This is a genomic window from Pseudoclavibacter terrae (assembly GCF_008831075.1).
In the GTDB taxonomy this organism is placed as follows: Bacteria; Actinomycetota; Actinomycetes; order Actinomycetales; family Microbacteriaceae; genus Pseudoclavibacter; species Pseudoclavibacter terrae.
The window spans coordinates 1-57,335 of the sequence record NZ_WBJX01000005.1 but is presented as its reverse complement, the minus strand read 5'-3'; the positions used below and the strand labels follow the sequence as shown (position 1 = coordinate 57,335).

Sequence of the window (57,335 nt, the reverse complement as noted above, 5' to 3'; positions counted from 1 at the left end):
CAGTGCCACGACCGCGAGGAGGAACACCGCGTAGGCGCTCCCAGGGTCGAGCGCTGCCGCCGGGTTCGCTGCGGTCACGGCGGCAGCATCGAACAGCTGCGCGCCGGCGATCGTGGGCAGGAACTTCGCCCACGGCGTCAGGAAGACCAGGACAAGCGAGATCTGCGAGACCGCGATGAGCACGAGCAACGGCACCAGGGCCTGGCGGACCAGGACCGCGAAGCTGAACCCGATCAGCGCGATACCGGTCCAGTAGACGACTCCGCCCAGCCAGCGCACCAGGAGCGAGACGGGCACGCCGTCGCTGAGCACACTGAGCGATCCGAGACCGAGCTGACTGCAGATGCTGAGCAGCGGGATCGTCACCGCTCCGAGCAACGTCACGGTGACGGCGAGGACCGAGATCTTCGCGAGGACGAGCCTGAGCCGGTTCGGCACCGCGACGAGCGAGGTCTGGATCTGTCCGCCGGAGAACTCACCGCTTCCCGCAAGCACCCCCACGATGATGACGCCGATCTGCCCGAGCGCGATCCATTCGAGGCCGACGACCTCCGGCGTCGTCCCCGCGGCGAGCATCGGGTCGTCGACGCGCAGCCCCTCGCCAACCGAGGGGGCGGTGACTGCGGCCATCAGGACCGGCACGACGAAGCTCACGGCCAGCGTGACGAGGACCGCTCTGAGAGTGAAGAGCTTCCAGGACTCCGACGCCAGCGCCATCTTCACGCGGCACCACCCGCAGCATGCTCGGCGCGACCCTGCGTCCAGGCGAAGTACGCGTGCTCGAGGCTGTCGTACTCCGCGACGAGGCTCGGCGCCGCTCCCGCCCTGATGACCGTTCCGCGCGCCATCACGACGAGGTCGTCAGCCATGGACTGCATCTCCCCCATGAGGTGTGACGAGATGAGCACCGTGCGTCCGGAACCCGCCAGCGAGCGCGCAAGATCACGTATCCAGCGAATGCCCTCCGGGTCGAGCCCGTTCATCGGCTCGTCAAGGATCACGACCTCCGGGTCCCCGAGGAGCGCGGCCGCGATGCCCAGACGCTGCCCCATGCCCAGAGAGAAGGTCCCGACGCGGCGGTCAGCGACGTCCGACAGCCCGACGAGCTGCAGCGTCTCCGGGATGCGCGCGGGTGAGATCCCGTTGCTCGCCGCCATCCAACGGAGGTGCGCTCTCGCCGTGCGTCCGCGATGGGCACCCGACCCGTCGAACTGCGCGCCGACGCGGGTCAGGGGACGCCGCAGGCTTCGGTACTCGGAGCCGAGCACCGACGCGCGCCCGGACGTCGCTCGGTCGAGGCCGAGCAGGATGCGCATCGTCGTCGACTTCCCAGCTCCGTTCGGCCCGAGCAGCCCCGTCACCCTGCCTGCTCTGGCTTCGAAGGTCACGGACTCGATGGCAGTCCGCTTCCCGTAGATCTTCGTCAGGTTCTCGACTTCGATCATGAACCCACCCCCTTTTCTGCGTGGTTGACGGCCCAGGAGCGGACCGAGAGAAATCCAGCGACGGCGAAGACGCCGATCCAGCTCAGCAGCACGAGAAGCCCGAGCTTCGGACCCAGGTCCCCGGCAAGCGGAGCGTCCTGGAGCAGCAGTTGAGCGCCCGCCTGGCCGGGCAGGAACCTGGCGGCCGAGGTGAACTCGAGCAGATACGGCGAGATGGCGAGCGTGAGCGCCAGCATGGCGCAGAGCCCGACGATGCCGCTGCGGAACGCCGACGAGATCAGGAACGAGAGCAGGCTGATGAGCGACCAGTAGACGATGTACCCCGTGAGCAGGCGGAGGTCGCCACCGGGAAGGCTCGTCAGACTGCCGACCGTGCGACCGTCGAGGACAGCGCAGCGGGCGGCATAGCTTCCCAGGACGGCGGGAAGGGCGACCACGAAACCGAACGCGAGCGCGGAGAGCGCTTTCGCGAGGAAGAAGCTGCGCCGGTCGGGGACGGCGAGCAGCGAGGAGGCGACGACACCGTTGTCGCGCTCCTGCGCGAAGACACTCGCCCCCAGGAAGACCGACCCGATCTGTCCGTAGTGCAACACCATGAGAAAGGCCGACTGAGGTTCGAGCCCGCCAGCAGCACTGACATCCCCCGAGAGCATCGCCTGGTGCGTCAGCGCGGTGACGCCGTACGCGGCACCGATCACGACCGCGACGGTTGCGAGACTCGCGATCCGCGACGAACGCAGTGAGATGAACTTGATGGCTTCCGCGCGGAGCGCTCGGAGGAACGCGGTCATGACCTGCTGCCCTCGGTCGAGTTGAGGCTCCGGATTGGGCGCCGTGCTGTCCGGTTCATGTGGCCAGCGTGGCACTCGGGGAGTCCGTGGACCATCATTCGAAAGTTCGAGCCTCGGACGCCAGCCTGATCCCACAGGACAATACGTGTTTAGCCCCGAAGAAGGGACGACGGGCACCCCCATCCCCGGGCCCAAAGAACAACGCCGCCCGCGTTCCCAACCGCGGCGATCTCTCGCGGGGTTGGAAACGCAGACGGCGTTTGCGTGGGTGACGCGGGGCGTCTAGCTCTCGACGATGTCGATCTCGTGCAGCTCGGAGGCGCCGATCGCGTCGCGGAGGCGCGCGAGCAGCTCGTCGCTCGCTGGCTCGTCGATCGTGAGCACGGAGAGGGCCTGGCCGCCCTCTTCGTCGCGGGCGATCTGCATGCCGGCGATGTTGACGCCTGCCTCGCCGAGCGCCGCTCCGTAGAGGGCGACGACACCGGGGCGGTCGCTGTAGACCATGACGAGGTGGTGCGCGGCGAGCGGCACCTCGATGCTGTAGCCGTTGATGCCGACGAGCTTCTCGATCTGCTTCACGCCCGTGAGCGTGCCGGAGACGGAGACCGTCTTGCCGTCGCTGAGCGTGGCGCGCAGCGTGAGCACGTTGCGGTACTCGTCGCTGTCCTCGTCGACGTTCATGCGCACGTCGAGGCCGCGTTCCTCCGCGAGGAGCGGCGCGTTCACGTAGGAGACCTGCTCGGTGACGATGTTCGTGAAGAAGCCCTTGAGCGCGGCGAGGCGCAGCGCCTTCACCTCGTAGCGGGCGAGCTCGCCGTGCACCTCGATGTCGAGGGCGACGGGAGAGGCGCCGATGAGGCCCTGCAGGAACTGGCCGAGCTTCTCCATGAGCGGGATGCCGGGGCGCACGTACTCGTCGATGATGCCGCCGGCGACGTTGACCGCGTCCGGCACGAGCTCGCCGGCGAGGGCGAGGCGCACGGAGCGGGCGACGGAGACGCCGGCCTTCTCCTGCGCCTCGTCGGTGGATGCGCCGAGGTGCGGCGTGAGCTGAAGGTTGGGCTGGTCGAGGAGGTCGCGGTTCGATGGCGGCTCGGTGACGAACACGTCGAGGGCCGCGCCGGCGATCTTGCCGGACTCGAGGGCGTCGCGGAGCGCGTTCTCGTCGATGATGCCGCCGCGCGAGCAGTTGACGATGCGCAGCTCGGGCTTGGCGAGCGCGAACTCGGCTTCGCCGATGAGACCGGTGGTCTCGGGCGTGCGCGGGATGTGGATGGTGATGAAGTCGGACTGCGCCATGAGCTCTTCGAGGCTGAGGAGCTGCACGCCCAGCTGCGAGGCGCGGGCGGGCGTCACGTAGGGGTCGTAGGCGACGAGGTTCACGCCGAAGCCCTTGAGGCGGTCGACGACGAGCGTGCCGATGCGGCCGAGGCCGACGATGCCGATGGTCTTCTCGAACAGCTCGACGCCCGTGTACTTCGAGCGCTTCCAGTCACCGGCCTTCATCGACGCGTTGGCGTTCGGGATGTGGCGGGCGAGCGAGATGATGTGGCCGACGGCGAGCTCGGCTGCCGAGGTGATGTTCGAGGTGGGCGCGTTGACGACCATGACGCCGGCCTTCGTGGCGGCGGGCGTGTCGACGTTGTCGAGGCCGACGCCGGCGCGGGCGATGATCTTCAGGTTGGGGGCCGCGGCGATCGCTTCGGCGTCCACCTGGGTCGCGCTGCGCACGAGGATCGCGTTGGCCTCGGCGAGGGCTTCGAGGAGCGCGGGACGATCGGTGCCGTCGACCTGGCGGACTTCGAAGTCGGGACCGAGCGCATCCACGGTTGCGGGGGAAAGCTGCTCGGCAAGCAGAACGACGGGCTTTGACACGTGAAGAATCCTCCAGTGGAGACAGGGAGTCTGCGGGCGCAGGCCGAGGCGATCCTATCGCGAGGCGCGCTTTCGGCCCCGCGCCGTCGTAACACTGGCCACTCAGGCACGAAGAAGGGCCGGCCACGAGCGGATGCTCGGGCCGGCCCAACGCAGTTCAGGACTGCAGGCGGGAGTGGCGCTTAGCGCGCGACCTGTCCGTCGACGTAGTCGCTGTCGGTCTGCTTCCAGGCGAAGAGCTTGCGCAGCTCCTGGCCGGTCTTCTCGATGGGGTGCGACTCGCCCTTCTTGCGGAACTCGGCGAACTCGACGCCGCCGTTGTCCTGGTCGTCGATGAAGCGCTTCGCGAACGCGCCGGACTGGATGTCGGCGAGCACGGCCTGCATGTTGGCCTTGACGCTCGGGTCGATGACGCGGGGGCCGGAGACGTAGTCGCCGAACTCGGCCGTGTCGGAGACCGACCAGCGCTGCTTGGCGATGCCGCCCTCCCAGATGAGGTCGACGATGAGCTTGAGCTCGTGGAGCACCTCGAAGTAGGCGATCTCGGGCTGGTAGCCAGCCTCGGTGAGCGTCTCGAAGCCGTACTGGATGAGCTGCGACGTGCCACCGCAGAGCACAGCCTGCTCGCCGAAGAGGTCGGTCTCGGTCTCTTCCGTGAAGGTCGTCTTGATGACGCCGGCACGCGTGCCGCCGATGGCGGCAGCGTAGGAGAGGGCGGTGGCCCAGGCGGTGCCTGATGCGTCGTTCTCGACGGCGATGATGTCCGGGATGCCGCGGCCTGCGACGAACTCGCGGCGCACCGTGTGGCCGGGGGCCTTCGGGGCGACGAGGATGACGTCGACGCCTTCGGGAGCGTCGATGTAGCCGAAGCGGATGTTGAAGCCGTGCGCGAAGGCGAGGGTCTTGCCTGCGGTGAGCTTGTCCTTGACGCTGTCCGTGTAGATCGAGCGCTGGTGCTGGTCCGGCGCGAGGATCATGATGACGTCGGCCCACTCGGCCGCGTCGGCGACGTTCAGGACCTCGAAGCCGTCTTCCTGCGCCTTGGGTGCGGACTTCGAGCCGTCCTTGAGGCCGATCTTGACCTCGACACCGGAGTCGCGGAGGTTCTGCGCGTGGGCGTGGCCCTGCGAGCCGTAGCCGACGATGGCTACCTTCTTGCCCTGGATGATGCTCAGGTCGGCGTCGGTGTCGTAGAGGATTTCAGCCACGTGTGTGCTCCTTGATTGTTGGCGTTTGGCTTGTGGGTTCTTCAGTGCCGGTCGGCACAGGTCGGGTGCGCGCTGGCCGGTGGCTCAGCGCGAGACCCGCTCGGTCATGGACTTGGATCCGCGCCCCACGGCGACGAGGCCGGACTGGACGATCTCGCGGATCCCGTACGGCTCGAGGACGCGCAGGAAGGCCTGCACCTTCCCGGTGTCGCCCGTGGTCTCGATGACCAGTGCGTCCGTTGCCACGTCGACGACGCGGGCCCGGAAGAGGTTGACGGCTTCGATGACCTGCGAGCGGGTCGCGGAGTCGACCTTGACCTTGACGAGCAGGTGCTCGCGCTGGACGGACGCGTCGTATTCGAGCTCGACGATCTTGATGACGTTGATGAGCTTGTTGAGCTGCTTCGTCACCTGCTCGAGCGGGAACTCCTCGACATCGACGACGACCGTGATGCGGGAGAGCCCGTCGACCTCGCTCGCGCCGACGGCAAGCGATTCGATGTTGAAGCCTCGGCGGGCGAACAGCCCGGCGACGCGTGTCAGCAGGCCTGGCTTGTCCTCCACGAGGAGGGAAAGGACGTGCTTCGACATGGTCTACTCCCCCTCGAAGGTCGGGCTGTGTTCTTTGGCGTACTGGACGAAGCTGTTCGAGACGCCCTGCGGCACCATCGGCCACACCATGGCGTCCGCGCTCACGACGAAGTCGATGACGACGCTGCGGTCGTTGGTCTCGAGTGCGAGCTTGATGGCGGCGTCGATCTCCTCTTCCTTCGTGACGCGGATGCCGAGCGCCCCGTAGGCGTCGGCGAGCTTCACGAAGTCGGGGATGCGGACCGTCTCGTGCCCCGTGTTCAGGTCGGTGTTCGAGTGGCGGCCGTCGTAGAAGAGGGTCTGCCACTGCCGCACCATGCCGAGCGACGAGTTGTTGATGATGGCGACCTTGATGGGGATGTCGTTGATGGCGCAGGTCGCGAGTTCCTGGTTCGTCATCTGGAAGCATCCGTCGCCGTCGATGGCCCACACCGTGCGGTGCGGCTCGGCGACCTTGGCACCCATCGCTGCCGGGATGGCGTACCCCATGGTGCCGGCGCCGCCGGAGTTGAGCCACGCGTTGGGGCGTTCGTACTTGACGAACTGCGCTGCCCACATCTGGTGCTGCCCGACGCCTGCCGCGTAGATGGCTTCCGGCCCCGTGAGCTCGCTGATGCGCTGGATGATGCGCTGCGGCGAGAGGAGTCCGTCGCTCGGGTCGGTGTACCCGAGCGGGAACTCGGCCTTGAGGCCGTCGAGGTAGGTCCACCATTCGGCCAGGCGTTCCGTGTCGGCGGGCGCGTGGTCGGTGACGGCGGCGAGGAGGTCGATGGCGACCTCGCGGGCGTCGCCGACGATCGGCACGTCTGCGGTGCGGATCTTGGAGATCTCGGCGGGGTCGATGTCGACGTGGATGACCTTCGCGTTCGGCGCGAAGAGCGCCGCCTTGCCGGTCACGCGGTCGTCGAAGCGGGCGCCGATGGTGATGAGCAGGTCGGCTTCCTGCAGCGAGAGCACTGCGGGCACCGTGCCATGCATGCCGGGCATGCCGAGCATCTGCGGGTGCGAGTCGGGGAACGCGCCGCGGGCCATGAGGGTCGTGACGGCGGGCGCCCCGGTCTTCTCGACGAGTCGCTGCACCTCCGCGGACGCGCCGGAGCGGACGATGCCTCCACCCAGGTAGAAGACGGGCTTCTTGGCCTGCGCGATGAGCTGCGCCGCGGCGAGGATCTGCTTGCCGTGGGCCTTGAGCACCGGGCGGTAGCCGGGCAGGTCGAGCTTCACGGGCCAGACGTACGGCGCCTTCTTCTGCTGCGCGTCCTTCGTGATATCGACGAGCACGGGCCCCGGACGACCGGTCGAGGCGATGTGGTAAGCGGCGGCGATGGCCGCCGGGATCTCCTCCGGCGTGCGCACGAGGATGCTGTGCTTCGTCACCGGCATGGTGATGCCGATGATGTCGGCCTCCTGGAAGGCGTCCGTGCCCATGAGGTGCGAGAACACCTGGCCGGTGATGGCGAGCAGCGGCACCGAGTCCATGTAGGCGTCGGCGATGGCGGTCACGAGGTTCGTGGCGCCGGGCCCGCTCGTCGCGATGCACACGCCGGTCTTGCCGCTCGCCGAGGCGTAGCCCTCGGCGGCGTGGCCCGCGCCCTGCTCGTGGCGGACGAGGATGTGGCGCAGCTTCGTGCTGTCGAGCAGCGGGTCGTACACCTCGATGATGGCGCCACCCGGCAGTCCGAAGACGTCCGTGACCCCGAGGTTCTCGAGCGTGCGGACGACAGCCTGGGCTCCGGTCAGCATCTCGGGCTCGTGCCCAGCGGAGGGTGATGACGCCGCGGCGATGCGGGCGGCAGTTTCCTGCGTCATGAGATCCGTTCTTCTTCGTGCTCGATGACTCGAGCGCAGTCGATGAGGCGCAGCCCTGGATCAGAGTCGAGACTCTGGGGGCTAGCCCGTGGTCGCGCCCTCGGACGCGCTGCGGACGAGCTTCGAGTATTTCGCAAGCACGCCGCGCGTGAACTTCGGAGGGAGCGGTTCCCAGCCTTCTCGGCGGGAGGCGAGCTCAGCGTCGTCGACGAGTAGGTCGATCGAGCGAGCCGCGATGTCGACCCGAATCAGATCTCCACTGCGGACGAAAGCGATAGGACCTTGGTCGACCGCTTCCGGTGCAATGTGGCCGATGCACAGGCCGGTTGTGCCGCCTGAGAATCGTCCGTCCGTCAAGAGTAGTACATCCTTGCCGAGCCCCGCGCCCTTGATGGCCGCCGTGATGGCGAGCATCTCGCGCATGCCGGGTCCGCCCTTGGGGCCTTCGTAGCGGATGACGATGACGTCGCCCGCTTCGATCTCCCCGTTGGTGAGGGCATCCATCGCGCCACGCTCGCGCTCGAACACGCGGGCCGGCCCCTCGAAGACGTCGGCGTCGAAGCCGGCCGTCTTCACGACGGCACCCTCGGGTGCCAGCGAGCCGTGCAGGACCGTGATGCCGCCCGTCGCGTGGATGGGGTTGTCGATCGTGTGCACGACGTCGCCGTCGACCGGTTCCGGGTTGAGGTCGCGGAGGTTCTCGGCGAGCGTCTTGCCCGTGACGGTGAGCGCGTCGCCGTGCATGAGGCCCTCGTCGAGGAGCGCCTTCATGACGACGGGGATGCCGCCGTGGCGGTCGACGTCGTTCATGACGTACTTGCCGAACGGCTTCATGTCGGCGATGTGCGGAACCTTGTCGCCGATGCGGTTGAAGTCGTGCAGGGTGACGTCGACCTGCGCCTCGCGGGCGATCGCGAGGAGGTGGAGCACGACGTTGGTCGAGCCGCCAAGCGCCATCGCGAGCGCGATCGCGTTCTCGAAGGCCTCCTTCGTGAGGATGTCGCCAGTCGTGATGCCCTGGCGCAGCAGGTTGACGACGGCCTCGCCCGAGCGGTGCGCGAACGCGTCGCGGCGCCGGTCTGCCGCAGCCGGAGCGGCCGACCCAGGCAGGCTGAGGCCAAGCGCCTCGGCGACGGACGCCATCGTGTTCGCCGTGTACATGCCACCGCAGGCACCCTCGCCCGGGGCGAACGCGCACTCGATGCGCTTCAGGTCGGCCTCGGACATCTTGCCGGCCTTGCACGCGCCGACTGCCTCGAAGGAGTCGATGATCGTGATGTCCTTCTCGGTGCCGTCCGAGAGCTTGACCCAACCGGGTGCGATGGACCCCGCGTAGAGGAAGACGCTCGAAAGGTTCAGACGGGCGGAGGCCATGAGCATGCCAGGAATCGACTTGTCGCATCCCGCGAGCAGCACGGTGCCGTCGAGGCGCTCCGCCATGACCACCGTCTCGACGGAGTCGGCGATGACCTCACGCGAGACGAGGGAGAAGTGCATGCCCTCGTGGCCCATGGAGATGCCGTCGGAGACCGAGACGGTGCCGAACTGCAGCGGGTAGCCGCCACCCGAGTGGACGCCTTCCTTGGCGCCCTGGGCGAGACGGTCCAGGGAGAGGTTGCACGGCGTGATCTCGTTCCACGAGGACGCGATGCCGATCTGCGGCTTGTCCCAGTCTTCGTCGCCCATGCCGACCGCGCGGAGCATGCCCCGCGAGGTGGTGGCTTCGATGCCGTCGGTGACGACCCGACTGCGTGGCTTGATGTCGACTTCTGGCTCAGGCATGCCCGCCATTCTACGCCGCAGAGAAGGTCGCCCCGCGCCGAGGGGAGCGCCTACTTCTCGCCGTGCCCGAGACCCTCGTGCTCGGGCGCCGGTTCCTTCTCCGGTTCCCCGGTCCGCACGGCCTGCGCGCGCGTCAGCTCGTCGTCGGTTCGGCGCTGGGCGCGCTCGACTGCCGCTGAGAGCTCGTCGACATACAGCGACACGTTGTCGAACTGCCGACTGCGGTAGCCGGCTCGAGCGAGCATCGTCGCGCCGGCCGGGGTCGTGAGCATCTGGAAGAACATGATCGGGATGAGGAACAGGATCGTGGGCAGGTGCGTCTGCTGCACGGCCAGGCCGATGAGCAGGAACATGAGGCCCGCGATCTGCGGCTTCGTCTGCGCGTGCATCCGCATGAGCACGTCGGAGAAGCGCATGAGGCCGACGCCGGCGGCGAGGGACAGGATGGCTCCCAGCCCGAGGCACACGAGGGAGACGACGTCGAGCGCATCCAGCGGGCCGTTCTCCACGAGGAGGCCGCCGGACGCGAACAGCAGGTCAGAAGCGCTCACTGGCGTTCGCCTCCTGTCGGGTGACGTGCCTGGCCACGGCGACCGAGGCGATGAACGCCGTCATCGCGAGCGCCAGCACGAGCGGGATCGTGTCGGTGTGTCCGCGGATGATCATGTCGGCCACGAGCACGCAGATGAGGATCGTGAGGAGCGCATCGGACGCGACCATGCGGTCGACGATGGACGGACCGCGGATGATGCGGATCACCGCGAGGAGCGCCGCGACCGCGAACATCGTCCCGAAGATCCAGACGAGGACGTCGATGACCATCACGCGCGGCCCTCCTTCGCTGTTGATGCGCCCGCGGATGAGCCCTTGACGACGACGGGCGTGTCATGCGCGAACTGCTTGTCGCGGATCGCCTCGTGCTTCTTCTGCGCCGGCGACTGGCCGATGGAACCGAGCCCACGACGCACGCGGTCGCGGTTGACCCGCCAGAGGTCGTCGCGGGTTCCGAGCGCGAGCGCGAGCCCCTCCTCCACGTCGAGCGCCAGAGCCTTGACCGATTCGACGGACTCGTCGGTCGAGGCGTCCAGCACGTGCAGGTAGAGCACGGAGTGCATCCGGTCGACTTCGACGACCATGGAGCCTGGGATGAGCATGTTGACCTCGGCCGTCAGCGTGAGGATGAAGTCGCTGCGCGTGCGCAGCTGCACCGAGACGACGGAGCCGAGCGGCGGCTTCGCTGGCCGGAACGCCAGCCACGCGACGATGAACGACGCGCTGACGAGGCGGTACATGAACTTCACGAAGAAGACGAGCGTCCACCACAGGTTGATGCGCCCGGAGAGGTCGACGGCGGGCAGGTAGAAGACCTCGACGATGATGACCGAGAAGATGATCCCGGTGACGACGCTGATGACGTCGACGTGGCCCCACAGCACGAGCCAGAACGCGACGAGCGCGAGCAGCAGCGGCAGCTGGACGAGGATGGCGTGGCGCCTGGGCTTGCGGGCGCTGCGGTCGTTCACCTTCATGGCTTGAGCACCTCCCCGTTGGAGACCGAGCTGATGTACTCGGCCGGGAACAGATCGAACGCGGCCGTCTCGGACCACTCGTAGATGGGCCCTGCGAAGATCGTGATGGCGACGCTCACGGCGACCATGGTGGTCGTCGCGATGGTCATGAGCCGCGACGACGACTTCGTCTCGGTGACGACCGCCGACTCGGGAGTGTCGGAGATGCGCTCCGTCATCGGCGAGGAGAAGTCGACGACCTGCTCCTGCGTGCGCCAGAAGCCGAGGTTCCAGACGCGGATCAGCGCGTACAGGGTGAGGAGGCTCGTTACGGCGCCGGCGCCGATGAGGACGTAGCTGAGCACGCTGCCCTGGGCGGCGCCCGCCGTGAAGAGGCCGAGCTTCCCGATGAAGCCCGAGAACGGCGGGATGCCGCCGAGGTTGAGCATCGGGATGAAGAACAGCACGGCCACGAACGGCGCGCGCTTGAGCATCCCGCCCAGGTGGGTCAGCGACGAGGAGCCCGCGATGCGCTCGATGAGCCCCGTCACGAGGAACAGGGCGGTCTGCACGATGATGTGGTGGACGATGTAGAACACCGTTGCGGCGTACCCGAGCTCGGTGCCGAGAGCGACGCCGAAGATCATGTAGCCGATGTGGCTGACGAGGGTGAACGACAGCATTCGTCGGATGCCGGCCTGGGCCACCGCGCCGAGGATGCCGACGATCATCGTGAGCAGGGCGATGACCATGAGCAGCACGGAGATGTCGTTGTCCCAGAACAGCAGCGTCTCCGTCCGCAGGATCGCGTACACGCCGACCTTCGTCAGCAGGCCCGCGAACACCGCCGTGACCGGCGCTGGTGCTGACGGGTACGAGTCCGGCAGCCAGAAGGACAAGGGGAACAGCGCGGCCTTGATCGCGAAGGCGATGAGGAGCGGCATGTGCAGCATGAGCTGCACATCCTGCGGAAGCTCGGCCATCCGAACCGCGATCTCCGCGAAGTTCACCGTGCCGACCGCACCGTAGATGAGCGCGATCGACCCGAGGAAGATGAAGGAGGAGACCAGGCTCACGACGATGTACGTGACACCGGCCTTGATCCGCTCCGTGGTCCCGCCGAGCGTGATGAGCACGAAGCTCGACACGAGCAGGATCTCGAAGCCCACGTACATGTTGAAGAGGTCACCGGCGATGAAGGCGTTGTAGACGCCCGCGGAGAGCACGAGGTAGGTCGGGTAGAAGATCGAGACCGGCGTCTCGTCGTCGCCATCCGCCGCGCCCTGGCCGATCGAGAAGGCCATCACCGCGAGCAGCACGATGCTCGTGACGACGACCAGCATCGCCGACAGCTGGTCGACGACGAGCGAGATGCCGAACGGCGCGAGCCAGCCGCCACCTTGGACGACCAGCGCCTCGCCCGACGTGGTGACCGCGACGAGCAATCCGATGCTGACGCCGAGCGCCAGCACGAGCGTCGCCTGGGCGATGAAGATCTGGAGGCGCGCCGCTCGGGCGGCGGTCAGCGCCAGGGCCGCGCCGATGAGGGGCACGAGCACGATGAGGGGAACGAGCCAGGTCATGAGCGTTCCCCCTCTCCTGCGGTGTCGTCGTTGCGGTCTTCGTGGTCGTCGGCCCCGGAGTCGAGCCCGACTTCGGCGGGCCGCGCGTCCAGCTCGCCGTCCGAGTCCTGCTCCCCTGCCCGGAACTCCTCGAGCTCCTCGTGCCGGTTCATGGGCTCCGTCGCCTTTCGCGAGACCTCCGCGAACGACTCCTTGCCCGGGTCCGCGGTCGCCCCTTCGGCCATGGCGATGCGCGCCGTCGAGACGGCGGTCTCCGCGTACTGGCCGAACTCGGTGTCGCCCGACTCGTCCTCGTCGAACTCCTCGTCGTCCTGCGAGAGGTCGGCGGTGCGCATCGCGATGTCTTCTTCGTCGTCGCTCACGGTGTCCGCCTGCGCGAGTCGCCAGGAGCGGTAGATGAGGGCGAGCATGAACGCGGTCACGCCGAAGGTGATGACGATGGCGGTGAGGATGAACGCCTGCGGGAGCGGGTCGGAGTAGTCCTCCGGCGCGATGTCTGCGTCGTAGATGGGGGCGAACCCGAAGCTGCCCGACATGAAGAAGATGAGGATGTTCGTGGCGTTGCCGACGAGCAGGATGCCGAGGAGCATGCGCGTGAGGCTGCGCTCGAGGAGCAGGTAGACGCCGCACGCGTAGAGCACGGCCATGCCGACGAGCAGCACGAGGGACAGAGTCACGCGCGGGTCACCTCCTCGGATTCGACGGGTTCGATGTCGGTCTGATCTGCTTCGACCTCTTCGTTGACTCGGGCGAGCGCCCCGGTGTTGTATCCCGTCTCGCCGCCGGCCGAAGCCGCATCCTGCAGGCCGTCGTGCTCGGCTGCCGAGTCGGAGTCGGGGGACGCGTCCTGTTCGATCTGCAGGTCGATCTCCGAACCGAGTGAGCGCAGGATGTCGATGACCAGCGCGATGACGATGAGGTACACGCCGATGTCGAACACGGTGGAGGTCACGAAGACGAACTGGCCGACGCCAGGGATCTCCTGATCGATCCAGGAGGAGGTGAACGGCGCCTGGCCGAAGAAGATCGGCACGAGCGCCGTGAGCGTCGCGAGCAGGAAGCCGATGCCGAGCAGTCGACCCGCATCCACCTTCACCGCCTCGTCGAGCTCGGCCCTGCCGCCGGCCAGGTAGCGCGCGACGAGCGCGAGGCTCGCGACGGCACCGCCGGCGAACCCACCGCCGGGGGTGTTGTGGCCGGTGAAGAGCAGGAACAGCGACGCGATGAGCAGCGCGTGGAACACGAGCCGGACGACGACCTCGAGGATGATCGAGCGGTTGCTCGGGGCGAGCGACTTGCCTGCGATCAGCCAGACCTTGCGGCGCTCCCCCTGCAGCTTGTCGGCCCGGCCGAGCTTCTGCCCGGCCGCGCTCACGGCGGCGAGGTCGATGGGTTCGGTGACGGGTCGGGATGCGCGCAGGAAGCGGGGGCCTCTGGCCGCGTCGACTCGGGAGCGTCCGCGGTTGTTGAGGTAGACGAGGCTCGCGACGCCGGTCGCGGCTGCGATCAGCACGGAGAGCTCGCCCATGGTGTCCCAGCCGCGGATGTCGACGAGCGTGACGTTCACGATATTGGAGCCGTGCCCGCCCTTGAACGCGAACTCGGGGAACTGCAGGGAGTCCGTCGGAGCCTGGCGCGACGCGAGCGAGATCCACGCGACGACGGCCATGACGATGCCGACGGCACCGCCGATGAGCCAGCGCAGCCACGACGCAGGGTTCTTGAGGGCCTTGCCGTGGCGGGCGGGAAGCCTGCGCAGCACGAGCACGAACACGACGAGCGTGATGGTCTCGATGAGCGCCTGCGTCATGGCGAGGTCGGGAGCCCCGGAGAGCGCGAAGAGGGCGGCCATGCCGTAGCCCGTGACGCCGACGAGGATCACGCCCTGGAAGCGCTTCTCCGAGGTGGTCACGAAGAAGGCCGCGAGGATCATGATCAGGATGATCGCGATCTCCTGCCAGCGGATCTCGGTCTCGAAGGCCGGGACGGGGGTGTCCATGGTCACGAGCGTGAAGACGGACGCCACGACGAACATGATGAAGATCGATGCGAGGTAGAAGGGCAGGGAGCCGCGCTGGGTCGTCGCCGTCGTGCGCGCCGCGATGACGTCCACGACTCGCATCGTGGTCCAGTAGCCGCGGGACGACTCGATGAGCGGAGGCACCTTCGCCTGTGCGCGGGCCACCCCGGCGCGCCAGACGAACAGCAGGCCACCGACGATGAACGTGCCGATCGTGATGAAGAGCGCCGGCTCGAATCCGTGCCAGAGCGCCAGGTGGTACGGCTTGACGCCGGGAAGCTCTGGCAGGGTGTCCGCGTACATCGCGAGCACCGGGTCGACGAGACCGGACGCGAAGCCCAGGCCGAGCGAGGCGGCGACGAGGATGAGCGGGGAGAACATGAAGTCGAGGTGCTCGGGTACGTAGCGCACTCGCTCGACGTCCGGCTTCGACGCGAAGGCCCCGTGGAGGAACCGGGCCGAGTAGGCGACCGTGAACACGGTGCCGATGATGACGCCGATGAGCGCGATCCACCCCCACACGCTCCCGGCTTCGCCCGCTTCGAGGAGCGCCGTGAGGATCGCCTCCTTGGCGACGAACGTGAACATCGGGGGCACGCCGGCCATGGCCGCGATCGCCAGCGCCGTCATCCAGAACAGGACGGGCGCCGCCTTCGCGAGCCCGGACAGCTTGCGGATGTCTCGGGTTCCCGTGCGGTGGTCGATCATGCCGACGATGAGGAAGAGCGCGGCCTTGAAGCAGGCGTGCGCGATGACCATGGCCAGGCCCGCGAGCGCCGCATCCCGCGTGCCGAAGGCGACGACGATCGTCATGAAGCCGAGCTGGCTGACGGTGCCGTAGGCGAGGATCAGCTTCAGGTCGTGCTGGCGCAGCGAGCGCCACCCGCCGATGAGCATCGTCGCGATGCCGATCGTGACGAGCACCTCTCGCCACCCTGGCATCTCGGCGAAGCCGGGCGCGAGGCGGGCGATGAGGTAGATGCCGGCCTTCACCATGGCCGCGGCGTGCAGGTACGCGCTCACCGGTGTGGGAGCGGCCATCGCCGCGGGCAGCCAGAAGTGGAACGGGGCGAGTGCCGACTTCGTGACGGCGCCCGAGAGCACGAGCATCACGGCGGTGATCGTGAACCCGTCGAACTCGGGCGGGTTGGCGATGATCTCGGAGAGCAGCGTCGTGCCGGTCGAGGCGTGCAGCATGACGAGGCCGACGAGCATGGCCAGGCCGCCGAGCGTCGTGACGAGCAGCGCCTGCATGGCGGCACCGCGGCTCGCGCGCTTCGACGAGTAGTGGCCGATGAGGAGGAACGAGAGCACGCTCGTCGCCTCCCAGAAGATGAAGAGGAGGTAGATGTCGTCGGCGAGGACCAGGCCGAACATGACGCCCGCGAACGCCAGCAGCACCGCGGCGAAGCGCCCGAGGTCGGGCTCGTCTGGCTTGAAGTAGCGGCCGCAGTAGACGAGCACGAGCGCGCCGATGCCGGTGACGATGAGCGTCATGATCCACGCCAGCACGTCCATGCGCATGGCGATGGCGACGTCGATCTGCGGGATCCAGGGGACGCTCTCGACGAGCACCTCGCCGCTCAGGATGCGCGGGCCGAGCAGCGCAGTCCAGACGAAGGCGGCGGCGGGGATGGCGGCGGCGGCGAGGAACGTCACGTTCCGTAGCCACCTGTGGAGCACTGGGATGAGGATGCTCGCGCCGAGGAAGATAGCCAGGAACGCGATCATTCGGCCTCCTGGAGCTCATGCAGCGGTGTGGACAAGTAGATTTTACCTGGCAGTTGTCTGCGTGTGTGCCGAATGCCCCGCTCGATAGCGTGAGTGCATGCATGATTCTCCTCGTGGACCCCGGCCGACGGCGACGGGAGCGCGTGCGCTGGCACCCGATGCGGCCCGCGGGTTCGCTCTGCTGTTCATCGCGATCGCGAACCTCACCGTGTACCTGTACGGCCGGGAGCAGGGCATCCTGTTCCGTCCGGTGGACGCTGGACTCGGCGACCGGGTCGCGGATGTCCTCGGCGCGCTGTTCATCGACAACCGGAGTTTCCCGCTGTTCTCGCTGCTGTTCGCCTACGGCTTGCACCAGCTCGTGACGCGCGAGGAGGCGCTCGGCACGGCATGGCCGGTCGTCAGGCGGCTGCTCGTGCGACGCAACCTGTGGCTCTTCGTCTTCGGGGCGCTGCACGGGCTGCTCCTCTTCATGGGCGACATCATGCACACCTACGCGCTCGCCGGATTCGTGCTCATCCTCATGATGCGATCGCCGAACTGGGTTCTCTGGCTGGTCTTCGGCATCACGGCACCGCTCGCCGTGGCCTTCGGGAGCGGGGACGGCGCGGCGGCGTCCGGGCTCGCCGCGGTGGGTGGCTCGGCCGACCCGATGATGCCCTCCGCCGTGAGCGCGACCCTGCTCGACGCTCAGCTCGCGCGAGCCGGCGAGTTCCTCCCGATCCTGGCGTTCGCACCGTTCAGCGTCCTCGGCGTCCTTCCGCCCATGATGCTCGGCCTGCTCATGGCCCGCAGCCAGCTGCTCGAGCGCCCGTGGCAGCACGCTCGCGCGGTCCGCAGCATCGCGATCGGCGGCGTCGCGGCCGCCATCCTCGGGGGCCTCCCGTTCGCCCTCGGCCTGGCGCTCGGGTTCGAGCCGGGCCCCGTCTGGTTCCTCGCAGGCTCGCTGCACGCAGCCACCGGCATCCTGGCCGGCGCCGGCTACGCCGCGCTCTTCGCACTCATCGTCGCCGGCACGCAGCGCTCAGGGGCCCGTCCTGGCCCGGTGCTCGGAGCCCTCACCGCCCTCGGACGGCGCTCCATGTCCGGGTACCTCGCACAGTCCGTCATCTTCCTCGCGATCATGCCGGCCTGGTCGATCGGGCTCGGCGCCACCGTTGGCACCGGCGGCGCGTTCCTCATCGGCACCGGCACCTGGCTCGCCACGCTCCTCGGCGCCGTCCTCCTGGAGCGGATGGGCAAGCCGGGTCCCGCTGAGTGGGCGATCCGGAGACTCAGCTACGGGCGACCGACCGCCAGAGCGGTCGTACGATAAGCCGCATGCAGACCACGAGGCTCTACCGCGACGGACACCGGGTCGGCGGCGAGCACTCGCTGACGAACCTCGTCGAGCACCGCGCATCCGAGGACTGCACGGTCTGGGTCGACCTCACGCTCGACGAAGAAGACGCCCTGGACGAGCTGGCCTCGCTCCTCGAGCTGCACCAGCTCGCCGTCGAAGACGCGAGATCCCACCTCGAGCGGCCCCGTCTCGCGCGTTTCGACTCCCACCTGCTGCTCACGCTGTCGAGCTCCCACTGCGACGAGCAGGGCGACGTCACGATCTCGCGGCTGACCGCCTTCATCCTGCCGGGCATCCTCATCACGGTGCACGAGGCCGGCTTCCCCATCGAATCCGTCGCGAAGCGCCTCGACGAGAACGAGGAGCTCTCCGCGTACCGGGTCCCGTGGCTCGTCTGGGCGCTCCTCGACGTCGTCGTCGACAGCCACACCGACTCCGTCGAGCGGCTCGACGAGGTCATCGAGGCCCTCAGCGACGGGCTCTTCAGCGAGCGGCCGGACACCAGCGAGGTGCAGCGACGCGCGTTCACCCTGCGGCGGAGCGTCTCGAAGCTCCGCCACGCGACGCTCCCGCTCAAAGAGGTGATCACGCTCCTCATCCACCAGGGAGAGGAGAAGGTGGCGCCAGAGCTGCACCCGTACTTCGCCGATGTCGGCGACCACGCGGCGCTCGCCGCGGACTGGTCCGAGACGCTCGCGGAGCACATCTCCACGGCCATCGAGACGAGCATCGCCCTGCAGGGCAACAAGATGAACGAGATCATGAAGAAGGTCACGGGCTGGGCCGCGATCATCGCCGTGCCCACGGCCATCACCGGATTCTTCGGCATGAACGTCGACTTCCCCGGCCACAACGAGGTCGAGGGCCTCATCGCCTCGGTGTCCCTCGTCATCGGCTCGTCGGTCGTGCTCTACCTCGTCTTCAAGAGACGCGACTGGCTGTAGCGCGCCCGGCAGCGCACTCCGCGCCTGACCTCGCCCGCCTGGCTCCTCCCCGCCCGCCGGAAACCACCGACAGACCTGTGGGGTGTGCATCCGGTTCTCGCGAAACGGATGCACACCCCACAGGTCTGAGCGGCTGAGCGGCTGAGCGGCTGAGGCTACGCGGTGACGCGCTCCTCGTCGATGATCTGCTGGCTCTTGGCGTCCCGCGAGTGGTCGGTCGAGCCGTGCACGTCCTCGTTCATGGTCGCCTCATCGAACGGGGCGCCCCCGCTGAGGACGAGGTCGACGCGCTGCTTGTCGATCTCCTTCGTCCACGTTCCGACGAGCACCGTCGCGACCGCGTTGCCCGTGAAGTTCGTGAGCGCACGAGCCTCGGACATGAAGCGGTCGATGCCGACGATCACGCCGACGCCGTCGACCAGGTCGGGGCGGTGGGCCTGCAGGCCTCCGGCGAGCGTCGCCAGGCCGGCACCGGTGACACCGGCGGCGCCCTTCGAGGCGATCATCATGAAGATCAGCAGCGACACCTGCTCGCCGATGGACAGCGGCGTGCCCATCGCGCTGGCGATGAAGAGCGACGCCATCGTCAGGTAGATGGCGGTGCCGTCGAGGTTGAACGAGTAGCCGGTCGGGATCGTGATGCCGGCCACAGACTTCGAGACGCCGACGTGCTCCATCTTCGCGATGAGGCGGGGCAGTGCGACCTCGCTCGACGAGGTCGACACGATGAGCAGGTACTCACGGCCGAGGAACTTCATGAGCTTGAAGATGTTCACGCGTGCGACGAGCCACAGCAGCGTGCCGAGCACCACGACGATGAAGAGCGCGCACGTGATGTAGAAGGCGACCATGAGCGTGCCGAGCGCGATGACCGCGTCGATGCCCGTGGCTCCGACAACCGCGGCGATCGCGCCGAACGCGCCGACCGGGGCGACCCACATGATCATGCCGAGCACGCGGAAGACGAGCGCCTGGATCTGCGCGATCGCGTCGATGATGGGCGCCGCCTTCGTGCCCATCTTCTGCAGGCCGAAGCCGAGCAGCAGGGCCACGAAGAGCACCTGCAGAATGCTGCCGTCGGTGAGCGACGAGAACAGCGACGTCGGGATGATGCCGAGTAGGAAGTCGGCCGTGCCCTCGCTCTTCGACGCATCCGCCTCGTAGGAGGCGCTCGCGATGTTGAGCCCCTCACCCGGGTGGATGAAGTTGCCGACGACCATGCCGATGGCGAGGGCGAAGGTCGACATCGTGATGAAGTAGAGGAGCGCGAGCCCGCCGACCTTGCCGACCGTCGCGGCCTTCGCGATGGAGCCGACGCCGAGCACGATCGTGCAGAAGATGATGGGGGCGATCATCATCTTGATGAGCGCCACGAACGCCTCGCCTACGGGCTTGAGGGCCTTCCCGAACTCCGGGAGGACCAGGCCGACGGTGATGCCGGCGAGCACCGCGATGATGACGGCGATGTAGAGCCAGTGAGTCTTGTCGATCCCGCGCTTGCGCGGGGCCTTGGGGTCTTGAGATGTGAGCGCCATTGCCTTCTTCTCTCCGTTGAGATCCGACGCGAGCTGCGTCGAGAGCGATGGGTCGAGCATCCGCTCACCGACAGCGCCGCCGCGACTTGCGTTCATACTGTTCTCACCGCGCCCGCAGCGGCGAGATCCGACGCGGCCCGCCCATCGACGCCGAGGAGGAACCGTGCGATTCGCAAGCTGGAGCGTCGCGACGCGCCTCTTCGTGCTGCAGTTCGTCGCGATCCTCGCGCTCACCGGGCTCGGCGTCGTCATCGTGTGGGCGGATGCGCGGCGCGAGGCGGAGGATGACGCGGCGCTGCGCAGCCTGGCGGTCGCCGAGACGATCGCCCACGACCCGTTCGTCGTCGAGCAGCTGGAGACCGCAGACCCGAGCAGCACGCTGCAGCCGTACGCGATCGTCATCTCCGATTCCACGGACGTCGACTTCATCACGATCATGGACACGGACCGCGTGCGCATCACGCACCGAAACCCCGAGGAGATCGGGCGCCTGTTCCAGGGCAACATCGACACCGCGCTCGGCGGCTCGACCTTCACGGAGACCTACACGGGCACGCTGGGCCCCTCGGTGCGAGCCGTCGCCCCGATCTGGGACGACGGCGAGGTGGTCGCCCTCGTGTCGGCCGGCGTCACCGTGTCGAACGCGCACGTCGCGACGGGGTCGCGCATCGCGCTGATCCTCTGGTCGGCCCTCGGCGCGCTCCTCATCGGCGGCGCCGGAGCCTGGGCGCTCAGCCGCTACCTGCGGCGCGTGACCGACAACCGGGGCCCCGAGGACCTGGCCCGCATGTTCGCCTACTACGAGGGTGTGCTCCGATCGATCGACGAGGGGCTCGTGCTCGTCGACCCGAAGGGCAGGATCGTGCTCGCCAACGTGATCGCCGGCGAGTACCTCGGCCTGCCGCCGTTCGACCCGAGGGCCGCCCCGGTTCCGGTCAAGGACCTGGCCGCTCCCGATATCCTGCGAGAGGTCATGCTCCGCGGCGATGCGGTCGTCGACGAGATCGTCGTCACCGAACGGCACGTGCTCGTCGTGAACAGCGAAGCCGTCGTGACCCGCGGGCCAGGTCAGGATGCACCGCGCTCCGCTGGCACGGTCGTCACGCTGCGCGACCACTCCCGCATCGAGGAGCTCAGCGGCGAGCTCGAGACCTCGCAGACCCTTGCGGCGGCGCTGCGCTCGCAGGCCCACGAGTTCGCGAACCGCCTGCACACCATCATCGCCCTCATCGAACTCGGGCGCCCAGAGGAGGCGATGCGGCTCGCGAGCTCGACGCTCGACGTCAGCCAGGAGCTCGCCGACCGGCTCGTGCGGGCCATCGAGGACCCGGTGCTCGTGGCCCTGCTCCTCGGCAAGTCCGCGCAGGCGGACGAGATGGATGTGCGCTTCGAGCTGCACCTGCCCGAGCGGGTTCCCGCGAGCGCAACAGCTCGCGACCTCATCACCATCGTCGGCAACCTCATCGACAACGCACTCGACGCTGCACGCACGACGCCGGCGCCAGCGGTGCGGGTGCTCGTCGAGGAGCTCGACGGGGAGATGCTCATCGAGGTGAGCGACAGCGGCGACGGACCCGACCCGGAGTTCCTCGGCCGCATCTTCGACTTCGGCGTCTCCGGCAAGCCCGGCAAGGGGCGCGGGGTCGGGCTCGCGCTGGTGCGGCAGGCCGTGCGCCGGTCGGGCGGCAGCATCGAGGTCGACGGGTCGGCGTTCACGGTGTGCCTGCCGCTGCGCGCGTCGGACGCTGAGCACGCCGGGGCTGCGCGCGACGGGGAGGCCTCCGATGGACGATGAGCAGGCGACGCAGGCGACTCCACTGAACGTGCTCATCGTGGACGATGAGCCGCTGACGGCGCAGGCGCACGCCTCTTACGTGGACCGCCTGCCCGGGTTCCGCACCGTCGCCGTCGCGGGCACTGCGTCCGCCGCGCTCCTCGCGGTCCGCGCATCCGCCCACGGCGACACCGAGCGCATCGACGTCGTCCTCCTCGACATCAACATGCCGGACGCGACGGGCATCGACGTCGCGAGGCGCCTCCGGGCGGAAGGGCACGACGTCGACATCATCGCCGTGACGGCCGTGCGCGAGGCGGCCACCGTCAAGCAGGCGGTGTCGCTCGGCATCGCCCACTACCTGCTGAAGCCGTTCACGTTCCAGACGTTCGCGGAGAAGCTCGAGGCGCTGCGCGAATACCGGGCCGGGCTCTTCGATCACGTCGTCTCCAGCCAGGACGAGGTCGATCAGACCCTCGCGTCCCTCCGCCAGTCCACACCGCAGGCGAGCCTCCCAAAGGGGCTGACGAGCGAGACCCTCGCGAGCGTGATCTCAGCGCTGCGCTCCCTGGAGGCCGGGACCGGCATCTCCGCGAAGGAGCTGTCCGAGCAGCTGGCGCTCTCCCGTGTCACCGCGCGTCGTTACCTCGAGCACCTCGTCGACACCTCCGCCGCCGATCGCACCCCCAGGTACGGCACCCCGGGTCGCCCCGAGCTCGAGTACCGTCTCGCCTGAGGCGCCCCGGCTGTCGTCACCTTTCGGACAGACGGGGGGAGTAATCTCCGGAAAATGATCACCGTCGGCATGAGCACCTCCTGCACGTTCCCCAAGTCTGTCGAAACGTCGTTCCAGATAGCCAGGGACGCGGGCTTCGACGGCATGGAGATCATGATCTCGACCGATCAGACGTCGCGGAGCGTGGATGCGCTGAAGCGCCTCATCGACAAGTACCAGCTGCCGGTGCTCGCCGTCCACGCCCCCGTGCTGCTGTTCACGCAGTTCGTGTGGGGCCGCGACCAGCGCACGAAGCTGCAGCGCTCCGCCGAGCTCGCGCGCGACATCGGCGCCTCCACCGTCGTCGTCCACCCGCCATTCCGGTGGCAGTCCGGGTACGCGGAGAACTTCCTCGAGATCGTCCGCGAGATCAACGCGGACACCGGCACCGAGATCGCCGTCGAGAACATGTTCCCGTGGAAGGTGTCCGGGCGGGCCCTGCAGGCCTACAAGCCCGGCATCGACCCCGTCGACATGGACTGCGACGCCATCACCCTCGACTTCTCGCACGCCGCGCTCTCGGGACGCGACTCCCTGCAGATGGCGAAGGCGGCCGGCGACCGGCTGCGGCATATCCACCTCTGCGATGGCCAGGCGCCCGACGTGAACGACAAGCTCTTCGACGAGCACCTCGCGCCGGGCGAGGGAGGGCAGCCTGTCGCCGAGACGCTGCAGTACCTCGCCTCGATCGGCTGGTCGGGTCACGTCGTCGCCGAGGTGAACACGCGAAAGGCGAAGAACGAGGCCGACCGGCTGCGCATGCTCCGCGAGACCGTCGCCTTCGCCCACGATCACCTGCAGCTCGGCCGCCCGGTCCCCGACGCCGTCTAGCGCCCGCTCGCCGCGCCCGTCTCGGGATGGGTTCCACGCTTCCGGATGGGGTGCAAGCCATCCCGAAGCGCGGAAGCCATCCCGAAGCACGCTGACCACCCGTCGGACGGCGATCGCGCCACTCACCCACCACCCCCGACTCGGGCTGGCAACCTCACTTCGTGGCGGGAAACTTCCCACAACGAAGCGGTTTTGCCATCCCGAGACGCGGGGTCACGCGGCGACGAGCTCGCGGCGCCCCGCGGAGAGGCCCGCGACGAGCGACGGCTTCGAGCGTCGACGGCGCCCGATGACGAGGCTCGCCGCCGCAAACGAGACCGTGGCGATGACGAGCATGCCGAGCGCCGCCGCGACGACTCCGGAGGCGCTGCCTCCCGAGTAGGCGAGCTGCAGCCCGGCGGCGAGGTGCGTTCCGGGGAGCAGCCCGGAGAGCATCTCGACGAACGGCGACTTCAGCTCGAGCGGCACGAGCCCCCGCATGGCGAGCACCTGGATGCTCAGGAGGCCGATCGATGCGACAGCTGCCGCCCGGCGCCCCCAGAGCGTCGTGAAGAGCAGGTGCACGCCGATGAGGGCGACCGCGCAGAGCGCGCCGAGCCCGAGCGTCGCGAAGGCGGCGGTGACGGGCACGCCGACGAACCCGTGGGCGATGACGATGATGGCGAAGAGCACTGCCGCGAGCGGCAGGAGCATGCGCCTCGCGGCGTCGAGCAGGATGCGCCCGTTCGACGCCATCGACGCGTAGGCCTCGGTCGGCACGAGACGGCGCATGAGCGTCGTCGCGAGGGCGACGAGCCAGAGCGCGAGCGGAAGGATGAGCGCGGTGAGGATCTCGCCGAAGCTCACCTCGTGCTGCATGGTCTGGTTCGTCTGGACCGGGTTGGCGACGACCTCCGCGAGCGCGTTCGGATCGCCGACGGCGTTCTCGGCCTGCGTCGCGCCGTCGCTCAGTCCGGTCGACAGCTGGTTCGCGCCGGAGGTGAGCTCGCCGACGCCGTCCTGGATGGGGGCGACCCCGTCGACGAGCAGCTGCTGCCCGTCGCGGAGCTGCCCGAGGCCCGTGGCCAGCGCGCTGGCACCCGTCTCGAGCTCGGTTCCGCCGGTGACGAGCTGGGATGCGCCGCTCTCGAGTTCGTCGCCTGCGGTCGCGAGGTCGGAGGCGCCCGTCGTGAGGCTGCTCGAGCCTGCCGACAGCTGCGTCGCGCCCGTGTTGAGCTGGTCGATGCCGTCCGCCAGGGTGACGAGACCGGTGCCGAGGGTTTTCAGGTCGGATGCTCCGTCGGTCACGGCGGTGAGCTCGCTCGTAGCGCCGTCGAGGGTCTCGACGAGGCCGTCGACACCGCCGGTCGTGCCGACGAGGCCTGCGATCTGGGTCTCGCATTGGCTCTTCAGCGTCGGGTCGGCGAGGGCCGCGCACCAGGCGACGAGGCCGTCCGTGGAGTCGTTGAGGGCGACGAGTGCGGGCCGGATCTGCTCCTGGTAGGTGGCTGTGCCCTGCGTGACGGCGGTCGAGTATCCCTCGAGCTGTGTGCCCGCGTCCGTGAGCTGCTGCCCGCCGGTGCGGAGTCCGGGTGTCTGCGCTGCGAGCTGGACGATGCCTGCCGCGAGCTGGTCGGCGCCGCTCGTGTACTGCGTGATGCCCGCGGAGAGCTGGTCGACGCCACCGGTGTACTGGGTGATGCCGCTCGAGAGCTGGCCGACGCCGGAGACGTAGGTGGTCACGCCGGTCGAGAGCTCGCTGGCGCCGTCCGCGCTCTGTACGAGTCCGGTCGAGAGCTCGCTCTGCCCGTCGGCGAACTGGGCGAGGCCGGTGCCGAGCTGCGTGCCGCCGTCGGCGAGCTGGGATGCGCCATCCGCGGCGTCGCGAAGGGAGGTCGCGGTCTGGCCGATGCCGTCGAAGAGCTGCACGGCGACCATCTCGGTGACCTGCGTGCCGAACTGGGCGGTGAGCGCATCCGCGAGCCCGTTGGCGATGGCGGGCGAGAGGTAGTCGTGCGACTGGTCGGTGGTGACGTCGATCGTGGCGGGGGTCGCGCCCTCGTCGGCGATGCCCGTGATGCGGGCGGAGAAGTCCTCTGGGATGGTGACGACGACGTACGCCGAGCCGTCTTCGAGTGCCGCCGCCGCTGTCTCGGCGTTGGCGAGCTGCCAGTCGAAGCCGGTCGCCGTGTCGGGATCGGTGAGCGCGCTGACGACGAGCCGGCCTGCGATGACGGTCGTCTGCGTGCCGTCCGGCGCGGTCTGGGTCTGGAGTTCGTCGTTGTTCACGATCATGGCGGGGATCGCGGAGGTGCGGGCCTCTGCCCCGGCGAGGCCGGCGAAGTAGGCGCCGGCGACGATGAGGGGCACGAGGATCGCGACGAGCAGGTTGCGCAGGCGCCGACGGCGCAGTGCCCCGCGGTCGGCGGTGACGGCGTGGAGGACGGCGGCGCTCATGCGAGTGCTCCCTTGTGCGTGCTGGTTGCGGCGTGCGTGGATGGCGCGGCGTCGGCGGATGCGCCCGGCGCGGCGTCGAGGCGGATGCGTCCGGCGGGACGTCGCGCTGCGCCGACGATGGCGGCGGGGTCGAGTCCGCTGGGGAGTCCGAGCACGATCGTCGTGTCGGGCGGGGCGAGCGTGCTCACCTCCGCGAGGAGGGAGGAGGCGAGGCGGGTTGCCACCTCGGGTTCGGCTCCCGGCCCGAGATCGACGATCAGGACCTCGGGGTTTTCCGCGAGCGCGATGCGCGCGAGGGCGACGCCTCTCGATGCGGGCCGAAGCTCGCCGAGGTTGGTGTCGGTCTGCACGCGTGGCGAACCGTCGCGCAGTCTGGCCGCGGCTGCTGAGACCTCGGCGACACCCTGGTCGACGAGTGCAGCTGGCACAGGTCCCCCGGCGGCTCCGCGTCCGAGGCGCAGCCGCTCTTCGAGGAGGGCACCCACGGTGAGCTCCGCCGACCTGGCGTCGAGCGTCGAGGCATCTACGACGGCAACGCGTCGCATGAGGGCGCTCTCGTCACCTGGCGTGAGGTGCCCGTGCGCGTGGGCGTGCCCGGCGACGGGTTCGATGCGTCCCGCGAGGGTGGCCGCGAGGAGCCGCCGCTCGGCGAGCTGTCCTTCCACGAGCAGCACGCCGCCGCGCTCGATGCCACCTGTCACGGGGCGCGTGGCCGTCGTCTCGGTTCCGGCCACGAGCTCGCCCATGGCGATGCCGTCGGGCTGCTCGCGCATCCACTCGACGTTCTGGCGGTAGTGGCGAAGGTGCTCGCCCTCGACGTCGAGGTCGGGGAGGATGCGTTCGAGCCAGGCTGGGAGGGCCCAGGCGCGCTTGCCGAGCATCGCCATGATGGCGGGCACGAGCGTCATGCGCACGAGGAAGGCGTCGAAGAAGATGCCCGCGGCGAGCCCGAGGGCGATGGCCTTGATGACGCCGGCTCCCTCAGGCACGAAGGCGGCGAAGACGAAGAACATGATGAGGGCGGCCGCGGTGACGACGCGGGCGCCGTTCGCGAAGCCCGTCTCGACCGCGTTCCTGGCGTCGCCGCTGCGCACGTACGCCTCGCGCATGCCGGAGACGAGGAAGACCTCGTAGTCCATGGCCAGTCCGAAGATGATGGCCATGAGCAGGATGGGCATGAAGCTGATGATGGGGCCGGGCACGACGTGCAGGGCGTCGGCGAACCACCCCCACTGGAAGATCGCGACGACGACGCCGAAGGCGGCGAACACGCTCAGCAGGAAGCTCAGCGCGGCTTTGAGCGGGACGAGGATCGAGCGGAACACCATCATGAGCAGGAAGAAGCTGAGCCCGACGACCACTGCGGCGAACGGCAGGAGCGCCTGGTTGAGGCGGTCGGAGATGTCGAGCGCGATGGCGGTCGCTCCGGTCACGGAGGTCGCCATGCCGGTCTCAGCTTCGAGCTCGTCGCCGAGGTCGCGGATCTCGCCGACGACTCGGAGCGTCTCGTCGTCGTCCGGGCCCGTCGAGGGCACGACCTGGATGATCGCGGAGTCGACGGTCGTGTTGGGCAGCGGGTCGCCGACGGTGTCGACCCCGTCGACGTCCGCGACGCGGTCGGCGATGAGCTGCAGGTCGTCGAGGAGGGTCTCGTTGTCACCCTGGGTGATGTCGACCATCACGATGAGTGGCCCGTTGGCGCCTGGCCCGAAGTGCTCGGCGACGAGGTCGTAGCCGACGTGCGCGACGCTGTCCTCCGGCTCGGACGCACCGGAGGGGAGCGCGAGCTTGAGGTCGAGCGCCGGGATCGCGAGCGTGCCGAGGATGGCGATGACCGCGAGCGCGAACGGGAGCGGTGCCTTCATGACGAGCCGCACCCAGCGGCGGCCCATCGTCGGCTTCGCATCTGCGCCGGTCTCGCGACGGAACGCGCGCGAGCCGGCCTTGGGGCGCATCCGCTCGCCCGCGAAGCCGAGCAGGGCGGGGACGAGCGTGATGACGGCCGCCATGGCGGTGAACACGGCGGCGGCGGCGGCGATGCCCATGACGCTGAGGAACGGGATGCCGACGATCACGAGGCCGAGCAGCGCGATCATGACGGTCACTCCGGCGAAGACGACGGCGTTGCCTGCCGTGCCGACGGCGGTCGCCGTCGATTCCTCGGCGTCCATGCCGTTCGCGAGCTGCGTTCGGTGGCGCGAGACGACGAAGAGTGCGTAGTCGATGCCGACGGCGAGGCCGATCATGACCGCGAGCAGCGGGGTTGCGCTGGAGACGACCATGAACTTCGCGGCGAAGAGGATGCCACCCATCGTCACGCCGACCCCGACGATGGCGGATGCGAGCGGGAGCCCGGCGGCGAGCACCGATCCGAACGCCACGAGGAGCACGATCGCCGCGAACACGACACCGAGGATCTCGGTGGGCGTGAGCCCGTACTCGAGGTTCTGGAAGATCTGCCCATCGAACCCGACTTGGAGGCCCGAGTCCTGGAGCGATGTGCCGGCCTCGGTGACGTCGGCGATGAGCTCGTCGCTGATGTCTTCGCTGGTCCCGTCGAATTGCACGCGGATGATGCCGGCCTCGGCGTCATCCGATACGGCGTCGGTTGCATACTCCGAGAAGGGGGAGAGGGCCTGGCTGACGCCGTCGAGCTCTCCGATGCGCTCGGACGCGGCGTCGATGGCGCTCCGGTACGGCTCGTCTTCGATGGAGTCGCCGGCGGGGGTCACGACGACGACGCTGGCGCTGGCGCCGGCCGCTTCCGGGAACACCTCGCCGAGGCGATCGAGCGCCGCCTGCGACTGCGTGCCCGGAATCGCGAACGATTCCTTGAGTGCCCCGCCCGCGGCGACGCCGACGCCGAGGGCGAGGGCGAGCAGCAGGAGCCAGGCGGAGAGCACGCGCCATGGGTGACGGTAGGAGCCGCGGGAGATGCGGAAGAGGAGGAGAGCCATGAGTCCGTTGCCTGTCGACTAGCGGCGCGTGGCCGAGATGAAGGTGAGCGCGTCGACGAGCTCGTCGCGTGTGGGCTCCTGCATGCGCGCTTCGCCTGGGATGTTCTCGTTCGCGAGGCAGTAGGTGACGCCCGCGAGGCCGATGGCGATGCGCAGCGCACGGTCCGAGTCGTCCTCGGACAACGCGGCGACGAGCCGCTCGATGATGGGGTCGACTCGGGTGGCGATGAACTCGCCAGCGCCGGTGCTGCGGTGGTTCACGAACATGTGCACGGCGAGGCGGTGCTGGAGGAGGAAGTCGACGAAGGGGCCGACGAGGCGCCTGTCCTCGGTGCCGATGTCGAGGTGCTGCAGGGAGTCGACGAGCTCTTCGAACGCGCCGAGCGCCTCGAGCACGGCCTGCTCGAAGAGGCCCTGCTTCGAGCCGAAGTGGTAGAGCAGGTTGGCTTTCGTGTACCCGGCCTTGCTTGCGATCTCCTGCAGCGAGGCGCCCTCGTAGCCGTGCGCGGCGAATTCGACGAGGGCGGCCTGCTTGAGCAGGTCGGTCGGATGCTGGCGGGGCGCCGGCCGAGGATGCTCGGCCTGCTTGAGCTCGGGATTCGGCTGCGGTTGCTCGGTCACGCACGCAGTCTATTGACCGAACGGTCAGAGTTCAACCGATCGGTCAGGATGTCTGATCAAGCACTCCTGACATCGGACGGCCAGACGACACCGCTACCCTGACGACGTCAATCAGAACGCTGGCGGCATCACAACGACGCAGCCCCGGCACAAGGGAGCGGAACCCATGCGCAAATTCCTCACCAACGGCGCGATCCTGTCCTCGGTCTTCGGCATCGTGGGCGTCGTCCGACAGACCTCGATGGAGACCAAGCGCTGGCGAGCAGTGCTCGTCTGGCTCGCCTGGGGCATCTCGACGGCCCTCGCCATCAGCGCCGTCATGGACGACGCGAACCAGAAGAAGCTAGAGCTCGACTAACAATCCGAGCGTCGTGCGGCGTGTCTGTCGACACGCCGCACCAACGCCGTGAGACTAGTGCTGTCTCATTCCGTGGCAGACGACCTGCCCCGGTTCCGAGCTCACAATCCAGGTGCAGAAAGGGGACTCCGTGTTCGGTTGGTTCCGCAAGCGGCGACACCCCGAGGGTGTAGCCACGTCGAGCGCAGACTCGACGCAGCCCACCCCCCAGCAGGCGGCCATGACGCCACCGGCGCTCCCCCAGCATCAGCTGGGCGCCATCCCTGCCCCGATCCCCGCCGCATCCGCACCGTCGGCACGCCCGGCCATGCCCCTGGGCGGCCACCCCAACTTCTCCGGCCTCGAGCGCCCGGGCAGCGAGCTGGAGCCACCGCGCCTGCTCGAGCCCAGCGCCATCATGAGCGACGAGGCCCGCGAGGAGCTCACGCTCCTCCTCGACGACATGTTCGGAGCCGAAGGACGCTACCGCCTCGAGTGGCGCCCAGACCGCGAGCCGGGCGACGACGCCATGTTCTCCGAGATCATGGTCGCCGACCTCGTGCGCCGCATCCAGAACACGCTCGGAACCGTCGCAGCACTGGAAGCAGGCGACGAAGCGCCGGTGCGCCTCGCTCCTGCGAGCGAAGCAGAACGGCAGAAGGCCATCGAGTCGTTCCTCAAGCCTGAGGAGTCGCTCGAGGAACTCGTCGAGACGGTCACCCCTCGCCCGGCCGACCTCGCAGCGCGAGCATCCCTCGCCGAAGAGCGCAAGATCGCCTGAGCCTCACGCGCACAGCACTGCACAGCGCGCAACGAAGAACCCCGGTCCGAACACGGACCGGGGTTCTTCGTTGCGCGCTGTGCGCCTAGATGGCGAAGTACGGGAGGAGCCCCGCGAAGACGACCGCGACGACGACCAGGTACCAGACGATGATGATCGTCACGAGGAAGGGAGCGAGCTTCTCCCCCACTCGCCTCGCACCGGCACCCAGGTGCCCGTGCACGAGGTTGAAGATCGTCCCCGTCGCGACGAGGGGAATCGTCGCCGCCCAGATGATCATGCACCAGAGGCACAGGCGTGCGAGCTCGAAGGCGCTGTACCACTGCAGGTAGCTGACGAGCGCCGCGGCACCCACGAGACCGACCTGGAAGGCCACCCAGAACCAGCGGCGGTAGCTCGCGCCGGCGAAGATGCCTGCCCCGATCGCGACCGTCACGGCGAACGTCACGAGGCCGATGATGATGTTCGGGAAGCCGAGGATCGCGCCGGCCGAGGACTGCATGGCCGGACCGCACGTGACGAAGATGCTGAGATCGCAGACCAGCGCCTCGTTCGGCGCCTGCAGCTTGTGGATGTACTCGACGGTGAGGAAGAAGCTCGCGAGCAGCCCCACCCCGCCGAAGACGACCAGCGCCCAGGCGACGTTCCTCGGCGTGCGCACGAGCCAGGGCAGGCGCGATGCGCCGCCCTGCTCGTCCGCGATGGCCTCTGTCATCTCAGGGGAGCTCGCCATGGTCCGCCTCCGCTACTCGGCGTTCGCGGTGCCCGCGAGCGCCATGAGCGCTTCGACGTCCGGAGGCGTCTGCTGGAGTTCGCCGTCGACGAAGATGCTCGGGGTTCCGGAGACACCCGCCTCGCGCGAAGCGGCGGTGTTGGCGGCGGCCCAGCCCGAGAACTCGCCGTTGGTGGCCGCGGCGAGGGCCTCCTCGCTCGTCACACCGAGCTGGCTCAGCGCCGACGAGTAGTCAGCGGGGCCCCAGCTGGTCTGCGTCTGGCCGGGGATCCCGAACAGCCCGTCGTGGACCTCGAAGAACGCGGACGGCTGGTAGGCGACGGTCGAGGCGATCGCCGCCGCGGCCTCAGCACCGTACGGGGCCACGATGTTGATCGCGTGGTAGGTCACCTGGACGTCACCTGCGGCGACGAGATCGTTGTAGACCGCCCCGGTCTGCTCGTGGTAATCCACGCAGTGGGGGCAGGAGTAGTCGTAGTAGTAGTCGATCTTGACGGGGGCATCCGCTGCACCGACGACGATCGCCGAGTTGTCGACGACCTCGATGGGCTGCTCGACGCTCGAACCGTCGAGCCGCTGCACCGCGACCGTGCCATCAGCCGTCAGCTCGATCTTCTTGCCGAACCAGGTCGAACCGAAGACGGCGAGCAGCACGATCGCGCCGAGCACGACGACGGCACCGACGATGATGCCCACCTGCGTGAGCACACGACCGCGCCTGGCGCGCGCCTCCTCCTGCTTGCGGATGGCGTTCGCCTCCTCGCGAAGCTTCTGAATGTGTTCGCGGTTCTTGTCTGCCATTGCGGCTCTCCTCGGGTTCGACGACCGGCGTCATTGTACGTGAGATCATTTTGTGACCTTCACATACATACTTGCGGCCACAACTATTACATTGTGCACCCCCGCACATCCGACCACCCCCAGGGAGCAGCCACCGTGAGTTCCATGTTCCGCTCGCTCTCCGAACGGAACTACCGCATCTGGTTCGCCGGGTCCCTGACCTCCAACGTGGGCACGTGGATGCAGCGCACGGCGCAGGCCTGGATCGTGCTGACCGAGCTCACCGACAACGACGCCACCGCGCTCGGCGTCGTCATGGCGCTGCAGTTCGGCCCGCAGCTGCTGCTGGCCCCATACGCCGGTGTCATCGCCGACCGCTTCTCGAAGCGCAAGGTCCTCATCTGGACCCAGTCGGTCATGGCCGTGCTGGCCCTCGCGCTCGGTGCCATCGTGACGGCGGGTGTCGCGGAGCTCTGGCACGTCTACGTCTTCGCGCTGCTGCTCGGCTGCGCGGCCTCCCTCGACGCTCCAGCACGCCAGGCGTTCGTGTCGGAGGTGGTGGGCCTCAAGCTGCTCTCGAACGCCGTCGCCCTCAACTCCGCGTCGTTCAACGGCGCTCGCATGGTGGGGCCGGCCGTCGCTGGAGTCCTCACGGTGCTCATCGGCGCGGGCCCGGTGATCCTCGTCAACGCGCTCACGTACCTCGCGACCATCGCGGCCCTCCTGGCCATGCGCACCTCGGAGCTGCTGCCAGCTCCCCCGTCGAAACGCGGCCGCGGGCAGATCCGCGAGGGCATCCGCTACGTCGCGAGGCGCCCGGACATCGTCGCGGTCCTGGTGCTGGTCTTCCTCCTCGGCACCTTCGGGCTGAACTTCCCCATCTACACGGCGACCATGACGACCATGGAGTTCGGAGGCGGCGCGGACAGCTTCGGCCTGCTCTCCTCCATCCTCGCCATCGGCTCGCTCGGTGGCGCACTGCTGGCCGCGAAGCGCGAACGAGCCCGGTTCCGCGTCCTGCTGTCGTCGAGCGTGTTCTTCGCGCTCAGCTGCCTGGCGGCCGCCCTCGCTCCGACGTTCTGGCTGTTCGCCGTGGCCCTCATCCCCATCGGCTTCACGTCGCTCAGCGCGATCACCACAGCGAACGCACTCGTCCAGGGAAGCGTCGAGCCATCCATGCGCGGGCGGGTCCTCTCGCTCTACATGGCGATCTTCCTCGGCGGAACTCCCGTCGGCGCCCCGGTCATGGGGTGGATCGTCGAACTGTTCGGGCCGCGCGCCGCACTCCTCGTCGGCGGCGCATCCGGTGCCATCGGGGCGATGCTCGCCGCCTGGATCCTGCACCGGGCTGGAGCGTTCAGGTGGCGCGACCGCCCCTGGCGCAACCTCGACGACCCTCGAGCCGACGACCCCCTGTAGGCGTCCACGCTGCGCCCGCGCATTCGCTCAGCACGTTCGACGGGCGGCGCCGCGGGCCTTCAGACGCCTCGGGCGACGCACCAGCGGCCTCGGGATGGGTTCCGCGCTTCGGGATGGGTTGTTTCCCATCCGGAAGCACGGAACCCATCCCGAGACGCCGGGGCTCGCAACCGAGCGCGCAGTCAGGCGCGCAGTCAGCTCAGTGCGCCCCGAGGACGCGCTTGAGGTGCGCGTTGTCGAACACGCCTTCCGGGTCCAGCCGCTCGCGCGCCGTGTGGAAGTCGCCGAAGCGCGTGATGACGTGCTTGAACTCCTCAGCGCGCACCGTGTGGAAGCTTCCCCAGTGCGGCAGGCCCCCGAGGCTCAGGAAGAGGTCCTCGGCAGCGGTGAAGATCGCGCGAGCGTCGAGGGTCGACGGCACGCGCACGGTGATGTTCCCGACAGCCCTGCCGTAGGCGTTCGACAGGAACGCGTCGTCGGCGGCGGTCGTCGAGATGCGGACGGCGTACGGGAGGTTGAGGTGCGCCCGCTCGAGGGTCTCGTCGAGCGCCCGCAGCACCTCAGGGGTCTCGGCGATGGGGAACGAGTACTCGAGCGACGCGAAGCGCACCGGGGCGGGCTCCGCGAGTGCTCGCATGGGCCCCAGCGTCGACTCGCCGACCGGATGCACCCGGTTCGCGAGCTTGTTCACCGCGGGGGTCAGCAGCGGCAGCGACTTCGACAAGCCGATGGCGAGCATCTCGCCGAGCGCGCCGAAGGACGCGGACCGGCGGGACGGCGTCGGCTCGTCGGCGATCTCGCCGGATTCGCGGAACCCCTGAGTCACGAACACCTCATCGGTGTGCGGCCGCCAGCTCGCGGAGAAGTGGTCAGCGCCTGAGGCGAGCACTGCGAACTCGTCGACGAGTTCGCTCATGCGCATCTGCTCGTCCGACGTGCGGATGCGGTAGCCGGGCACGATGCGGAACACGAGCTCGGTGAAGATGCCCAGCGCTCCGAGACTGAGCTTCACCGAGGGCCACAGCTCGAGGTCCTGGTGGGCGCTCACCGTGACGAGCTCGCCGGTCCCGGAGACGAGCGTCGCCGAGACGAGCTGCGATGACAGGCTCGCGAAACGAGCACCAGTGCCGTGGCTGCCCGTGGCGATCGCGCCTCCGAGGGTCACGGCAGGGTTGTTCGGGATGTTCTCCAGCTGCCATCCGTAGGTCTCGAGCAGGGCCCCGGCCTCGGCGATCGTGGTGCCGGCTCCGAACGACGCCTCATGGCTGTCGAGGTCGATCCAGTTCATGCCGCGCAGGCCTCGGGCGTCGAGGAGGATGTCGGGAGCCGCGGCCAGCGCATTCGAGGTGTGGCTCGCGCCGACCGGACGCACGTGCCTGCCCCTGCTGTAGGCCTCGGCGACGACCTGCTGGACCTCGAGCGCAGTCCTGGGAGCGACGATGCTCGACGGGTTCGCGCGTGCGGTCCGCGGCCAGTTCGCCCAAAGTTCCCCTGGTGCAATCGTCACGGAATCCGCCTCCTCGTCGTCGGCGCGTTGCGCGCCAAGCCAGTGCATGCCCATTGTGCCAGCACCACGCCTCCGAGAACGGCAGACCGGTGCCCTCCCAGCCCGAAGAGAGCCTGCCCCGAGGATGCAAGAAGGCCCGGTAGCTGGCGAGAGCTACCGGGCCTATCTCGTACACCCCCTCGGACTTGAACCGAGAACCCATTGATTAAGAGTCAATTGCTCTGCCAATTGAGCTAGAGGTGCGCGTCGTTCCGTTTCCGTGGCGACCAAGAGAGAATAGCACTGTTTTGAAGCCGAAGTCCAATCGGCCACGACATGCCACGATTGGGGCCATGACGACCTCCACTCCGACCCGCCTCGAGCCGGGCGCAGATGCTCCGGACTTCACCCTCACAGATCAGGACGGCCACGCCGTCTCCCTCTCCGACTACCGCGGCAAGCGCGTCATCCTCTACACGTACCCGGAGGCGTTCACCCCCGGATGCACGGCTGAGGCGTGCGACTTCCGTGAGAGCGATGCTCCCCTGCGCGCCGCCGGGTACACGATCCTCGGCATCTCGTCGGACGACCCGGAGAAGCTGGCCGAGTTCCGCGAAGCCGAGCACCTCGACTTCACGCTGCTGAGCGACGCCGACCACGCCGTGCAGACCGCGTACGGCGCCTACGGAGAGCGCAACAAGTATGGGCGGATCGCCGTCGGCCCCATCCGCTCGACCTTCGTGATCGATGAGCACGGCAAGATCGCCGAGGCTCTCTACAACGTCCGCGCCGCGGGCCACGTCGCCCGGATCCTGAAGCTGCTCGGGCTCTAGCCCCTCGCCTCCGCCTCGTCATCGTCGCGGCGCAGTGCACGGCCCGTCGCCGGATGCACGGCCGCGACGATGCCGAGGAGGCTGATGGCGACGAGCACCCAGCCGACCCAGACCGCCAGGTCGCCCTGGAGGAACACCCAGGCGACTGCCAGCTGCATGATCTGCCACGTGATGGCGGCCCCGCGCACCCAGGCCCGCAGACGGAGCGTCGACACGGCAACGAGTCCGAGCAGCACGGTCCCCAGCAGCGCGAGCCCAGCAAGCGCAAGGGATGAGGCGAGGAACTTCGCCTCCTGCGCGGCGGTCTCCGCGACGAGGAACGCGGTCACGGCGGCGAGGATCGCGGCCTCAACGCCGAGCACTCCGGCAAGCAGAACGACGGTGACCGGGCGCCTGGTCGTACCTGGGCTCACGAATTACCCCTTGCCTGGAAAATGACGCTGTGGCAAAATCTTTCTCTAGGTAGAGATACCCGGAGGAATGCAAAATCGAGGCCAAGTCTATAGGCCAGTCACCGCATCCCGGGTTCACGAACTTCGCTCCCAGCGGAGCGTTTTTGTGCGCGAGGCGCACTCGATAAGGAGCACCACTGATGGATTGGCGCGATACTGCCGCCTGCTTGGACGCAGACCCCGAGCTCTTCTTCCCGGTCGGGAACACCGGCCCCGCTGTCGACCAGATCGACGCAGCGAAGGCCGTTTGCGCTTCCTGCAAGGTGACCGAGGTGTGCCTCCAGTACGCACTCGACACCGGTCAGGATTCCGGCGTCTGGGGCGGCCTCTCCGAAGACGAGCGACGTGCACTCAAGCGTCGCGCTGCACGAGCGCGACGCGCATCCTGAGCAGCAGACAACCCGCGGCCTGACCGCGGATCGCCCGACGGGCGGCGTTCACGCGCCGCCCGTCTCGCGTTTCCAGCGGCTGGGGATGAGCAGCTTCACCTGCGTTCCCTCACCCGGCTCCGAGTGCCATTCGATGGAGCCGCCGAGCTCGCCCTCCACCAGGGTGCGGACGATCTGCGTGCCGAGACCGGCGCCGATGCGTCCGGCGACGAATCCGGAGCCCGTATCCGCCACCGTGACGGACAGCCCACCCGGCGTCTGCTCGGCCGTGACGGTGACCTCGCCTTCCTGCCCCGCGAGCCCGTGCTCGACGGAGTTCGTGACGAGTTCGGTGAGCGCGAGGGCCAGCGGAGTCGCGTACTCGCTGGGCAGCGTCCCGAATCGACCGCTGACGACCGGTCGGACGACCGTGTTGGAGGAAGCGGATACCTCGGTGATGAGCTTCATGACGCGGAGGAACACCTCGTCGAAGTCGACGGTCTGGGAGAAGCCACCGGAGAGCGTGTCGTGCACGACCGCGATCGAGGAGACCCGACGCATGGCCTGCGTCAGCGATTCCCTGGCCTCGTCGCTCCGCGAGCGTCGGGCCTGGATGCGCAGGAGCGCTGCGACGGTCTGCAGGTTGTTCTTGACCCGGTGATGGATCTCCCGGATCGTGGCGTCCTTGGTGATGAGCTCCTGCTGCTGGTGCCTGACGTCTGTCGTGTCTCGGCAGAGCACGATGGCGCCTGTGCGCTCTCCGTGCGCCCTCAGCGGCAGTGCGCGCAGGGTCACGGTGATGTCCCGGGCTTCGACGTCGGTCATCCACGGGGCACGCCCCGTGACGACGAGTGGCAACGCCTCATCGACGGTGACGCGACTCTTGTCGTGCACGAGCGCTGAGGCGACCTCCGAGAGCACTTCCCCTTCGAGCTCTCCCCCGAAGCCGAGCTTGTTCATGGCGCTGAGCGCGTTGGCGCTCGCGAACGTGACGACGCCGTCTCGGTCGAGCCTGATGAGTCCGTCCGATGCCCTCGGCGCGCCGCGGCGGGAGATCTGCGGGGCCTCCGGGTCGGGGAATGCTCCCTCCTCGATCATGGCGAAGATCTCGTCGGCGCAGTCGCGGAACGTCTCCTCCTGGCGGGTGATCGAGCGCGTGCTCCCGAGGTTGGTGTGACGGGTGATGACGGCGATGGGGTGCTGGCTGACCCCTTCGCCCGGCAGGCGGCAGAAGACGGGCGTCACGAGCAGCTGCGTCGGGATCTCGTCGAACCAGTCCGGCTCCGTCGACCGAACGGTGATGCCCTCCTCGTAGGACCTGCGCACGGCCATCGCCCACTGCTCCCGCACGGACTGACCGATGAGGTCACGGTAGAAGAGCGTCGGGGCGCTCGAGGGACGCCCCTGTGCGACCGCGACGAAGTCGTCGTCCTTCGTGTGGACCCAGAGCACGACGTCCGCGCACGAGAGGTCGGTGAGGAGCTGCCAGTCGGCGCTCAGCTGCAGGATCCACGACTGCTCAGCTTCACTGAGGGTTCCGCGGCGCTGGAGTTGCGATGAGAGACTCGACACTCGGTCAGCTTAGGAGTTCTGAGCTTGCAGTTCGCCGCGACCGCGCCAGAATCGACGAAACGCCGACGTTCGCCGCCTGTTCTCGCCCTTCGGCTGCCGGGTCTCGAGCCCGCTGCCGGCTGAGGCCAGCAGCGTGTCCGAAACGTAGGCTCCGATCGCACGGGCGAACGCGGAGCGGGGGCTGGCGTACGAGACCGGCTCACCGGCGAGCAGAGCTCGGTCGCACGCCGACTGGTCGAGTGGGATGAGCGCTTGCGCCTCGAGGCCCGCGAACCTCGAGAGGACGTGCCGGATCTGACCGGCGGCCCCCAGGCCGACCGCGTCTGCTCGCACGCGGTTCACGATGATGTCCGTTGGCGTGTCGCCGACGAGGTCGACGAGGTTCGCGCGAGCACGCAGGAATCTCTGGAGGCCGACCGCCTGCCCGTCCGCGACGGCGAGCACTCGGTCCGCAGCGGTGAGGGTGGTCAGGGTCGCGGCCGAACGACGAGGCGAGAACGCGTCGCTCGCGATCTCGTCGTCGCTCTCGAGACTGAAGCCGACGTCGACGACCACGAGGTCGGCGACCTCGCGGCACTTCTCGAGCACGGTCGCGACCCGATCCCTCGCGAGTTCCGGCCACCGTGCGGGGTTCGCGATGCCGGTGAGCACGAGCAGTCCGCCCCGTCCGAAGGACCGTGGCACCGCGATGCGCTCGATCTCGGCGACCGTGAGCCGTGCCGCGCCCGCCAAGCGGCAGGCGGCAGCGAAGCCCGGCGCCTCGTCGGTGATGCCCAGCATCGCCGCGAGCGAGCCGCCGTAGCTGTCAGCATCGACGAGCAGCACCCGCTGCCCCATCTCGGCCGCCTTGGACGCGACCGCTGCCGCGACGGTGGATGCGCCCGGCGCGCCGTGCGGCCCCCAGACGGCGAGCACCGTGCCCCTGCCGTCTGCGCGTGCCAGTCGAAGGGGCACAGCTGAGCTGCCCCGCTCATGCCCCACGAGATGATCGCCGGCGCGACCTGGCGTGCTGGCCGCGCGTCTGCGCGCACCTCGTCCCCCTCGCCCAGCCCCGCCGCCCGTCGGGCGCTCGGGTTCGGCAGGGTCGGAGCGGTCCTCCTCCGAGGGGTGGGAGCTGCCGTCCGGGGGCCTCGAGAAGGCCACGGGGCGCTGCGGAATCGGGCCGGTCGGCATGGTGCGGGAGGATTCAGTGGGAGTTCTCGCGAGGAGCACCTCGATCTCGCTCCAGCTGACCGCGGCATCGACGACCTCCGCCACCGCGAGCGTCTCCGCGTTCCGACGTTCCAAGTCGCTCGAGACCACCACGATGGCGCGTGCCCCGAACCGGGCGCACGCCGCCAGACTGCGCGGAGTCAGCGTCTCGGGCGCCCCCTGCAGCACCACGATCTCGGGTCGCAGCCGTTCGAGGGCCGTCGCAGCGGCGAGCCCACCGGAGACTCGATCAACGATGTCGTGCCCCGCCGCGATGATGCCCTCGAGGAGCCGAGCCTCGATCTCGAATTCGATGGCGAGCAGGATCCTCGACATCTCACTGCCCCTTCTCGCGGAAGACGGGGACGAGGGCCAGCCGCGAGTCGTTGCTGATCGCCGCGAGGAGCGCGGGGATCTCGGCCTTCGGCAGGAGCAGCTCCACCCGGTCCGCCTGGCTCGCGGAGAGTGCCCCTTCCCTCGGGAGGATCTTCGCGACAATCGCATTCGACGAGGTCAGGACCGGCGCGCCATAGGTCCCGGGAGCTGACTCCTGGCTCGACCAGAGCTCCACGGCGCTTCCCGCGCCCAGCTCCGTCGGCAGCCCGCCGGAGACTTCCACGACAACCGACGACCTGCTCGAATCGGCGTCTCCGAGTGCCGACTTCGGGAGGAGCTCACCAGCCTGGACCGCCTGGGTCACGAGGAACTCGCCATTCGGCACCGTCTCGGTGCTCACGTACGCTTCGATGCTCGACCCGAGGACGACCTCGACGGCGACGAGCTCGTCGACCGTGATCAGCTGCCCGGGTGCGATCGTCGAAGCGGCGGCGTAGGCGATCTCGGTTCGGTTCCCCGCCACGAGAACGCCGACGACACCGAGCACCGATGCGATGACGAGGAAGACGCCGAGGAAGAGCCTCGGGTCGACCCAGCGTCTCGGCTTGCGAGCCCTGCTCACGCTCATGCCACTCTTCCCTTCTTCAGTCGCCGAGAGGTGGCGACTCCGCCATCGTGGCGCAGCGCGAGAGAACGTGCAGAAGTTATCCACAACATGCGTCGATTCATGATCGGCGCGCGATAATCGAGGGCATGAACGCATCCGTTGACCCCCAGTCAATCGGCCGTTTCCTGACTCTCGCCGAGGTCTCCGAGATCCTCAACGTCACGATGGATGTGGCGACCGGTCTCGTGCAGAGCGGGGAGCTGCCTGCGATCCGTATCGGCGGCGTCGGCGAGTGGCGAGTGGAACGGACGATGCTCGAGCAGTACATCGACGACCAGTACGAGTACCAGCGCCGCGTCGCCGCGCTCCGCCAGGGCGAGTTCGCAGACACCGGCGACTTCGCAGACACCTGCGACCTCCTCGACGCGAGCGCCACGCAGGATGACACGACCCCGCGCCTGCGTCCGTTGCTCTGAGCCGCCCGTCGCTCTAAGCCGCCCGTCGCCAGGCCGAGCCCGGTCAGTCGCCGGCGAGGATGACGAGACGCAGGTCCTCGAGCGGGATGATCCGGTACGCGACGACGTCTCGCGCTCTTCTGGCGACGCCGCGCTCATGGACAGCGACATCGACATGGTCGCGCGCGACCCGGTCGATCGTGCCGACGATCGTGCCGGTGGTCACCACGAACTCGCACTGCCGGCGCCGCCGCCCGAGGTCGCGCAGCGCGAACGCCAGGCCGAGACGCCCGGACAGGTCGCCGGGACCGCTCGCGGCCGGTTCACGCAGACTCGCGATGAGCTGCTCTTCGCTGAGCACCAGGGACGCGATTCCCGCCGTCGGGACGATGCAGACTCGCGCCCGACCTGATTCCGCGAGCAGTTCGGCTGACAGCCAGTCACTGCCGAACGCCTTCGGGCGCACGGCGACGATGGAACCGTCCGACAGCTGCAGTGAGACGGGAGCCGAGCTGCTCTCCGCGAGCGCGACGAGCCGCTCGCGCACGGTCAGCCGACCGACGCGGAGCCGCTCCTCGTCGACGGCGCGCCTGGCGGCCTCGTCGTCGAGCGCACCCTGCAGCTCGCCCGCGAGGTCATCGAACAGGTCGTCCCATCGCACGTCGCCAGCGTAGAGTTCACGGCCCGTGCGACCGGAGTTATCCACAGGGGAGTTCAGCCCTCGCGCGCGACGGACGCAACGTGGTTTCATGTCGCCAGGCGGTTCGGGGGGAATCGCCTGAGATCTGACGGGGGCCATATGTCGCCAACGCGCAGCACCAGGGCGCTCCGCGCCGTCGATGCGCCACAATCAACGTTGTCCGCGGCGGCGGGTGAACTCATCGACGCCGACCCGCTCTTCGTCCGGGAGCGCACGGCAGCCAGCGAACTGCCCGATCCGGCTCCGCTGGTCTCGAACCTGGCCCGGAGCGTCGTCGAAGTGATCTCGGGGGTCCGCGACATCGAGCAGCTGTCCAGGTGGGTGACCGACGACGTCTACCGTCACCTGCTCATCCGCACACAGCACGCAGCACGAGCGAGGCAGGCGCGTCGGCGTCCAACGCGACGACCCAACTTCGTCGAGCTGAGCGTGCGCATCCAGGCGACGACGGAGAACATCGTCGACGCCGTCGTCGTCCTCGACTTCGGTGCGCGGGTCAGGGCCGTGACCGTGCGACTCGAGGGTCTCGACCGGCGCTGGCGAGCATCCGCCATCCACGTCCTCTGAACTGCTCGGCGAGACGAGAACGCCTCGGCGGACGCGCCACCACGAGTGGTCGCGCGTCCGCCGAGGCGTTGGCTCTGCTCCCGGGAGCTGGCCCCTACTTCTTGCGGCGTCGCTGCGCGCGGTTGCCAGCGGGCTGACCGCCCGGCTTCGAAGTCGCCCCCTTGCCGAACGAGCTGCCTGCCGCGGGGCCGTCGCCGTCAGACGGGGACGCCTGCTCGGCCGCCTGTCGTTTCGCGGGGTTCCCCGAACGGGAGGCAGGCTGACGCGAGCGTGTTGCCTGCTGCGTGTTCGCCACTGGCGCGGCTGGCTCCTCGCCCGCCTCACCCCGCGCCTGGTCGAGCGCGGAGGAGGTGCCCAGGTCCCGCTCGCGGCGCTTCGCCTCGGCAGTCGCACGCTGATTGAGCTGGCCGCGCTCATTGCGGACCTCGACCTCACCCTGGTCGGTCGCTGCCGAGTAGCTGAGCGCGGTCTGCGCCTTCTCGTCGAGCCCCTTCGCGACGATCTGCACATCCGGCGTCTCGCTGGCCGACGGCGTCTCGTCCTTCTTGACGGTGACCTCGAGGTTGTAGAGGAAGCCGACGGATTCCTCGCGGATGCTGCCGAGCATCTGCTGGAACATCGCGAAGCCCTCGCGCGTGTACTCGACGAGCGGGTCGCGCTGCGCCATGGCGCGGAGGCCGATGCCGTCCTTGAGGTTGTCCATCTCGTAGAGGTGGTCTCGCCACTTCCGGTCGATGACGCTCAGCACGACGCGTCGCTCGAGTTCGCGGGTGGCGTCCGCGCCGATCGATGCTTCGCGGCGCTCGTAGGCGTGGCGCGCATCCGAGAGGATCTCCTCCTCGAGGAGCTTTCGCGTGAGCTTGCTGCGTCCACCAGCTTCCTCGAAGAGCTCCTCCTCGGTGATGCCGACCGGGTAGAGCTGCTTGAGGTCCGTCCAGAGGGCCTCGAATTCCCAGTCGTCGCCCGTGCCATCGCCCGTGTGCTCCTGGATGATGTCGTCGATCGCGTCGGTGAGGAAGTTCTGCACCTTGTCGGCGATGTCATCGCCCTCGAGGATGCGGCGGCGGTCGCTGTAGATCGCTGTGCGCTGCTCGTTCAGCACGTTGTCGTACTTGAGCACGTTCTTGCGGATCTCCGCGTTGCGCGACTCGACCTGCGACTGCGCCGAGCGGATGGCGCGGGAGACGATGCGCGACTCGAGCGCGAGATCGTCCGGCGTGCCGTCACCGGCCATGATCGCCCGGGTCGCACCGGTGTTGAAGAGGCGCATGAGGTCGTCCGTCATGGACAGGTAGAAGCGGCTCTCGCCCGGGTCACCCTGACGTCCGGAGCGTCCACGCAGCTGGTTGTCGATTCGCCGGGACTCGTGGCGCTCGGTGCCGAGCACGTAGAGGCCGCCAGCTTCCGCGACTGCATCGGCCTCGCCCTTGACCTGCTCCTTCATGGCGGAGAAGACCTCGAGCCACTTCTCGTCGTACTCGTCGGCGTTCTCCTGCGGGTCGAGGCCGAGGGCGGTCATCTCGGCGACCGCGAGGAACTCGGCGTTGCCACCGAGCATGATGTCCGTACCGCGGCCGGCCATGTTCGTGGCGACCGTGACCGCACCCTTGCGGCCAGCCTGAGCGACGATCGCGGCCTCGCGCGCGTGGTTCTTCGCGTTGAGCACCTCGTGCTTGATGCCGCGCTTCGCCAGGAGCTTCGAGAGGTACTCGCTCTTCTCGACGCTGGTCGTGCCGACGAGCACCGGCTGTCCGGTCTCGTGCCGCTCGACGATGTCCTCGACGACCTGGTCGAACTTGACCTTCTCGTTCTTGTAGACGAGGTCGGGGTTGTCCTTGCGCTGCATGGGACGGTTCGTGCGGATGGGCACCACACCGAGCTTGTAGGTGCTCATGAACTCGGCCGCCTCGGTCTCGGCCGTACCGGTCATGCCCGCGAGCTTGTCGTACATCAGGAAGTAGTTCTGCAGGGTGACCGTCGCCATCGTCTGGTTCTCGGCCTTGATCTGCACCCCTTCCTTCGCCTCGATCGCCTGGTGCAGGCCTTCGTTGTACCGGCGGCCCTTGAGGATGCGGCCCGTGTGCTCGTCGACGATGTTGACTTCGCCGTTCTGCACGACGTATTCCTTGTCGCGCTTGAAGAGCGCCTTCGCCTTGATGGCGTTGTTCAGGAAGGAGATGAGCGGGGTGTTCGCCGACTCGTACAGGTTGTCGATGCCGAGGGCGTCCTCGACGCGGTCGATGCCGGGCTCCAGGACCCCGATCGTGCGCTTCTTCTCGTCGACCTCGTAGTCGCGCCCTTCCTTGAGCTTGCGCACGATGGAGGCGAACTCCGAGTACCAGCGGTTCGCGTCGCCCTGGGCGGGGCCCGAGATGATGAGCGGTGTGCGAGCTTCGTCGATGAGGATGGAGTCGACCTCGTCCACGATCGCGAAGAAGTGCTCGCGCTGGACCATGTCCTCGGAGCGCCAGGCCATGTTGTCGCGGAGGTAGTCGAAGCCGAACTCGTTGTTCGTGCCGTAGGTCACGTCGGCCGCGTACTGCTCGCGACGCTCAGCGGGCGACTGCCCGGAGACGATGCAGCCCGTGGTCATGCCGAGGGCGCGGAACACGCGGCCCATGAGGTCGGACTGGTAGCTCGCGAGGAAGTCGTTGACCGTGACGACGTGCACGCCCTTGCCTGCGATGGCGTTGAGGTACGCCGGCAGCGTCGCGACGAGGGTCTTGCCCTCACCGGTCTTCATCTCGGCGATGTTGCCGAGGTGCAGGGCGGCGCCACCCATGAGCTGCACGTCGTAGTGCCGAAGACCGAGCACACGACCCGCGGCCTCGCGGACGGCCCCGAACGCCTCCGGCAGAAGCGCGTCGAGCGACTCCCCCGCTTCGTGCCGTTCGCGGAAGGATGCGGTGATGTCGCGCAGCTCGTCGTCGCTGTACTCCTTAAAGGCGTCCTCGAGGCGTCCGACCTGCTTGGCGATGCTCTCGAGCTTGCGGAGGGTGCGCCCCTCGCCCATGCGGAGAATCTTCTCGAGAACTGAGGCCAAGGTCTGCTCCTACTGGTTGACGCAAGCGGCGCGAGAGCGCGCTGAGAGGCACAGCCCATGCTGTGCATATTCGTTGATTCTACGCACCTCGCCCCGAGCGATGCTGGATGCATCGACCGGGGCGAGGGTGAGCGGGCTGGGCTCAGGAGACGGGAACCTCGTTCTCGTCGAGCGCGATGACACCGTAGTCCCAGCCGCGCCGGCGGTAGACGACGCTCGGGCGGAGGGTCTCGCTCTCGATGAAGAGGAAGAAGTCGTGGCCGAGCAGTTCCATGTGGTCGACGGCTTCGTCGTTGCTGAGCCGCTTCGGGGCGAAGGTCTTCTCCCTGATCACGACGGGCGAGTAGAGCTCGTCCAGCTGCTCTTCTTCTGCCGCGATCTCAGAGGCGGTGCCGCCGTTCTCGACGAGCCTGATCGTGTCCGTGTCAGCGGGAACCACGTCGATCTGCGAGAAGTTGTCTGCTGCCGCCTCCTGGAGGCGGAGGGGGGTGTGCTGTCCGCGGTGGATCTTCTTGCGGTCCTTGTTGCGACGGAGACGCTCGACGAGCTTGTCGAGCGCGAGATCGAAGGCTGCGTACTTGTCACCGGCCTCGGCTTCTGCGCGGATCAAGGGGCCAGGGCCGAAGAGCGTGATCTCGACCTTGCCCTTGTCGAGCAGGTTGCCCGCGCGGTCCGTGCGCTTGGTCAGCTTGATTTCCGCCGCCTGCGTCTTGCCATCGAGCAACGAGACCTTGGCGAGCGCTTTCTCCGTGGCGTACTCGCGGAAGCGGTCCGGGATCTCGGTGTTGCGACCGGTGATCGTGATTTCCATGTCACTCTCCTGTCGTTCTGCACGAGGCCGAGGTGTCACTGCCTCGTGATGCTGTGCCGCAATCGTAGACCCCTATTCACCCGGTGTTATCTGCGACTTCGCAGGCATGCCGTACCCTCCGCGCGTGTCGGGTCCGGCTCACGGGCTCTGCGGTGACTTCCGCCTCGTCTCCGCGATCACGGCGCAGCCGATGACCACCGCACCCACGGCTTCCAGCGCGCGAACCGATTCCCTGATCGTCGCGCCGCTCGTGACCACGTCGTCGACCAGGACGACCCGCGCACCGGCGAGCCTGGGGTCCGCGACGTAGGCGCCCCTGAGGTTCGCCGCCCTGCCGTGCCTGGAGAGCCCCGCCTGGTCGCGGACCAGTCGGCTGACGCGGAGCCCGTCGACGCCGCGCGTCCCTGGCACCGCGACCTCCCAGAGCACGGCGAGATGGGCGTATCCGCGGGCACGGCGAGACCTCGGCGAGGAGGGAGCGAGCACCGGAACCCACGCGGGCGTCGGTCCGGTCGCGGATGCGGGAGCCCGTGCGGACTCCGCCAGTCCGCTCATCGCCCTCCGCAGGAGGAGGCCGAGCGGGCGGGCGGCATCCGTTCTCCCCCGTTCCTTGAGCGCCGCGATAAGCGCCTTGACCGCGCCTTCGTAGTCGGAGGCGGCGAAGACCGGGATGCGGCTGCCGTCGCCCGCGACGACTCGCAGCTCGCACGCCCGGACGCCCGTATCGCGGGCGAGGTGCTCGCCGCACCGCCGGCACAGGGCCCGATCGACGGCTCCGCACGAGGCGCAGGTGACCGGGAGGACAACCGCGAGCGCGTCGAGCGCGTCCGCGCGCAGCCGCTCGAGCCACGTGCGCAGGCGCGCGACCAGCATCGACGGCGGCGACATCCTGCAAGCTTGCCTCAGCCCGGCCCGCGGTCGCCGGCGGCGTCTGAGACTGTGGAGAACAGCCTCAGCGCGTCCGTCACACCTGCGTCAGGATGAAGTCGACGACAGCGTCAGACTGCTGCCACCTGTTGCCCTTCGGCACGTAGATGTGGTGGTCCTTGTCGAGCACACGCAGCCCGGCCGGAGTGTTGCTTCCCGTGATCTGCTGGCCGTCGAGCACCGCCCCGTTGACGCTGACGGTGCCGCCGACGGTCTGTGTCCGAACCTCGGCGGTCCCCTCGCTGCCGACTGCGAGGACGGCGAGGGATGTCTCGTCCACCCAGGCGAGATCGACCGGCGAGGCTCCACCCGGTTCGAGCACGAGCGGGACGCCGAGCGCGACTGGCCGGTTCGTGCTCGGCTCCCGCTCGATCGCCATGACCGCGACGCGCACCCCGACGGAGCTGTTCTCGAGCACGGCGAGCCTCGCGCCGTCGCGCGACACGGCGATGGCCCGGTACCCGGTGGCTCCGACGTTCTCCGCGGGCTCGAGCCAGCTGTGCTGCCGGTCCTCGACGTCGGTCGCGCGAAGCCCGGGCCCGTCGGTGCTTCCGGTCCAGGTGTACCCCCAGCTGTCCAGGCTCATGGCCAACGGGCCCGGTCGTGCGTCCACGAGCAGCGGCTCCGGATCGGAGATGGGTGTCGTGAAGACGCCGTTCGGGGTCACGAAGGATGCGACATCACCGTCGGCGGAGTAGGCGCCCTTCTGCGGGCTGAGCGAGGCCAGCGCGCCCTGCAGAGCCGCCGTCTCAGGCGATGCCGTGACGTTGACGCCGCCGAGGAAGCCGAGCTCACCGCTCTTGTAGACGAGCGGTGTGCTCGTCACCTGGCGGTTCACCACGACCTCGTCCTCCGGAGGAAGCTCCTGGTCGATGGGGACACCCGTGATCGACATGGTGACGCTCGAGATCGCCTCGAAGTCCGCGAAGCTCTCCGTGAGCTGCAGGAGCATCCGCGAGTACTGGTCCGGCGAGGTCGAGGAGAGACTCGAAGAGAAGTCCACGTCGGCGACGTCCCCTTCGACGGTGACCGCGCCCAGCAACGAGACGCCGGACGGGATGGCGCTGACGACGTTGCCCTCGGCAAGCCAGGGGGCTGGGCCGTTCACGAGAGCGCGCGCGATCCGCGTCAGCGCAGTCTGCTGCGCGTCGAACCAGCGCACGTCCGGCACGAGCCGCGAGAGGGTGTCGTCGTAGAAGTAGAGCGTGTAGCTCTTGAAGAGGCTGCGGAAGTTCTGGCTCAGCAGCACGATGCCTGGTGGGGCCTCCGTGATCCTCCACTCACCGGCGGAATCCTGGGCGAGCGTGAACTCGAGCCGCTCCGTCGTTCCGCTCTTGAGCTCGCTGTAGAGGCCTTCCGAGTCGACGCTCGCCGAGGACTTGTAGCTGGCCTGGATGCTGTCCGGGCCCGCGTCGACCACGTCCGGTACGGACGCCGTGATGAGGATGCGCGCGTTCGGATCCCACTCCTGCCGGTATGAGTCCGCGAGGTACTCCCTCGCGACCTCGTAGTCGTTCTGCGTTCCGGTCCCCGCATCGAGGAAGCCCTCGACGATCTCCTCGCGGCTCATCCCGTCGCGGGGCGCATCAGGGAAGAAGCTGTAGGACTGGTCGCTCTCCTGCTGCTCGGACTCGCCGGCCAGGACCTGGCCGGAGGTCGGGATGCGGGCGCATCCGACGAGCACGAGCACGGCGAGGACCACGATCGCGGCGGTCGCGCTTCGCGCGGCGCGACGTCGGTGCGCGGATCCTGTCACTTCGGGTCCTCCTGTTCCTGGTCGCGGCTCGGGCTGGCGTCGTCGCTGTTCACGCCATCGTCGGGGTCGCTGCTGGGAAGCGACGGCACGGAGTCGGGAGCCGAGCTCGTCACGACGACCGCCTCGGCGTCGTCCCAGGGTGCTGGCGTCTGCGTCGGCTCGTCCATGGGGGCGATGTCGATGACGTCCATCGAGTTCGTGGGGGCTGAGGAGACGAGCGGCTCCGCGTTCGAGGAGCGCATGCCGACGAGGTCAGGGAGCTCGATCGGCTGCGTGTCGACGTCCTCGTCGGTGAACGCCTCGGAGGACACATCCTCCTCCTCGATCGTGATGGTCGCGGCCCCGGCGTCACCCGGCTCGAGCGGGAGCGGGGACCCCATGATCTTGCCGCCGACGAACCGCGGGAGCGTGAGCCGGAAGTTCGTCCCCTTGCCTGGCTCCGACCAGACCTCGAGGCGCCCTTCGTGCAGGCGGACGTCTTCGAGGGAGATCGCGAGCCCGAGCCCCGACCCGCCCATCGTGCGCTTGCGGGAGGGGTCAGCGCGCCAGAACCGGTCGAAGACCCTCGTTCGCTCCGCCTCGGTCATGCCGATGCCGTAGTCGCGCACCGAGAGCGCGACCGCCGACTCGTTGGAGTCGACCGAGACGACGATGGGCTTGGCCTCCCCGTGCTCGATGGCGTTGCCGAGGAGGTTGCGCACGACCCGGTTGATGCGACGTGCGTCGAATTCCGACTCGCCGTATCCGCCTGGCGCCTTGAGGACGAGGCGTGTGCCGTGGTCGAGTGCGACCGGGGTCATGGCCCCGATGACGTCGTCGGCGACCGTCGCGAGGCTGTTCGATTCGCGCAGGATCTCGACCGCGCCAGCGTCGTACCTCGAGATCTCGAGGAGGTCGGCGAGGAGGATCTCGAACCGCTCGATCTGGTCGTGCAGCAGCTCGACCGAGCGGGCCGTGACGGTGTCGAAGTCATCTCGACGGTCGAAGAGCATCCCACCCGCGAGACGGATGGTCGTGAGCGGCGTCCGCAGCTCGTGGGAGACGTCCGAGACGAAGCGCTGCTGCACCTGGGACAGGTTCGCGAGGCGCTCGATCTGGTCCTGCAGGCTGTCCGCCATCTCGTTGAACGACCTCGCCAGCGTGGCGATGTCGTCTTCGCCGGACTCGGGGACACGCTGCTCGAGGTGGCCTGCCGCGAGACGCCGACTCGTCTTCGCCGCCTCGCGAATGGGCTGGATGACGGCACGCATGACGAATCCCGTGATGACGGCGACGAGCAGGACCAGCACGATCATGGCCACGACGAGGGTGCGCTGCACGAAGTCGAGCGTCTGCTGGGTCTCCTCCATCGAGTACACGAAGTACATCTCGTACTGGCCGAGGTTCTGCACGGTCACGGTCGAGCCGATGACGATGCCGGGGACCACGTTGCCGAGCTCGTCGACGAGGGCGATCGACTGATAGTGCGTCTGCGGGGAGGTCGACGCGGCGCCGGTCGCGGTCGTGTCCGCGCCCGCGCTGACCGCCTCCTTCAGCTCATCGGAGACGAGGTCTGCCGACACGGGCCCCTTCGCGAGTGCTCGCAGCTCGTTCGGCTGCTCGCCAGTCCCCGACCCGCTCTGCATGAAGATGACGCCGTAGCTGTTCGCCGCGGAGTCCTGAGCCGCATCCACAGCCACGGTCTGCAGCGTCTCCAGGGCGGCGCTGTCCGTCTCCTCGCCTGACGCGAAGACGGTCTGGGCCGCGGTCACGGCGCGTTCGGTCTCGGAGACCAGCGGCCGAAGCCTCGAGTTGAAGAGGTCGCTCGCGATGGAGTTCGACATGACGAAGCCGACCGAGAGCACTGTCGCGGTCGTCAGCGCGACCGAGAGCGCGATCGTGCGGAACGGCAGCGACGTGCGCCAGAGGAACACGAGGTTCCGCCACACGCCGCGGGCGGACCGCCATCTGTATGGGACGCGGATGCCCTCCGTGTCGACGTCGGAGGACCGAGGAGAGGTGGAGGTCGCGCGCGGTATCACTGCGCTCACGTCAGGAGAATGCGGTGGTGTTCCCAGCGCGGTAGCCCACGCCGCGAACCGTCGCCACGATCTTCGGGTGGTCCGGGTCGTGCTCGACCTTCGCGCGCAGGCGCTGCACGTGCACGTTCACGAGTCGCGTGTCCGCCTTGTACTGGTAGCCCCAGACCTGCTCGAGGAGCTCCTCACGGGTGAAGACCTTCTGCGGCTTGGCCGCGAGGGTCAGGAGCAGGTCGAACTCGAGAGGCGTGAGGTTGATCTGCTCGTCGCCTCGGAGGACCTCGTGCGCGTTCACGTTCAGGGTCAGGTCGCCGACGCGGATGATGCTCTGCACCTCCGGCTGGCTGGCGCGGAGTCGCGTCTTGATGCGCGCGACGAGCTCCTTCGGGTTGAAGGGCTTGACGATGTAGTCGTCGGCGCCGGCCTCGAGGCCGCGCACCACGTCGGTCGTGTCCGACTTCGCGGTGAGCATGATGATCGGGGTCCCGGATTCGGCGCGCAGCAGGTGGCAGATCTGGATGCCGTCGAGCCCAGGCAGCATGACGTCGAGCAGCACGAGCTCCGGCTTGACCCGACGGAACTCGCCGAGGGCGGCCGCGCCGTCACCGCAGAACTCCGGTTCGTAGCCCTCAGCCCTGAGCACGATGCCGATCATCTCCGAGAGCGCGAGGTCGTCATCGACCACGAGGATGCGTTCGCCCACAGAACCCTCCCTGTTCCAGAACCCGCACGAGACCGGGCGGTTCCCTCAGCGTAGCGGGCGTAGCCTCCTCAGAGGCTCAACCCAGAGAGCGCGGCGAGCGGTATGCCACGATGGGCGGGTGACGCATGGCCCATACGAGCACGCACCAGAGCCCCACCACGCGTATCCGCCGACACCCGGAGCGCAGTCGCCCGGCGGCTTCGAGCAGGGTGCCCAGTGGCCCGCACCCCAGCCCGCCCCTGGCTCATCGAACTGGCAGTACGGCCCTGCCCCGGAATCCGGGTACGGGCAGCAGCCTGGTGGTCAGTGGATGCCGGCTCCCACGCCCGGCCTGTTCCCGCTGCGTCCACTCGCGTTCGGGGATGCGCTCGCCGCCACCTTCCGACTCTTCCGCACGTCCCCCAAGACGACCCTCGGGAGTGCCGTCATCGTCATGGGCGCGACCACGCTCTTCGCGAGCCTCCTCCCGGTGGTCGTCGGCATGCTCATGTTCACTCGCATCCCGTTCGGCGGGAGCCAGGAGGACATCACGCCGATGCTCGTGTCCTCCATCACGCTCACCTCGCTCGCCGCGATCTTCGGCTTGGCCATCGCCGGTGTCGGCTCGGCGCTCCTGCAGGGCATCCTCGTCCGCGTGGTCGCGCGCGGGGCCATCGGCGAGAAGCTCGGGTTCAAGGAAGCCTGGCGCGCCGGTTGGCGCGGCGTCTGGCGCCTCATCGGCTATGCGCTGATCGTCGGCGTCGGCTCGCTCCTCCTCATCGCCGTCGGGTGGCTGCTCATCCCGTTCATCCTGTTCATGGTCCTCTCGGGTTCCGGAGCAGACGAGGCGACGATGGCCGGCTCCATCGGTCTCGGCGTGATCTTCACGCTGCTGCTCGGCGGCGCGACGGTTGTCCTCATGGTGTGGGTGGGCATCAAGATCATGTTCGCTCCGAGTGCCATCGTGCTCGAGGGGCTCGGGCCGATCGCGGCCATCCGGCGCAGCTGGGGCCTCTCCCACGGCAACTTCTGGCGCGTGCTCGGCATCGTCGTCGTCATCCAGGTGATCCTGAACTTCGCGACCGGGGCGGTCTCGACGGTCGCGCAGCTGGCCGTCAGCATGGGCCAGGTCCTCCTCACGCCGCTCGGCAGCGGGCAGTCGGCGGAACCGCAAGCGGGCACGATCGTCGCCTTCGCGGTGATCCTGCTGCTGACCTCAGCCCTGCAGGTCCTGCTCGGGGCGATCGTCCTCGTGCTCACCAGCGGGAACGCGACGATCCTGTACTTCGATCTGCGGATGCGGAAGGAAGGGCTCGGCGTGACCCTCCAGCGGTACGCGGAGCAGTCCGCGGCCGGCGCTGAGATCACCGACGCTGACTTCGATGTGCAGCGGGAGCAGCACCTGCCGCCCATGACCGCTCCGGGATACGCGCGCTGATGACCCGTGGCCCCTTGGCCGGCTCTGGGGAGCCCCCTCTGGAGATCGACGAGGACCGAGCCCGAGACCTGCTGCAGGGCGAGCTCGCCAAGAGCGAGTACACGCAGGCCTCGCCGACCTGGCTCGACCTGTGGATCGACGACTTCTGGAACTGGGTCAACGACATCCTGCAGCCCATCGACGGAGTTCCCGGCGGGCTCTCGCCGATCGCTCTCGTGCTCGGCGCGATCGTCGTGCTCGCCGTCATCGCGCTGCTCGTGGGCCGCCCGATCCTCGTTCAGCGAGCGAGACGCGGGGCGGCGCTCTCGCCTGATCTGTTCGACGGCGACGAGCGTTCCGCGCAGGAGCTGCGGGCTTCGGCTGCAGCCGCTGGGGCACGCGGTGACTTCGAGACCGCCGTGATCGAGCAGTTCAGGGCGCTCGCGCGGGCCGTGCACGACCGCACCGTGATCGCGCTGAGCCCCGGCATGACCGCGACAGCTGTCGCTGCGGCGACGACCTCCGCGTTCCCCGGACAGGCGACCGGGCTGCAGCGAGCTGCCCGGTCGTTCAACGCGGCCAGATACCTGGGCCTCGGCGCGTCTGAGGACGACTGGCTGGCGCTGAGAGACGTGGATTCGTCGCTGCAGGCGGCCAAGCCGGTGGCCCTCACCTCGTTCGCGGGTCGCGCCTCATGAGCCACACGCAAGAAGCCACGCCGACGATTCCAGAGCGCTTGAGGCGAGCACGCCCGTGGATCCTCATCGCCGCAGGAGCCGTGGTGATCGCCGTGACGAGCGCGCTCATCGCAGGCGGTGTCGCGAGTGCCAACGCCCCGTATCTCGGTGTCGATTCCGCGCGCCCCGACGGGGGCAAGGCCGTGTTCACCGTGCTCGGCGAGCAGGGAGTTCAGACCAGCAGCGCCAAGAGCATGGATGACGCGCGGGCGCGGCTCCAGGACGCCGAGGGGGAGACGACACTCGTCGTGCACGACCGCGATGGCATCGCGGTCGATGAGCTGGCAGCTCAGATCGCTGAGCTGGACGCGGACCGGGTTGTCCTGCTCGCGCCGAGCCGCGGCCTCCTCGACGCATTCGGCGGGGCGATCACGGTCGGTGGAGTCGGAGCCGCGGGTGAGGCGGAAGATGTCGTCGAGGCGGGCCCGGAATGCGCTGCGCCCCTCTCCGAGCTGGCACCCGAGATCTCGCAGCGCGGAGCTCGGCTCTACCAGCTCGACGATGCTGCCGCCGCGGCCAGCAGCGCCTGCTACGCCGAGTCTGGGCGATTCGCCTACGTCGAGACGTCGCTTCCCTCCGGGACGACACTTGCCGCGCTGGGGGCGACGGACAACCTGAGCAACGGCGACGTGCTGAGCTCCGCAAACGCCGCCATGGGCCTCTCGGTCCTCGGACAGACGGCGTCGCTCGTCTGGTATACGCCGGGCGTCTCCGACGCCGAGGCCGTCTTCGGCGTCGAGCCCTCACTCGACGCCTTCGTGCCGCCGTGGTTGACGCCGAGCATCCTGATCGCGCTCGCCACGCTGCTGGCCGTCATGATCTGGCGAGGTCGCCGCTTCGGTCCGCTCGTCGAGGAGCGCCTGCCGGTGATCGTCGAGGCGTCGGAGACCATGCACGGCCGCGGAAGGCTCTACGCCCAGCAGCGCGCGCGGCTGCGCGCGCTCGACAACCTGCGCATCGGCACGACCACCCGCCTCGCGAAGTCGCTCGGGCTGTCGAAAGCCAGCAGCGTGCAGGAGATCATCACCTCGAGCGCGGCCATCCTCGGCGCGAACCGAGCAGCCATCGCCTGGACGCTCCTGGATGCCGTGCCCGGCAGCGAGGCGGAGCTGCTCGACCTCAGCCAGGCCCTGCTGACCCTGGAACGAGCGGTCGCCGAGGCGGCAGACCCAGGGAGCGTCCGCCTCAGCACCGGCCCCAGCACCACCGACCAGAGTTCCACCGCCGAGAAATCCGGAGGCCAAGCATGAGCACCGATGTCCGTGAAGCACTGCAGCGAGTCAGAGGCGAGGTCGCCAAGGCCGTCGTCGGACAGGAGCGAGCCGTTGACGGGCTCCTCGTCGCCCTGCTCGCCGGCGGCCACGCCCTGCTCGAGGGCATCCCCGGGGTCGGCAAGACGCTCCTCGTGCGGACCCTGAGTGAGACGCTGTCGCTCGACACGAAGCGCGTGCAGTTCACGCCCGACCTCATGCCGGGTGACATCACGGGCTCGCTGGTCTACGACGCTGCGGCTGGCGAGTTCGAGTTCCGCGAGGGCCCCGTGTTCACGAACATCCTGCTCGCGGACGAGATCAACCGGACGCCGCCGAAGACGCAGTCGGCCCTGCTCGAGGCGATGGAGGAGCGCCAGGTGTCTGCCGACGGGGTGACGCGCGCGCTCCCCTCCCCCTTCCTCGTCGCCGCGACCATGAACCCGATCGAGTACGAGGGCACGTACACCCTCCCAGAGGCTCAGCTCGACCGCTTCCTGCTGAAGCTCGTGCTCGAGCTGCCGTCGCGGGACGCCGAGTTCGAGGTGCTGCGCAGGCACGCCGCGGGGTTCTCTCCGCGAGACCTGCGCGCCGCAGGGGTGCGAAGCGCGCTCACAGCCGAAGAGCTGAGGCGCGCTCAGGCCGAGGCAGCGGCCGTCGACGTTCGAGCGGACGTGCTCGCGTACATCGTCGATATCGCTCGGGCCACCCGCCAGTCGCCGTCCGTCCGCATGGGCGTCTCTCCCCGTGGGGCGACCGCCCTCATGTCGGCGAGCAAGGCGTTCGCGTACCTCAGCGGGTACCAGGCGGTGACGCCTGACCACGTGCAGGCGATGTCGCTTCCGGTGCTCCGGCACCGACTGCAGCTTCGTCCGGAAGCCGAGCTCGAGGGGGTCGGCGCGGACGCGATCCTTCGCTCGATCCTCGCGCAGGTCCAGGTTCCCATCTGATCCGGCAGCTGCAGGTGTCAGTCGAGGGTGCAGGCCTGAAGGGAAGCGTGATCGCATGGTGGTGAGCGGACGTCTGGTGCTCCTGACCGCGGTCGGCGCTGTCCCAGTGGTGCTCTTCGGGCAGACAGCGGAGTCTGCGTACGTGACGCTCGCGATCTGGCTGCTCTTCGTTCTCCTGGCGTCGATCGCGGACGTCCTGCTCGCCGGCGCTCCGCGCCAGGTGGAGATCGAGCGCGACCTGCCCGCCCGAGTGCGGCTGGGTGAGGACGCCGTGAGCAGGGTCGCGATCACGAATCGGGGATCGCGGACGCTCCGGCTCCAGGTCCGGGATGGCTGGGAGCCGACGGCTGGTGCAACGCAGCACCGTCCGAGGCTCGATGTGCCGTCCGGCGAGCGACGTGTGGCGGAGTTCCCGCTCCGTCCGTCGCGTCGCGGCGACCGGAGGTCCGAGCTCGTCACCCTCAGGAGCTGGGGGCCCATGGGTCTGGCTGCCCGCCAGGTGAGCCTCGCCGACCGTGGCGTGCTCCGGGTGCTGCCCCCGTTCAATTCGCGCAAGCACCTGCCGTCGCGTCTCGCGCGGCTGCGGGAGCTGGATGGGGCGACGCGTCTCATGGTTCGCGGGCAGGGCACCGAGTTCGATTCGCTGCGCGAGTACGTCCGAGGGGATGACGTCCGTTCGATCGACTGGCGTGCCACGGCTCGGCGCCAGGACCTCGTCGTGCGAACGTGGCGCCCGGAGCGCGACCGGCGTGTGGTCATCGTCATCGATACCGGACGCACCTCGGCGGCCCGTGTCGCCGACGAGACGCGATTGGATACGGCGATCGAGTCGGCGCTGTTGCTGGCCGCGCTTGCGACTCGTGCTGGCGATCGGGTCGACGTGGTGGCTTGGGACCGCCGGGTGCGCGCACGCATCCAGGGCGTCTCCGGGGCCGAGCTGCTGAGCCGCATGGTCGAGTCCCTCGCTGACGTGGAGCCTGAGCTGATCGCGACGGACTGGCGGGCGATCCCCGGCCTCGTGCGCGGTGTGACGACGCACCGGTCGCTCGTCGTGATCCTCTCGACGCTCGAGACGGCGGGCACGCTCGAACCGGTGATCGCCGCACTTCCGCAGCTGGCGAGCAAGCACGTGGTGGTGCTCGGGTCGGTGTTGAATCCGGATGTGCACGAGGTGGCGCTTCGCCGGGACACCCGGGAGCAGACGTATGCGGCCTCGGCCGCCGAGCGGGCCTTGCTCGATCAGGAGCGGGTCCGTCAGACGGTTCGTCGCCTTGGCGGGGACACGGTGACGGGCACACCTTCTACGTTGCCTCCTGCGATCGCTGACCACTACATCGAGCTCAAGGCGACGGGCCGCCTGTAGGCAGCGGGGCGGGAACGGCGAAGAGCCCCCGCGTTCTCAACGCAGGGGCTCTTCGCCGTGACCCTTCGGGCTTCACAGAGTTTTCGGGCAACAAAAAAGCCGGGGTTGGGAGGCGAGGAGCATCTCTGCTCACTCACCAACCAACCCCGGCTCATGAAGAAGTCCGGCGGTGACCTACTCTCCCACAGGGTCCCCCCTGCAGTACC

The 57,335-nt window shown here is 68.6% G+C and carries 49 protein-coding genes and 1 tRNA gene (1 of these 50 running past the window's edge); 17 read left to right on the top strand and 33 right to left on the bottom strand.

The features are described from left to right. From F8O03_RS14110 to F8O03_RS14045, 14 genes are all read right to left on the bottom strand, one after another. Positions 1-723: the 5' portion of a hypothetical protein gene (locus tag F8O03_RS14110; RefSeq protein ID WP_151424434.1), read on the bottom strand. It extends 48 nt beyond the left edge of the window; only the first 723 of its 771 coding nucleotides appear in the window; the start codon lies at positions 721-723; its stop codon lies off the left edge, out of view. Then, positions 720-1,445, bottom strand: coding sequence for an ABC transporter ATP-binding protein (locus F8O03_RS14105; RefSeq protein ID WP_151424433.1), 726 nt, complete (start codon positions 1,443-1,445; stop codon positions 720-722). The genes F8O03_RS14110 and F8O03_RS14105 overlap by 4 nt, the downstream gene beginning before the upstream one ends. Next, on the bottom strand, positions 1,442-2,236 hold the full coding sequence (locus F8O03_RS14100; protein ID WP_151424432.1) for a hypothetical protein: 795 nt from the start codon (positions 2,234-2,236) through the stop codon (positions 1,442-1,444). Before F8O03_RS14100 ends, F8O03_RS14105 begins: the two co-directional genes overlap by 4 nt. 282 nt (positions 2,237-2,518) lie before the next feature. Beyond that, positions 2,519-4,111 carry a phosphoglycerate dehydrogenase gene (gene serA, locus F8O03_RS14095; protein WP_104252355.1) on the bottom strand — a complete coding sequence of 531 codons (1,593 nt, stop codon included), beginning with the start codon at positions 4,109-4,111 and terminating at the stop codon, positions 2,519-2,521. A gap of 182 nt (positions 4,112-4,293) precedes the next feature. Continuing rightward, a complete protein-coding gene (gene ilvC / locus F8O03_RS14090; protein WP_104252354.1) occupies positions 4,294-5,319 on the bottom strand; it encodes a ketol-acid reductoisomerase in 1,026 nt (341 codons plus the stop codon). Positions 5,320-5,403: 84 nt separating this feature from the next. Beyond that, a complete protein-coding gene (gene ilvN / locus F8O03_RS14085) occupies positions 5,404-5,910 on the bottom strand; it encodes an acetolactate synthase small subunit (RefSeq protein ID WP_104252353.1) in 507 nt (168 codons plus the stop codon). Positions 5,911-5,913: 3 nt separating this feature from the next. After that, positions 5,914-7,719: an acetolactate synthase large subunit gene (locus F8O03_RS14080; protein ID WP_104252352.1), complete on the bottom strand. Its 1,806-nt coding sequence runs from the start codon at positions 7,717-7,719 to the stop codon at positions 5,914-5,916. An 81-nt stretch (positions 7,720-7,800) separates the two neighbouring features. Further along, positions 7,801-9,501, bottom strand: coding sequence for a dihydroxy-acid dehydratase (gene ilvD, locus F8O03_RS14075; protein WP_151424431.1), 1,701 nt, complete (start codon positions 9,499-9,501; stop codon positions 7,801-7,803). A gap of 50 nt (positions 9,502-9,551) precedes the next feature. Next, entirely contained in the window at positions 9,552-10,052 is a 501-nt protein-coding gene (gene mnhG / locus F8O03_RS14070) for a monovalent cation/H(+) antiporter subunit G (RefSeq protein WP_244296292.1), read from the bottom strand. After that, positions 10,039-10,323: an MrpF/PhaF family protein gene (locus tag F8O03_RS14065; protein WP_151424633.1), complete on the bottom strand. Its 285-nt coding sequence runs from the start codon at positions 10,321-10,323 to the stop codon at positions 10,039-10,041. Before F8O03_RS14065 ends, mnhG begins: the two co-directional genes overlap by 14 nt. Beyond that, complete coding sequence (locus F8O03_RS14060) at positions 10,323-11,030, bottom strand: Na+/H+ antiporter subunit E (RefSeq protein WP_151424430.1); 708 nt, start codon at positions 11,028-11,030, stop codon at positions 10,323-10,325. Before F8O03_RS14060 ends, F8O03_RS14065 begins: the two co-directional genes overlap by 1 nt. Next, positions 11,027-12,592 (bottom strand): Na+/H+ antiporter subunit D, encoded by a 1,566-nt coding sequence (locus F8O03_RS14055; RefSeq protein ID WP_104252348.1) that lies wholly within the window; start codon positions 12,590-12,592, stop codon positions 11,027-11,029. The genes F8O03_RS14060 and F8O03_RS14055 overlap by 4 nt, the downstream gene beginning before the upstream one ends. After that, positions 12,589-13,269, bottom strand: coding sequence for a Na(+)/H(+) antiporter subunit C (locus tag F8O03_RS14050; RefSeq protein WP_151424429.1), 681 nt, complete (start codon positions 13,267-13,269; stop codon positions 12,589-12,591). Before F8O03_RS14050 ends, F8O03_RS14055 begins: the two co-directional genes overlap by 4 nt. After that, positions 13,266-16,343 carry a Na+/H+ antiporter subunit A gene (locus F8O03_RS14045; RefSeq protein WP_151424428.1) on the bottom strand — a complete coding sequence of 1,026 codons (3,078 nt, stop codon included), beginning with the start codon at positions 16,341-16,343 and terminating at the stop codon, positions 13,266-13,268. Before F8O03_RS14045 ends, F8O03_RS14050 begins: the two co-directional genes overlap by 4 nt. A 97-nt stretch (positions 16,344-16,440) precedes the next feature. Here F8O03_RS14045 and F8O03_RS14040 point away from each other — a divergent pair, with 97 nt between their 5' ends. Then, on the top strand, positions 16,441-17,658 hold the full coding sequence (locus tag F8O03_RS14040; protein WP_151424427.1) for a DUF418 domain-containing protein: 1,218 nt from the start codon (positions 16,441-16,443) through the stop codon (positions 17,656-17,658). Positions 17,659-17,663: 5 nt separating this feature from the next. Further along, positions 17,664-18,629 (top strand): magnesium transporter CorA family protein, encoded by a 966-nt coding sequence (locus tag F8O03_RS14035; protein ID WP_151424426.1) that lies wholly within the window; start codon positions 17,664-17,666, stop codon positions 18,627-18,629. A gap of 155 nt (positions 18,630-18,784) precedes the next feature. On the opposite strand, the gene F8O03_RS14030 is transcribed toward F8O03_RS14035, so the two are convergent. Then, positions 18,785-20,164 carry a cation:dicarboxylate symporter family transporter gene (locus tag F8O03_RS14030; protein WP_151424425.1) on the bottom strand — a complete coding sequence of 460 codons (1,380 nt, stop codon included), beginning with the start codon at positions 20,162-20,164 and terminating at the stop codon, positions 18,785-18,787. Between the two features lie 163 nt (positions 20,165-20,327). Between F8O03_RS14030 and F8O03_RS14025 the strand changes: the two genes are divergently transcribed. The 3 genes from F8O03_RS14025 to F8O03_RS14015 are packed head-to-tail and all read left to right on the top strand — an operon-like array spanning position 20,328 to position 23,544. Next, the gene (locus F8O03_RS14025) at positions 20,328-21,959 is read left to right on the top strand and encodes an ATP-binding protein (protein WP_167516587.1); all 1,632 of its coding nucleotides are present in this window, start codon (positions 20,328-20,330) and stop codon (positions 21,957-21,959) included. Next, positions 21,949-22,674 (top strand): response regulator, encoded by a 726-nt coding sequence (locus F8O03_RS14020; RefSeq protein ID WP_151424423.1) that lies wholly within the window; start codon positions 21,949-21,951, stop codon positions 22,672-22,674. The genes F8O03_RS14025 and F8O03_RS14020 overlap by 11 nt, the downstream gene beginning before the upstream one ends. A gap of 54 nt (positions 22,675-22,728) precedes the next feature. Then, positions 22,729-23,544 carry a sugar phosphate isomerase/epimerase family protein gene (locus F8O03_RS14015; RefSeq protein ID WP_151424422.1) on the top strand — a complete coding sequence of 272 codons (816 nt, stop codon included), beginning with the start codon at positions 22,729-22,731 and terminating at the stop codon, positions 23,542-23,544. 213 nt (positions 23,545-23,757) lie between these two features. Here the strand turns inward: F8O03_RS14015 and F8O03_RS14010 are convergent, their stop codons facing one another. Genes F8O03_RS14010 through F8O03_RS14000 form a run of 3 tightly spaced genes read right to left on the bottom strand, consistent with a single transcriptional unit; the run spans position 23,758 to position 29,558 of the window. Then, positions 23,758-25,980 carry a YhgE/Pip domain-containing protein gene (locus F8O03_RS14010; protein ID WP_151424421.1) on the bottom strand — a complete coding sequence of 741 codons (2,223 nt, stop codon included), beginning with the start codon at positions 25,978-25,980 and terminating at the stop codon, positions 23,758-23,760. After that, positions 25,977-28,937, bottom strand: a complete 2,961-nt coding sequence (locus F8O03_RS14005) for an MMPL family transporter (RefSeq protein WP_151424420.1) — start codon at positions 28,935-28,937, stop codon at positions 25,977-25,979. Before F8O03_RS14005 ends, F8O03_RS14010 begins: the two co-directional genes overlap by 4 nt. An 18-nt stretch (positions 28,938-28,955) precedes the next feature. Beyond that, a complete protein-coding gene (locus F8O03_RS14000; RefSeq protein WP_151424419.1) occupies positions 28,956-29,558 on the bottom strand; it encodes a TetR/AcrR family transcriptional regulator in 603 nt (200 codons plus the stop codon). Between the two features lie 166 nt (positions 29,559-29,724). On the opposite strand from F8O03_RS14000, the gene F8O03_RS13995 reads away from it, so the two are divergent. Both F8O03_RS13995 and F8O03_RS13990 read left to right on the top strand, forming a co-directional pair. Next, a complete protein-coding gene (locus F8O03_RS13995) occupies positions 29,725-29,916 on the top strand; it encodes a hypothetical protein (protein WP_068476980.1) in 192 nt (63 codons plus the stop codon). Positions 29,917-30,046: 130 nt separating this feature from the next. Continuing rightward, a complete protein-coding gene (locus F8O03_RS13990) occupies positions 30,047-30,676 on the top strand; it encodes a hypothetical protein (protein ID WP_151424418.1) in 630 nt (209 codons plus the stop codon). 85 nt (positions 30,677-30,761) lie between these two features. Here the strand turns inward: F8O03_RS13990 and F8O03_RS13985 are convergent, their stop codons facing one another. Beyond that, on the bottom strand, positions 30,762-31,409 hold the full coding sequence (locus F8O03_RS13985) for a vitamin K epoxide reductase family protein (RefSeq protein ID WP_104252337.1): 648 nt from the start codon (positions 31,407-31,409) through the stop codon (positions 30,762-30,764). A gap of 12 nt (positions 31,410-31,421) precedes the next feature. Further along, complete coding sequence (locus F8O03_RS13980; protein WP_151424417.1) at positions 31,422-32,210, bottom strand: DsbA family protein; 789 nt, start codon at positions 32,208-32,210, stop codon at positions 31,422-31,424. A gap of 144 nt (positions 32,211-32,354) precedes the next feature. On the opposite strand from F8O03_RS13980, the gene F8O03_RS13975 reads away from it, so the two are divergent. Further along, positions 32,355-33,608 (top strand): MFS transporter, encoded by a 1,254-nt coding sequence (locus tag F8O03_RS13975; protein ID WP_244296317.1) that lies wholly within the window; start codon positions 32,355-32,357, stop codon positions 33,606-33,608. Positions 33,609-33,807: 199 nt separating this feature from the next. Here the strand turns inward: F8O03_RS13975 and F8O03_RS13970 are convergent, their stop codons facing one another. Both F8O03_RS13970 and F8O03_RS13965 read right to left on the bottom strand, forming a co-directional pair. After that, a complete protein-coding gene (locus tag F8O03_RS13970) occupies positions 33,808-35,115 on the bottom strand; it encodes a D-arabinono-1,4-lactone oxidase (protein ID WP_167516586.1) in 1,308 nt (435 codons plus the stop codon). 170 nt (positions 35,116-35,285) lie between these two features. Then, positions 35,286-35,358: transfer RNA gene (locus F8O03_RS13965), tRNA-Lys, on the bottom strand. An 89-nt stretch (positions 35,359-35,447) separates the two neighbouring features. Here F8O03_RS13965 and bcp point away from each other — a divergent pair. Next, positions 35,448-35,927, top strand: a complete 480-nt coding sequence (gene bcp / locus F8O03_RS13960) for a thioredoxin-dependent thiol peroxidase (RefSeq protein WP_151424414.1) — start codon at positions 35,448-35,450, stop codon at positions 35,925-35,927. Here bcp and F8O03_RS13955 read toward each other — a convergent pair. Continuing rightward, positions 35,924-36,340, bottom strand: coding sequence for a hypothetical protein (locus F8O03_RS13955; RefSeq protein ID WP_151424413.1), 417 nt, complete (start codon positions 36,338-36,340; stop codon positions 35,924-35,926). The genes bcp and F8O03_RS13955 overlap by 4 nt on opposite strands. 179 nt (positions 36,341-36,519) lie before the next feature. Between F8O03_RS13955 and F8O03_RS13950 the strand changes: the two genes are divergently transcribed. Continuing rightward, positions 36,520-36,768 carry a WhiB family transcriptional regulator gene (locus F8O03_RS13950; protein WP_068476994.1) on the top strand — a complete coding sequence of 83 codons (249 nt, stop codon included), beginning with the start codon at positions 36,520-36,522 and terminating at the stop codon, positions 36,766-36,768. A gap of 48 nt (positions 36,769-36,816) precedes the next feature. Here F8O03_RS13950 and F8O03_RS13945 read toward each other — a convergent pair whose 3' ends face one another. The 3 genes from F8O03_RS13945 to F8O03_RS18120 are packed head-to-tail and all read right to left on the bottom strand — an operon-like array spanning position 36,817 to position 40,474. Continuing rightward, complete coding sequence (locus F8O03_RS13945) at positions 36,817-38,319, bottom strand: sensor histidine kinase (RefSeq protein WP_104252331.1); 1,503 nt, start codon at positions 38,317-38,319, stop codon at positions 36,817-36,819. A 9-nt stretch (positions 38,320-38,328) separates the two neighbouring features. Beyond that, positions 38,329-39,846 (bottom strand): MinD/ParA family ATP-binding protein, encoded by a 1,518-nt coding sequence (locus F8O03_RS13940; protein ID WP_167516585.1) that lies wholly within the window; start codon positions 39,844-39,846, stop codon positions 38,329-38,331. Position 39,847: 1 nt separating this feature from the next. Beyond that, the gene (locus F8O03_RS18120; protein ID WP_167516584.1) at positions 39,848-40,474 is read right to left on the bottom strand and encodes a hypothetical protein; all 627 of its coding nucleotides are present in this window, start codon (positions 40,472-40,474) and stop codon (positions 39,848-39,850) included. A 125-nt stretch (positions 40,475-40,599) separates the two neighbouring features. On the opposite strand from F8O03_RS18120, the gene F8O03_RS18535 reads away from it, so the two are divergent. Beyond that, the gene (locus tag F8O03_RS18535) at positions 40,600-40,929 is read left to right on the top strand and encodes a helix-turn-helix domain-containing protein (protein WP_151424411.1); all 330 of its coding nucleotides are present in this window, start codon (positions 40,600-40,602) and stop codon (positions 40,927-40,929) included. A 43-nt stretch (positions 40,930-40,972) separates the two neighbouring features. On the opposite strand, the gene F8O03_RS13930 is transcribed toward F8O03_RS18535, so the two are convergent. Further along, positions 40,973-41,569: a hypothetical protein gene (locus F8O03_RS13930; RefSeq protein ID WP_151424410.1), complete on the bottom strand. Its 597-nt coding sequence runs from the start codon at positions 41,567-41,569 to the stop codon at positions 40,973-40,975. A gap of 138 nt (positions 41,570-41,707) precedes the next feature. Between F8O03_RS13930 and F8O03_RS13925 the strand changes: the two genes are divergently transcribed. Beyond that, a complete protein-coding gene (locus F8O03_RS13925; protein ID WP_151424409.1) occupies positions 41,708-42,175 on the top strand; it encodes an Rv3235 family protein in 468 nt (155 codons plus the stop codon). Between the two features lie 94 nt (positions 42,176-42,269). Here F8O03_RS13925 and secA read toward each other — a convergent pair whose 3' ends face one another. The 6 genes from secA to mtrA form a co-directional block, all read right to left on the bottom strand. Then, positions 42,270-45,218, bottom strand: coding sequence for a preprotein translocase subunit SecA (gene secA, locus F8O03_RS13920; protein ID WP_151424408.1), 2,949 nt, complete (start codon positions 45,216-45,218; stop codon positions 42,270-42,272). Positions 45,219-45,360: 142 nt separating this feature from the next. Next, a complete protein-coding gene (gene hpf / locus F8O03_RS13915; RefSeq protein ID WP_151424407.1) occupies positions 45,361-46,029 on the bottom strand; it encodes a ribosome hibernation-promoting factor, HPF/YfiA family in 669 nt (222 codons plus the stop codon). Positions 46,030-46,167: 138 nt separating this feature from the next. Beyond that, on the bottom strand, positions 46,168-46,917 hold the full coding sequence (locus F8O03_RS13910) for a ComF family protein (protein WP_151424406.1): 750 nt from the start codon (positions 46,915-46,917) through the stop codon (positions 46,168-46,170). Between the two features lie 76 nt (positions 46,918-46,993). After that, positions 46,994-48,712, bottom strand: a complete 1,719-nt coding sequence (locus tag F8O03_RS13905) for an LpqB family beta-propeller domain-containing protein (protein WP_151424405.1) — start codon at positions 48,710-48,712, stop codon at positions 46,994-46,996. Beyond that, the gene (gene mtrB, locus F8O03_RS13900; protein ID WP_244296291.1) at positions 48,709-50,742 is read right to left on the bottom strand and encodes an MtrAB system histidine kinase MtrB; all 2,034 of its coding nucleotides are present in this window, start codon (positions 50,740-50,742) and stop codon (positions 48,709-48,711) included. Before mtrB ends, F8O03_RS13905 begins: the two co-directional genes overlap by 4 nt. 1 nt (position 50,743) lies before the next feature. Continuing rightward, entirely contained in the window at positions 50,744-51,433 is a 690-nt protein-coding gene (gene mtrA, locus F8O03_RS13895; RefSeq protein ID WP_104252322.1) for an MtrAB system response regulator MtrA, read from the bottom strand. 118 nt (positions 51,434-51,551) lie between these two features. Between mtrA and F8O03_RS13890 the strand changes: the two genes are divergently transcribed. Genes F8O03_RS13890 through F8O03_RS13870 form a run of 5 tightly spaced genes read left to right on the top strand, consistent with a single transcriptional unit; the run spans position 51,552 to position 57,129 of the window. Then, positions 51,552-52,850, top strand: coding sequence for a DUF7847 domain-containing protein (locus F8O03_RS13890; RefSeq protein WP_151424404.1), 1,299 nt, complete (start codon positions 51,552-51,554; stop codon positions 52,848-52,850). Then, on the top strand, positions 52,850-53,527 hold the full coding sequence (locus F8O03_RS13885; RefSeq protein WP_151424403.1) for a DUF4129 domain-containing protein: 678 nt from the start codon (positions 52,850-52,852) through the stop codon (positions 53,525-53,527). Before F8O03_RS13890 ends, F8O03_RS13885 begins: the two co-directional genes overlap by 1 nt. Continuing rightward, positions 53,524-54,816 carry a DUF4350 domain-containing protein gene (locus F8O03_RS13880; RefSeq protein WP_151424402.1) on the top strand — a complete coding sequence of 431 codons (1,293 nt, stop codon included), beginning with the start codon at positions 53,524-53,526 and terminating at the stop codon, positions 54,814-54,816. The genes F8O03_RS13885 and F8O03_RS13880 overlap by 4 nt, the downstream gene beginning before the upstream one ends. After that, on the top strand, positions 54,813-55,766 hold the full coding sequence (locus F8O03_RS13875; protein ID WP_104252318.1) for an AAA family ATPase: 954 nt from the start codon (positions 54,813-54,815) through the stop codon (positions 55,764-55,766). Before F8O03_RS13880 ends, F8O03_RS13875 begins: the two co-directional genes overlap by 4 nt. Positions 55,767-55,821: 55 nt before the next feature. After that, complete coding sequence (locus tag F8O03_RS13870) at positions 55,822-57,129, top strand: DUF58 domain-containing protein (RefSeq protein WP_151424401.1); 1,308 nt, start codon at positions 55,822-55,824, stop codon at positions 57,127-57,129. Positions 57,130-57,335: the final 206 nt, after the last annotated feature.

What these genes read in the sequence shown, in the direction of transcription:
- F8O03_RS14105 (WP_151424433.1), bottom strand. Translation starts at nt 1,445, where the DNA reads ATGATCGAAGTCGAGAACCTGACGAAGATCTACGGGAAGCGGACTGCC.
- F8O03_RS14100 (WP_151424432.1), bottom strand. Translation starts at nt 2,236, where the DNA reads ATGACCGCGTTCCTCCGAGCGCTCCGCGCGGAAGCCATCAAGTTCATC.
- ilvN (WP_104252353.1), bottom strand. Translation starts at nt 5,910, where the DNA reads ATGTCGAAGCACGTCCTTTCCCTCCTCGTGGAGGACAAGCCAGGCCTG.
- F8O03_RS14080 (WP_104252352.1), bottom strand. Translation starts at nt 7,719, where the DNA reads ATGACGCAGGAAACTGCCGCCCGCATCGCCGCGGCGTCATCACCCTCC.
- ilvD (WP_151424431.1), bottom strand. Translation starts at nt 9,501, where the DNA reads ATGCCTGAGCCAGAAGTCGACATCAAGCCACGCAGTCGGGTCGTCACC.
- F8O03_RS14065 (WP_151424633.1), bottom strand. Translation starts at nt 10,323, where the DNA reads ATGGTCATCGACGTCCTCGTCTGGATCTTCGGGACGATGTTCGCGGTC.
- F8O03_RS14060 (WP_151424430.1), bottom strand. Translation starts at nt 11,030, where the DNA reads ATGAAGGTGAACGACCGCAGCGCCCGCAAGCCCAGGCGCCACGCCATC.
- F8O03_RS14055 (WP_104252348.1), bottom strand. Translation starts at nt 12,592, where the DNA reads ATGACCTGGCTCGTTCCCCTCATCGTGCTCGTGCCCCTCATCGGCGCG.
- F8O03_RS14045 (WP_151424428.1), bottom strand. Translation starts at nt 16,343, where the DNA reads ATGATCGCGTTCCTGGCTATCTTCCTCGGCGCGAGCATCCTCATCCCA.
- F8O03_RS14040 (WP_151424427.1), top strand. Translation starts at nt 16,441, where the DNA reads ATGCATGATTCTCCTCGTGGACCCCGGCCGACGGCGACGGGAGCGCGT.
- F8O03_RS14035 (WP_151424426.1), top strand. Translation starts at nt 17,664, where the DNA reads ATGCAGACCACGAGGCTCTACCGCGACGGACACCGGGTCGGCGGCGAG.
- F8O03_RS14030 (WP_151424425.1), bottom strand. Translation starts at nt 20,164, where the DNA reads ATGGCGCTCACATCTCAAGACCCCAAGGCCCCGCGCAAGCGCGGGATC.
- F8O03_RS14020 (WP_151424423.1), top strand. Translation starts at nt 21,949, where the DNA reads ATGGACGATGAGCAGGCGACGCAGGCGACTCCACTGAACGTGCTCATC.
- F8O03_RS14015 (WP_151424422.1), top strand. Translation starts at nt 22,729, where the DNA reads ATGATCACCGTCGGCATGAGCACCTCCTGCACGTTCCCCAAGTCTGTC.
- F8O03_RS14010 (WP_151424421.1), bottom strand. Translation starts at nt 25,980, where the DNA reads ATGAGCGCCGCCGTCCTCCACGCCGTCACCGCCGACCGCGGGGCACTG.
- F8O03_RS14005 (WP_151424420.1), bottom strand. Translation starts at nt 28,937, where the DNA reads ATGGCTCTCCTCCTCTTCCGCATCTCCCGCGGCTCCTACCGTCACCCA.
- F8O03_RS13995 (WP_068476980.1), top strand. Translation starts at nt 29,725, where the DNA reads ATGCGCAAATTCCTCACCAACGGCGCGATCCTGTCCTCGGTCTTCGGC.
- F8O03_RS13985 (WP_104252337.1), bottom strand. Translation starts at nt 31,409, where the DNA reads ATGGCGAGCTCCCCTGAGATGACAGAGGCCATCGCGGACGAGCAGGGC.
- F8O03_RS13980 (WP_151424417.1), bottom strand. Translation starts at nt 32,210, where the DNA reads ATGGCAGACAAGAACCGCGAACACATTCAGAAGCTTCGCGAGGAGGCG.
- F8O03_RS13975 (WP_244296317.1), top strand. Translation starts at nt 32,355, where the DNA reads ATGTTCCGCTCGCTCTCCGAACGGAACTACCGCATCTGGTTCGCCGGG.
- bcp (WP_151424414.1), top strand. Translation starts at nt 35,448, where the DNA reads ATGACGACCTCCACTCCGACCCGCCTCGAGCCGGGCGCAGATGCTCCG.
- F8O03_RS13950 (WP_068476994.1), top strand. Translation starts at nt 36,520, where the DNA reads ATGGATTGGCGCGATACTGCCGCCTGCTTGGACGCAGACCCCGAGCTC.
- F8O03_RS13940 (WP_167516585.1), bottom strand. Translation starts at nt 39,846, where the DNA reads ATGTCGAGGATCCTGCTCGCCATCGAATTCGAGATCGAGGCTCGGCTC.
- F8O03_RS18120 (WP_167516584.1), bottom strand. Translation starts at nt 40,474, where the DNA reads ATGAGCGTGAGCAGGGCTCGCAAGCCGAGACGCTGGGTCGACCCGAGG.
- F8O03_RS18535 (WP_151424411.1), top strand. Translation starts at nt 40,600, where the DNA reads ATGAACGCATCCGTTGACCCCCAGTCAATCGGCCGTTTCCTGACTCTC.
- F8O03_RS13925 (WP_151424409.1), top strand. Translation starts at nt 41,708, where the DNA reads ATGTCGCCAACGCGCAGCACCAGGGCGCTCCGCGCCGTCGATGCGCCA.
- hpf (WP_151424407.1), bottom strand. Translation starts at nt 46,029, where the DNA reads ATGGAAATCACGATCACCGGTCGCAACACCGAGATCCCGGACCGCTTC.
- F8O03_RS13910 (WP_151424406.1), bottom strand. Translation starts at nt 46,917, where the DNA reads ATGTCGCCGCCGTCGATGCTGGTCGCGCGCCTGCGCACGTGGCTCGAG.
- F8O03_RS13885 (WP_151424403.1), top strand. Translation starts at nt 52,850, where the DNA reads ATGACCCGTGGCCCCTTGGCCGGCTCTGGGGAGCCCCCTCTGGAGATC.
- F8O03_RS13880 (WP_151424402.1), top strand. Translation starts at nt 53,524, where the DNA reads ATGAGCCACACGCAAGAAGCCACGCCGACGATTCCAGAGCGCTTGAGG.
- F8O03_RS13875 (WP_104252318.1), top strand. Translation starts at nt 54,813, where the DNA reads ATGAGCACCGATGTCCGTGAAGCACTGCAGCGAGTCAGAGGCGAGGTC.
- F8O03_RS13870 (WP_151424401.1), top strand. Translation starts at nt 55,822, where the DNA reads ATGGTGGTGAGCGGACGTCTGGTGCTCCTGACCGCGGTCGGCGCTGTC.